This window comes from Polaribacter septentrionalilitoris (assembly GCF_009832745.1).
In the GTDB taxonomy this organism is placed as follows: Bacteria; Bacteroidota; Bacteroidia; order Flavobacteriales; family Flavobacteriaceae; genus Polaribacter; species Polaribacter septentrionalilitoris.
Map to the genome: position 1 here is coordinate 115343 of NZ_VRMJ01000033.1, position 57671 is coordinate 173013.

The window sequence follows — 57671 nt, forward strand, 5'->3', positions numbered from 1 at the left end:
CTAAAAGTATCTACATCAGGAGTTACAGCACCATCAAAATGACCAATTTCACTTTCGTAATGGTTACGCATATCCACGCAAACTGTATCAGGGTTTGCCAACATTTTATTAAACTCTTTCGCGTTTAAATGCACACCTTTGTTGGTTACATCAAAAGTTTCATCATTCAAACCATCTGCCACAATTTTGTTTCTAACCTTTACTTTTAGTTTTAAGAATGATTTGTTATCATGTTCAATAGCAACATTTAAACGAATTCCTTCTAAAAAAGAAATGCTATCTAATTGTTTTTTTAAGGCCAAAAAGTTTTCAGATGGTACTGAAATTTGGGCGTTTATTCCTTCATAAGAAACATAGGTTCTTCCTAGAACATCTAAAACATTCCATTCTAAAAACAATTTATCTCTAAAGATTTGTGGATTTTTTATCTGATGGTATTGATAAAATGAAATTGTGATGCGGTCTTTACCAGCCTCATCAATTAATGCAGCGCGTTCTTTGGCGCTTAACTTATTGTACAGTTGCATGCTATACGAATTAGGTTAAACTTAAATTTTTGCAAATGTAGCCATTTATTTAAAATGTCCATTCATTAAGTTTTAACAATCTCAAAATCAGGTTAAACATTACTACAACGTTTTCTTAAATAATTTCAAAACCTAACTTTTATCATGTTTTTAGGAATCTTTCGTGGTTAAATTTGTTATATAAATACAGAATACATAAAATTAAATACATAAAATCATGCAATTAGAAGAAACTGTCTTAGAAAGACCACAAGAACAAGAATTTAAACAAGGTGTCTGGAACACGTCTATTAACGTTAGAGATTTTGTTTTTAAGAACATTACTCCTTATTATGGAGATGATACTTTTTTAGTTGGACCTACTCAAAAAACTGAAAAACTTTGGGAAGTTTGTAAAGAAGGTATGCAACAAGAAAGACAGAATAACGGTGTTCATTCTGTAGATACAGAAACTATTTCTGGTGTTGCTAGTTTTGGTGCTGGTTATATTGATAAAGCAAATGAAGTAATTGTAGGTTTACAAACCGATGGATTGCTAAAAAGAGCAATGAAACCTTTTGGTGGTTACAAAGTTGTTCAAAAAGCATTGCAAGAACATGGTTTACAACCAAGTGAAGAAATCAACGAATTATTTACCAAATATGTAAAAACTCATAATGATGGTGTTTTTGATGCCTATAATGCAGAAATTAGAAAATTCCGCTCTTTAGGATTTTTAACAGGATTACCAGATAACTATGCGCGTGGAAGAATCATTGGGGATTACAGACGTGTTGCTTTATATGGTATCGACAAATTAATTGAAATTAAAAAAACAGACCTTAACAATATCGAAGGTCCTATGTCTGATGCTGTAATTCGTTTAAGAGAAGAAGTGTCAGAACAAATTAGAGCTCTAAATGATATGATTACAATGGGTAATCATTATGGTTTAGAGTTAAATCGTCCTGCTGAAAATGCACAAGAAGCGGTTCAGTGGACGTACATGGCATATTTAGCTGCTGTAAAAGAGCAAGATGGAGCTGCAATGTCTTTAGGAAACGTATCTACTTTCTTAGATATTTTTATCCAAAGAGATCTTGAAAATGGAACAATTACAGAAGATGAAGCACAAGAATACATTGATCAATTTGTGATGAAATTGAGAATGGTTCGTCATTTACGTATGGCTGCTTATGATGAAATTTTTGCAGGAGACCCAACTTGGGTTACAGAAGCAATTGGTGGTATGTTAAACGATGGTAGAACAAAAGTTACTAAAACTGCTTACCGTTTCTTAAATACCTTATATAATTTAGGTCCATCACCAGAACCAAATATTACAGTGTTATGGTCGCCAACTTTACCACAAAACTTTAAAAATTTCTGTGCAAAAGTATCTATTGATACTTCATCAATTCAGTTTGAAAATGATGATTTAATGCGTGAATTAAGAGGTTCTGATGATTACGGAATTGCATGTTGTGTTTCTTACCAAGAAATCGGAAAACAAATTCAGTTTTTCGGAGCAAGAACCAATTTAGCAAAAACACTATTGTTAGCCATAAATGGAGGAAGATGTGAAATCACTGGAAAGCAAATGGTAGATGGAATTGCCCCTTATACTGATGAGTATTTGGACTTTGATAAAGTGATGAAAAACTTTAAAGTAGCAATGACAGAAGTAGCAAGAGTATACAATGATGCTATGAACATCATTCATTACATGCACGATAAATACTACTACGAAAAAGCTCAAATGGCATTGATAGATACCAATCCAGATATTAATATCGCTTATGGTATTGCAGGTTTATCTATTGTAGCTGATTCATTGGCTGCCATAAAATATGCAAAAGTAAAACCTATTAGAAATGAAGAAGGTTTAACTGTAGATTTTAAAATTGAAGGTGACTTCCCTAAATACGGAAATGATGACGACAGAGTAGATATTTTTGCGCACAATGCAGTAGAAGATTTTAACAACGAATTGAAAAAGTTAAAAGTATATAAAGATGCAGAACCAACCATGTCTGTATTAACCATCACTTCTAATGTAGTGTATGGTAAGAAAACTGGAGCAACTCCAGATGGTAGAGCAAAAGGTGTTGCTTTTGCACCAGGAGCTAATCCAATGCATGGACGTGATACTAATGGTGCAATTGCTTCATTAAACTCCGTAGCAAAAATTGATTATAAAGATTCTCAAGACGGAATCTCTAATACATTCTCTATTGTTCCTAAATCTTTAGGAGCTACTAAAGAAGACAGAATAGATAATTTAGTGGCAGCTTTAAACGGTTATTTTGAACATGGAGCGCAACACTTAAATGTAAATGTATTAGACAAAGAAACTTTATTAGATGCAATGGAGCATCCAGAAAATCATCCCCAATTAACAATTAGAGTTTCTGGATATGCTGTTAATTTTATTCGATTAACAAAAGAACAACAAATGGAAGTTATTTCGCGTTCGTTCCACGGATCTATGTAGGCCTTTTTATGTATTTATCCAAGGGGTTCAAAAAATAGAATTAGCGCTGCAATAGAGTTCGCTATTCACAAGAACTTGCAGACTAAGTGTTTTTTGAGTCCCTTTCTTTTTTCCACTAAAATTTTTCGTTATCAAAATAAAAGAGAACATATTAAATGTGCATTCTATAGAGTCTTTTGGAACCCATGATGGTCCTGGGATTAGAATGGTAGTTTTTTTACAAGGCTGTAAATTAAAGTGTCAATATTGCCATAATCCAGATACTATAGATACTCATGGAGGTGAAGAATATCACATTGAAGATTTGGTTAAAAAAGCAGTAAATATGAAGTCTTATTTTGGTGATAAAGGCGGAGTTACAGTTTCTGGAGGGGAACCTGTTTTACAAGCTACCAATTTAATTCCTTTTTTTAAACGATTAAAAGAAGAAGGCATTCATACCAATTTAGATACCAATGGTCGTGTTTTAAACCACCCTGTTGTAGAATTGTTAGACAACTATGCAGATTTGGTAATGTTGGATATTAAACACATGACCGAAGAAGGTTTTCGAAAAATCACAGGAAAACAAAACAAAGAAACTACATTTAACTTTGCAAAACACAGAGAAGCCTCTGGTAAAAAAATGTGGTTGCGTTATGTTTTAATTCCAGGTATTACAAATACACCAGAATTATTACATCAATTAGGAGACTATTTCAAAGATTATAAAACCATAGAACAAATAGAGTTACAACCTTATCATAAATTAGGTATCCATAAATGGGATGCTTTAGGATGGGAATATCAATTAAAAGATGCTAGAGAAAACACACAACAAGAGTTGGATGAAGCAGCTAACATATTGAGTAACTACTTTAAAAAAGTAAAAATTAACTAAAGAATTTTATTATGAATTCAAAAAAATTAAAAAATAGGTGGCTAATTGCTGCATCAGCAGTAGGAATTCACATTTCTATTGGATCTGTATATGCATATTCTGTAATGACAAACCCTGTAAAAGATGTATTTGAAGTTGAAGGAAGCGTTATAAAATGGGCATTTAAAATCGCAATTTTATTATTAGGATTATCAGCAGCATTTTTAGGAAGATGGGTAGAAAAAGTAGGACCAAAAATTAGTGGAACTACAGCTGGTATTTTCTATGGTGTAGGAATTTTAGGTTCTGGATTAGCAGTGCAAATAGAATCTTTATGGTTATTCTATTTGTGTTATGGTGTTATTGGAGGAATTGGTTTAGGTTTAGGATACATAACCCCTGTAAGTACATTAGTAAAATGGTTTCCAGACAGACGTGGTTTAGCTACGGGTATGGCAATTATGGGCTTTGGTTTTGCAGCCTTAATATTTGGCCCTGTAATGGCAAAATTATTTGAAACAGTTGGTGTTTCTAATGCGTTTTACATCTTAGGTGTTATATATATGGTGTTAATTTTATCATCTGCAAGATATATTGAGAGACCTCCTGCAGGGTATGCTCCTGAAGGATACAATGAAGGAGAAGGAAAAGTGATAAAAGAAGACTTAACCAATATTACTGCAAACGAATCTTTAAAATCTCCTCGTTTTTATTACATCTGGATTATGATGTTTATCAATATTGCCTGCGGAATTGCAATTATCTCTGCTGCAAGTCCTATGATGCAAGAAAAACTAGATTATACACCAATGCAAGCAGCAGCCATTGTTGGTTTTATTGGAGTTTTTAACGGTTTAGGTAGAATAACTTGGTCTACATTATCAGATTATTTAGGGCGTGCAAATACGTTTATCATCTTTTTTGCTTTTCAAATTTTGGCCTTTTATTTCTTACCAAAAATTGGAGTAGAAAGTGTATTTCTTATCATCTTATTTACCGTTATTACAATGTATGGAGGTGGTTTTGCAACTTTACCCGCTTTCTTAGGCGATTTATTTGGCACAAAACAATTGGGTGCAATTCACGGAATGGTATTAGCAGCTTGGGGATTAGCAGGTGTTGTAGGTCCAACAATTTACGATATGGTTAAAGAACAAACAGGGTCTTTAGATACCACCTTACTAATTTTTGCAGGATTATTTGTGGTCGCTTTAATTGTATCCATTTTAATGAAAATATCCATCACAAAATCTCAAAATTTAAAAAAACATAAGTTAAGTATGGTTGCTTAATTTTTACCCCCAATTATTAAGATTGATCAAAAAACCTTTTAGCTTTCTCGCTGAAAGGTTTTTCTTTTTATTTAGAATTTATATCAACTTGTTAAAAATTAAACATTACAAATTATATTGGTAAATATTTTTTAAAATGATGGCTACAAATAATTTTGTTAGCATCTTTGCATCATAATAATAGCATAAATATTTAAACTGATGAAAATAGCTGTAGTTGGCGCAACTGGAATGGTTGGCACAGTAATGTTAAAAGTGTTAGAAGAGCGTAATTTACCAATCACAGAGTTGATTCCTGTGGCTTCAGAAAGATCTGCTGGTAAAAAATTATCATATAAAGGAAATGACTATACAATAGTTACTTTAGAAGATGCTGTAAACTTAAAACCAGATGTGGCTTTATTTTCTGCTGGAGGTGATACTTCTTTAGAATGGGCACCTAAATTTGCTGAAGTAGGCACAACTGTAATAGACAATTCTTCTGCTTGGAGAATGGATCCAACTAAAAAATTAGTAGTTCCAGAAATTAATGGAGATGTATTAACTGCGGATGATAAAATCATTGCAAATCCAAACTGCTCAACAATTCAGTTGGTAATGGCTTTAGCCCCTTTACATGATAAGTACACTATGAAACGCGTGGTAATTTCTACCTATCAATCTGTATCTGGTACTGGTGTGAAAGCTGTACAACAATTGGATAATGAAGAAGCAGGAATTGAAGGCGAAATGGCGTATCCACATAAAATTGGAAGAAATGCTTTGCCTCATTGTGATATTTTCTTAGAAAATGGATATACCAAAGAAGAAATGAAATTGGTAAAAGAACCTAAGAAGATTTTACGTGACGATTCTTTCTCAGTAACTGCCACTGCTGTTCGTATTCCTACTGCTGGAGGGCATTCAGAAGCGGTAAATGTACAGTTCGAAAATGATTTTGATTTGACAGAAGTTCGTCAGATTTTAAGTGAAACTCCTGGTGTTGTTGTCGAAGATGATTTGGCAAACAATGTATATCCAATGCCAGTAAATGCACATAACAAAGATGAAGTTTTTGTTGGTAGAATTAGACGCGACGAATCTCAAGAAAATACCTTAAATTTGTGGATAGTTGCAGATAACTTACGTAAAGGTGCAGCTACAAACACAGTTCAAATTGCCGAATATTTAATTGAAAATAATTTGGTGTAAAATAGATTTAATGGCAACATTTCATAACGTTACAATAAAAGAGATAAAACAAGAAACCGCAGATGCGGTTTCTGTTTTGTTTGACATACCTAAAAACTTAAAAGCAAACTTTAATTTCACTGCAGGTCAATACATTACTTTGCAAAAAGAATTGGATGGAAAAGAAGTTCGAAGAGCATATTCTATTTGTTCTACTCCAAAAAGTGGTGATATTAGAGTTGCTATAAAATCAGTTGAAAACGGAACATTTTCTGTGTACGCAACTTCTGATTTAAAAACAGGTGATACCATAGAAATTTCTGCTCCTGAAGGACGTTTTTTACTTAATCCTGAAGCAAATAAAAACTATGTTGGTTTTGCAGCTGGTTCTGGAATTACACCTATTTTATCAATGGTAAAAATGGTTTTAGAAAACGAACCCTCTTCTACATTCACTTTAGTGTATGGAAATAAATCTGTTGCAGATACTATTTTCTATGACGAATTATTGACTTTGGACTCAAAATATGACAACTTCAATTTAGAGTTTGTTTGTAGCAGAGAACGTCAAGAAAACATGTTATTTGGTAGAATAGACACTCCTTTTACCAACTTTTTTGTAAAGAATAAATATAAAGAAATCTCTTTTGATGCTGCTTTTCTATGTGGTCCAGAGGAAATGATTCATACTGTTTCTGATACTTTAAAAGAAGCTGGTTTTACCGATGAAAATATTCATTTTGAGCTGTTTACTGTTTCTGTTGATGAAGAAGCTACTTCAGAAATTAAAGAAGGGACTACAGAAATTACTGTGTTACTAGATGATGAAGAAACAACTTTTACAATGACGCAAACAGATAATCTTTTAGCAGCTGCATTGCGTAACGATTTAGATGCTCCGTATTCTTGTCAAGGTGGAGTTTGTAGCTCGTGTATGTGTAAAATTACTGAAGGAAAAGCAGTAATGGTAAAGAACTCTATTTTAACAGATAATGAGATTGAAGAAGGCTTAACTTTAGCGTGTCAAGCTCATCCAACAACAGCAAAAATCACTGTTGATTTTGATGACATTTAAATGTTACAAAACATATATTTTAAAAGTAAAGGATGGTTTTTCCATCCTTTCTTTTTATGCTTCAATTAAAAAACAGTATTTTTAGACAATGGATTTTTACGACTTTAAAAATGCTTTTCTAATAGGTTTTTTCATGGCTTTTATGATTGGACCTGTTTTTTTTATGCTTTTACAAACCAGTATTTTAAAAGGTGCTAGAGCTGCCATTGCATTTGATTTAGGTGTAATTTTAGGCGATATTTCTTTTATCTTAATTGCTTATTACGGAAGTAGAACTTTACTAGAAAAAATTAAGGATGACCCAAGATTGTTCTTTATTGGAGGTTTAGTACTCATTATTTATGGTCTTATCACCTATTTTGACAAACAGAACAAAAAAGAGGCGTTAGAGTCTGCAAAAATTGTAGATGTTCCCATAAAAAACAATTACGTAAAACTCTTTTTAAAAGGATATTTTTTAAACTTTATTAATGTTGGTGTTTTAGCTGGCTGGTTAGGTATTGTTATGGTAGTTGGCCCTACTTTAGATATGAATCCAACCAATATTTTCTGGTATTTTGCCACAGTAATTCTTGGGTATATGGTTACTGATTTAGGTAAGATTCTTTTAGCAAAACAACTCAAAAACAAAATGACACCTCCTGTGATTTACAGATTGAAAAGAATTATGGGTATCATTTTATTGATTTGTGGAGTGTTTTTAATGTTAAAAGGCTTTATCCCAAATGAAAAAATTGATGAGTTTATTCATTAATATTAAATAAATATTTTACTTATCATCATAAAAAGGCTTACACAAAACCCGACTACAGAAAGCCCATAACTCCAATTAAATTTAGGGATATTTTTTATATTATTTAGCAAAATTTTAATCCCAAAAAAGACAAATGCTAAAGACAAAACTGAGACTAAAGCTCCAATTAAAGTTAAGAAAATGGGTAATAATAGACTTGTATGAATACTCACTTCATTTATAAAATTAGTAAAAACTCCTAGACCATTAAAAAAACCAAATAATAAGATCAAACCCATTGTAAAAGTTTGAAAGAATTTCTTAACTAATTTTTCTTTTTGAATAGATAAAAAGGACAGTGAAAAAATTAAAAGAGGAATTACAAATTTAACAACTCCTAAATTCGCTTTTAAACTAAAATAAGCTGATAAAAATAAAGCGATAAAAAAACCAATCGAAAAGAATAATCCCAAAGAGAATATTCTTTTTAATTGGTTTGATTTGATGAAGAAAATTACTAAAAAAAGGAAAATTATATAATTATATATTGAAAATTTCAATACATGTTTTCCTCCAATTTTCAAATAGGTTAAAAAAGAAGCAAAGGTTAAATCAATTACTTTTTTTTTCCTCCCAAAATATTGTTTTCTAAATTTACGTCCGCCATTAATCCACTTTTATCAATAATTACAGATTTTACTGGTTTCGCAGCTTCAAAAGAATAGGTAGGGTATGCCCAACCCCAATCTTTTAAAATAGTAGCAGAAGTAGGTTTGTTACCTCTCATCATTTCTAAAGCAATGTTAAAACTTTCTTTACTACCATCTGTGTAAGTAACCTCAACATCAATTGGCATAGGCATTTGTCCTATTCTTTCTAAAGTTACGGTTTTATCATCAACAGATTTTACTCCATAATCAATAGTATGTGTAGTTTGCGTCCACTCATTCAAATACCAATCTAAATGAATACCAGAAACTTTTTCCATTGAGCGTTTAATATCATTTGGTCTTGGATGTTTAAAACTAAAATCTGTAAAGTATTTTTTTAATCCTTTGGCTACATTATCAGAACCAATTACATACTCTAATTGAGATAAGAAAATATTTCCTTTTGAGTAGCTACCTGTGCTGTAAGCTCTATTGGTGTGATATCTATCAGCATGTGTAGATAGCGATTCTTCGTTAGCAGCTTTTACTAATTTTCTGTAACCTTTATAAGAACTAGCTCCTGTATTCTTTAATCCTTTCTTTAAAATTTCATTAGAGGCTTTTCCAGAAATATAGGTTGTAAATCCTTCATCCATCCAAGGATGTAAACTTTCGTTAGAGGCTAACAAAAATTGGAACCAAGTGTGCGCCATTTCGTGCGCGGTAACGCCAAATAAGCTTCCAAATTTACGTTTACCTGTTATTAAAGTAGACATCGCATATTCCATTCCGCCATCACCTCCTTGAATCACAGAATATTGTTTATAAGGATATTGACCAACATTTTCGCTAAAATAAGTCATCAACTCTGCAGTTTTAGGCTGTAAATCTTTCCAGTTTTTTAAATAACTAGCACTTAAAGTCTTTTTGTACAAGAAGTGTAAGTCAATTCCGTTTTCCATTTTTAAAACATCATGATTATATTCTGGATCAGCTGCCCACATAAAATCGTGCACATTTGGTGCTTTAAAATGCCATGATAATTTTTCTGTATTTGGTAGGTTTAATGGTTTTGTTTTGTCTTCATAACCATGCCCTATTTCTTGTGGGTTTTGCAAATATCCAGTACCACCTACTGTGTAATTTTTATCTATATGAATGGTTACATCAAAATCACCCCAAACTCCGTGAAATTCTCTTGCAATATATGGTGGTGTATGCCAACCTTGAAAATCATATTCTGCTAATTTTGGATACCATTGAGACATTGATAGTGCAACACCTTCTTTACTGTTTCTTCCAGAACGACGAATTTGAATTGGAACTTGTGCTTCAAAATCCATCTCTAAAGTAACACTCTCACCAGATTTTATAGGTTGATTTAAAGTTACCTCTAAAATAGTTCCTACTGTTTCATGCGATACAGCTACTCCGTTTTGTTTTAACGCATTTACTTTAATATACCCAATTTCATCAGGTTTTAATTTGCTAATTCTATCTCCAATTTTTTTGCTTGGATCTTTGATATTTAGCGAACGTACATCCATTTGAGAACCCGGTTGAAATGCATTAAAATACAAGTGATAAAACACTTTTTTTAAATCATCTGGAGAGTTATTTGTATAAACTAATGTTTGCTTTCCTTTGTATTGATAGTTGTTTACATTCATATCAATATCCATCGTATAATCTACATGTTGTTGCCAATACGTTTTTTGAGTATTGACTTGACTAGAAATGATATCTTTTTTTGGTCCACAAGCAACTAATAAGATTGCTGTGCATACAAAGAATACTGTTTTTTTCATTTTTTAATATTTATTTAGTTTTTCCATTTACCATTCTATCCGCCATTTTTAAAGCGTTATAGGCATTTACTATTCTTCCTGAAACTGACAACTCTGAGAAAGGTACAGTATCCATAGGTGCTCCTGGTTTTACCACATTCATATCAATTTTTGTCCCAGAGTTCATTAAAATTCTTTTTACTTGACTTGCAGATAATTGCGGATAATAAGAACGTATTAAAGCCGCCACTCCAGAAACTGCTGGTGCTGCCATTGAGGTTCCACTCACAGCTTCATACTCATTTTTAGGTACAGTTGAGTAAATCTCATCTCCAGGAGCAAAAACATCTACATTTATTTTACCATAATTAGAAAAGTTTGCCACCAGCTTTTTACTGTAATACGGACTTGTAGCACCAATAGTAATAACATTATCTACAAATTCTGATAGTAGATCTTTAGAATCTGAAGGATATGTATATCTTTTATCTAAATTTTTAGAGTCATTTCCTGCTGCATTAACGATTAAAACATCTTTTTCGGCAGCATATTTTATAGCGTCAAAAACCCATTCTTTATTTGGAGAAAAACGTTTACCAAAACTTGTGTTGATAATTTTAGCGCCATTGTCTACAGCATAACGTATTCCTAGAGCTACATCTTTATCATGTTCATCACCATCAGGAACAACTCTTACTGTCATTATTTTTACGTTGTTTGCAACTCCATTAACTCCTAAATTATTATTTCTTGTTGCAGCAGTAATTCCAGCAACATGTGTTCCATGCATTTCTAAATCTTTAGAACCTATTACATTATTGTTTCCATAATATTTGTCGTTAATATCATACAAATCATCTCCCATAGATTGACGACTGTTAAAGTCTAAATCATAACCTTTTTTTATTTTGTACAGGTTTTTCTTTACCTCGTTTGCATTTTTCCTAAATTCGTCTAATTCGCTTTCCACAACATCTCTTTCTAACAAACTAGCAACATCAGCAATTTGCATCGCTAATTTGATACTTTTAGGTCGCAACCCTTTTAAATCTTTTGCTGTGAATTCTTTTTTACCTAAAAATTTTCGAACGGCATTAAAATGCTCTTTTATTTGATTAAGTCTCTCTAAAGTTTCTTCTACATTTGCAATTTCATCTTCGTTCTTTTCTATGCTTTTTTGATATTCTTCTTTTAATTTTAAAAATTGCTTAAATTCTTTTTTATCTTTTTGAGCAATTTCTGAAGCTTTTTTATTACCAAATTTTTCGATTCCTTTTTTTACAATTCTTGTGATTTCTAGTTGGTCTGCATTTACAATTTTACCTGATGTGTTTCCTAAAAAATTCCACCCGTAAACATCATCTACATAACCATTACCATCATCGTCTTTACCATTGTTTGGAATTTCTTTAGGGTTTACCCAAAGAACATCTTTTAAGTCTTCGTGTTCTATATCTACCCCAGAATCTGCAATTGCAACAATAACGTTGACTCCTTTTTTACCTTCTAAAAATTGATATGCTTTGGCAATACTCATTCCAGGAATGGTATCTTTTTTTAAGTCGGCATGACCCCAAACCAACATTTCATCATTAGAAAGAGGTATTTTTTTGGGAGGAAGATTAATGATTTCATTAGAACCTTTGGGTACTGAAATTGTATTTATGGAAGATTTACAACTAGTAAAAACAAAAAATAAAATCGATATTTTAATAAAAAAATAATTTCTAACTACTAATCTACTCATCAAATACATCAAAAAATTTATAACTCTCATTCAATCTTACTCCTTTTTCTGTGTGTTTTACAGTACACAGTTCGTTGTGTGCATCGTGCTCTAAAAAGAGATAAAAATTCTTGTCTGCAGCTAAATTTAAAAATGCAGCTTTTTCTTTCATGGTTAATAAAGGTCTTGTGTCATAACCCATAACGTAAGGCAAAGGAATATGCCCTACAGTAGGTAGTAAATCTGCCATAAAGACAATAGTTTTACCTTGATAGGTTAATTTTGGAAGCATTTGCTTTTCTGTATGACCATCTACAAAAAGGACATCAAAACCTATTTGATCATTATAATTTCTATGAATAAAATCTAGTTGACCACTTTCTTGTATAGGTTGTATGTTCTCTTTTAAAAAGGATGCTTTTTCTCTTGGGTTAGGTTCTGTAGCCCATTTCCAATGTTTATCATTAGACCAAAATTTTGCATTTTTAAATGCGGGTTGTAAAAAAGTATGATCAGAATTCCATTCTATAGCTCCACCACAATGATCAAAATGCAAATGGGTTAAGAAAACATCTGTAATATCATCTCTATGAAAACCAAATTTAGCCAATGAAGTGTCTAAAGAAAAATCTCCAAAAAGATAATAGTAACTAAAAAATTTATCAGATTGTTTATCCCCTAAACCTGTATCGATTAATATTAAACGATTTCCGTCTTCTATAAGCATGGATCTCATGCTCATATCTATCATGTTGTTATGGTCTGCAGGATTGGTTTTTTGCCAAATACTTTTAGGCACAACACCAAACATTGCACCTCCATCTAGTTTAAAATTACCAGTTTCTATAGGATATATCTTCATTCTGAAAAATTAAGAACACTAAAATTATTAAAAAATAATGATTTAATGATTTTAAAACTCAACTTTGAGCAAACAGAATACAAAGATGTTGAAAATAATACGAGTTTTTGTTAAGAAAAGTCTAAAGATTTTTTGAAAAAATGCAATATAATAAATAGCTATTGAATGGTATAGCTTGGTTTTTTTGAATTATTGTTGATTTTAATTTTACTTAAAAATTTAGCAATTTTAATGATAGCAATTACCCCTATAGTTAAACCTAAAATAACAAATACTAATTGATTTTCGAAAATTGATTCTGCAAGTGTTTCTTGATCTGCTGGTAATATTTGTAAAAACATAATTTTTAATATTTTAAATTGTTCCACAAAGGTATACATGAAGTTCACTTATTTTTTGTGTTTTTCGATTAAATACCTATTCCTTTCGTTAATATGTTAATTACTCTCTTTTAATTATTAATTTTTAATTGTAATCTTTTGCTGGATTTCATTACCAAAACTATCAGTAACAGAAATAGTATAATCTCCTGTTTTTGAACTTATAGCCAATTGATGTATCTCTTTAGTTGTTCCTAAAAAATGATGATTTGCATACCAAAATAAAGTTGCTTCTGGGTTAGAATGCGCTACTTTTAAAATGAGTTCTTTTTGTTTTCCATCAAAATCTTTGGGTAAAAACACAGTGCTTTTCTCAGTAGGATAAATAAATTTCATTGCGTTTTCTATATTACCTAAACAACCTGATTTATATTTTGGTAAAGAACTATAAAAAGGATTCTGATTCTTGTAATAATACTCCATTAACGGAGGTAATACAAACCAAGATTTTTGTTTGATATTTTCTAAACTTTCGCAAGAAGTATTGACTTGATAATTTTCTAAAACATCTACATTAACCAAAATATGATAGGGACAAGGTTTGGTTTTAAGTCCTGCATTTTGAATGAATTCTTGCTTGGTTTCTTTACAAATTTCTGTGGCTCTATAACCACTTTTTGTACAAATTTCTACTTTGGTCATTTCGTCAAAAGGGGTTTCAAACCATTCTGATTTTGGTAATTTATCAAACACGTCAAATAAAATAGGTGCTGCTGACTGTACTCCCACTAAACCTGGTCTTCCTTCTCCATCAGCGTTTCCAACCCAAACACCAACTACAAAATCTTTAGTGGTACCAATTGCCCAAGCATCTCTAAACCCAAAACTAGTTCCTGTTTTCCAAGCAATTTGTTTTGAAGAATCAAAAAACTCCCAATTCTCTTCTGCATTTGGTCTGTTTACTTCTTTTAAACTCTCGAAAGTCAAATAAATAGAAGCAGCATCAAAAATAATTTTTTCTGCTGATTTTGAACCAAAATCTACAATTTCATACGCATAAAAAGAAGGTTCTACAAATTCATTTTTAAAGTACCTACTCGAATTCTGAGTATAATGATTTACTGTTGATGCTAATGATGCGTAGCTTTTACATAAATCCCATAAATTACTTTCTGCACCACCTAATGCTAAGGTTAACCCATAATAATCAGGACTTTTCTTAATGTCTCTCAAGTTTAATTCCTTTAAATAATGATGAAATTTTTCCAAGCCAAATTCATTCAACATTCTCACAGTTGGCACATTTAACGATTTAGACAATGCCATTTTTGCGGATATAGCTCCAGCATATTTTTTATCAAAATTCTCAGGACGATAGCTCCCAAAATTTGTTGGAACATCAGCCACCAAAGTATTGGGCAACAACTCTCCTTGATCTAACATTGCAGCGTATAAAAATGGTTTTAAAATACTGCCTGTACTTCTAGGTTTGTCAATAATATCAACATCTCTTTGGTGTTTTTTTGATGTTGGAGCGTTACCAACATAACTTAACACTTTTCTTGTTTTTACATCCAACACCAAAACTGCAATGTTGTTGATTCTGTTTTTTGATAATTGATTGTAGTGATTTTTCACAATCAAGTTTGTCTGGTTTTGTAATGTTTTATCTATTGTAGTTTTTACAAATTGACCTTTTTTTTCTCTATGAATTCTTTGTAATAAATGTGATGATATTTGCGGTAATCTGTATGGTTTTTGAGGAATTTCTTCTAAAATTGCCAAATCATGAGTTAATGAATCAATAATTTTATTGGTCAATAGTTTATTTAACAATCGATTTCTTTTAACCAATAATTTTTGTTGATTTTTACCAGGATAAATCAATTTTGGTGCATTTGGTAAAACTGCTAACGTTGCAGCTTCTGCCCAAGATAAATCTGATGCTTTTCTGTTGAAAAACCGCCATGAAGCAGCATCTAAACCCACAACATTTCCACCAAAAGGTGCGTTAGAACTCCAAAAAGCAAGAATTTCTTCTTTACTAAAACTAAACTCTAATCTTGTGGCTAAAACAAGTTCTTTCAATTTTTCAAAATAGGTTCTAGGTCTATCATTTCTGCTTAAACGCATTACTTGTTGTGTAATAGTACTTCCACCTCTAACCACTCTACCCTCTTGAATATTTTGTTTCATTGCTTTTACAATTGAAACTGGATTAAACCCAAAATGCTTGTAGAAATGTTCGTCTTCAAACTGAATTAAACAGGTTTTAAATTTTTGAGGAACTGAATCATTATGAGGAAAACGCCATTGTCCATCTTTAGCAATTAAGGCTCCTAATAATTCACCTTTATCACTTGTAATTACAGTTGATGTTGGCTTTGTAAATAAATTTTTTGGTAAACAAAACCCATAGAAAATCAGTAGAACAATCAATACAAGAATTCTTTTTTTTCTTTTTAATATGTAGTTTTTGATTTTCAAGCGCTCTAATTTTACCAGTATGTCATTTCGAAATGAGCCTTTTTAGGCGATTGAGAAATCTCATAATAAAAACTAATTCTTTGAGATTTCTCGACTTCATTTCATTCCGCTCGAAATGACAATCTAATTTCGACTTTACTTATTTCACAACCTCAACCCAATTCCCTTTTGTTCTTACCAAATAATCATTATCATACATTGCCTCTACTTGAACACCAGGCAAATAATATTTTCCTAAATAAGCAGCATTCAACAAGACTGTAAAGGTTTTTGTTTCTGATTTCTTTTTACTTTCATCCAAATCAAAATAGAAATTTACACGATCATCTCTTATATCTGTATAACGTGCTTCACTTTTTGCAGTTGAACCAAAATCGGTAAAACGTGTATTGACAATTTCCCATCCTGATGGAAAAATCTGTGTTAAAGCAATATCTTTAACGGTTTCATTTTTAGGATTACTTACTTTAATTTTTGCAATAAAATCTTGACCTTGTTTTAGGTTAAGTATGTTGATGGTTTTTCCTTTTAAATCAATATAATTTACGCTTACACTCAAACCTCTTCTTTCGGAAATTTCTTCTCCCAATGGTAATTTACCAGAATTGACAATTCTTACAAAAACTACGTTATTTTCATTATTTTTGATCACTATTTTATTGGTTCCTTTTTGTACAGATATTCTTCTTTGAACTAAAGAACTGCTGGTTGTAATTTGTTCTCTTTTAGCATTTGAAGTATACTCTACATTTACTGATTTACCACCATTTTTTACCACCATTTTTCCAATAGCTAATAAACTAAATGCAGTGGTTTGGGTACTCATCCATCGTTTACTTGATAAATCTTTTGCAATACTTTTGGCTACATTTTTAACTTCTTTGTGATTGGTTATAATCATGGTTTCTAGGGCCATTGCTTTATTTCTAGTTGAAGATCCGTAGTTGTAATAATTGTACCCTGCAAAATTCAAATCAGCTTTTTGTAGAATTTCATCAGCAGCTTCCTTTTGTCCAACCAAAGCATAGGTTGCTGCTAGTCTCCATTTGGCTTCATTAGAAATTAGCTTGAATTCTCTCAACCTGTTCATCGCAGACAAATCTGGACTTCCTGCTAAAGCCAACGTATATAATCTGTAAGCTTGTGATACATCTCTTGAATAGCTATTGTATCTTGGTCTCCAATTTCTAGAAACTTGTTTTTGATATGTAATAAAATTGCTCTTAAATGTCAATGGCAAAACAAATCCTTTTCTTTCTGCTTCTAATAAAAAATGGCCTGCATAACTTGTTCCCCAATCGCTAATCTCATTTTCTCCCATCCAATAACTAAGACCTCCATTTGCCTTTTGAAAATTACCTAAACGTGCAATGCCTTGTTCAATATTTCTTTGAATTTGTGCTTTCTTTTGTGATGACAAATCAAATAAATCTGTTAAAAATAATTGAGGAAAAACACTTGAAGTGGTTTGCTCTACACAACCATGAGGATATTGAATTAAATACGCCAATCTTCCTGAAAAATTAATAGCAGGTATTGTTGATATTTCTAAAACTGCATTGTTTGTACCATCTACTCCAAACGTATTAAAATTGATTTTTTTTGTTTGATTTCCTTGAATAGTTACATCAATAATTTTTGAAGTAATTGGGTTTGGATTTACCACATCCAACTCTACTTTGTAAGTTGATTTTTCACCTCCTCCAGTAGCAATAACCTCAACAGTATTGATACCATTTGCTTTGCGAACATCCAACTCAAAATAGACCATTTTTTCATCTGGCTTAGCAAAATTAATCTTCTGATTTTTAGCACCAAGAACTTGAATTCCGTCAGAAGTTTTTACTTGAACAGTAACATTTTTTACCTTTTTGTCCATTGCAAAAACAGAAATTGGTAAGGTTACTTTCTCTTTGAGAGATAATTTTCTTGGTAATGTTGCTAAAACCATCAATGGTTTTTTAACTGGTGTTGCTTTTTCTGCGTTTCCAAACGCTTCGTTTTTAATATCGCCAGCAACTACCATTGTTCGCACAGCACCTATATAATTTGGTAGTTTTATTTGATGTGATTTTGTGGATCCTGATGCTAAGTGAAAAGGTCCTAAAAATTTAACAACAGGTTTAAATCTATTGGCTTTTTGCTTTCTTCCTTTGGCAAGAGAACCATCACCACCAATAGCAAAAACTTGATCTACACTGCCAGAATACGCACCTATTACATCATCAAAAATATCCCAGGTTTTAACTCCTAAAGCTTCTTTAGCGTAAAATTTATCGTAGGCATTTGGTGTTTTAAATCGCGTTAAATCTAATAATCCTTCTTCCACAATTGCCAAAGTATAAGTCATTGCTTTATCATTCTGCTCAGAAACTTTTACCGTAAATTCTTTTTCTGGTTGCAATTCAGTTGGCATTGAAATTTGAGGACTTAATTTGGTGGTTGCATCTTCTACTAAAATCGGAATAACACCATATAATCTAATGGGTAAATCATTTTCTGAAACTTGATGTGGTTGCAACAAAGAAATATTGACAAAGACATTAGGGGTCATTATTTTTGTAATTGGAATTTCTACAGTAGTGGTTCCTTTTTGAGTTTCTACCCATTTGGTTTCTATAACCTTTGTACCATTTTCTATACTGATTAAAGCACGTCCTTTACTACCAGAAGGAAATGTAATTTTAGCAATTTCACCCACATTATAGTTTTCTTTATCTGCAGAAAAAACCAACATTTTAGCGGCTTCTTTATCTCCAGAATTTGAATTCTGCCACCAATTTTTATAAAAATAGGCTACTCTTCCTGTAGCATGACCACTTTTTTGATCTATTACTCTTATTAAAAAACGACCTCTGTCTTCATCTGGAATATTCAAATTAAAACTTGCTTTTCCTTTAGAATCTGTCTTGATTTTTAACGTTTTGTATGGTCTGTGATAACTGCTTGAGGTATATCTTGATAAATTATCTTGAGATGAACTCCACCACCAACGCCACTGAATTTGATAAATTTGAACTTCTATTTCATCTCTCTGAATTGGATTTCCTTTTTCGTCTACAGAAACAATTGAAAACTGTTGATCTTCATCAGTATAAAAAGAACCATATTTATTTCCTTTAGGCGATTTTAGCCCCATAAAAACATCATAAGGAGCGTATTTTTTTGAAAATGCATCTATAGAAAAGTCGCCACCGTTTTCAAAAGCTCTAACCAAAAACTGCACATTTAACATTCCTGGTGCATTTTTTTGAGTTTTTAATTTACGATTAATGTTTGCAATTCCATTGGCATTTAATCTGCCTTCAAACACATTAATTTCTTGTGATTTGAATTTTCTTGAAGGGTCAGAAAATACATATTCGTTATAATTTTTAAAGCTGTAATTTGTTGCAGAAACTTTTGCTTTTATCTCTGCTTTTAAATTTTTAGCAGGCGTTCCATGTAGCCATTTTACATCTAACTTTCCTTTGATTGGTTTTTTGCTTGTTAAAATTTCATCATCAAAATCAACCTTAATTTTTAAACGATTGGGTTTTACTGTTTCTACTTTTAAGTTCTTGTAAAATTTTGCACCACCAACTGATACTTTTGCTGAATAATTACCTGTTTTGGCTTCATGTCTAGTTTTTAAGTTGAATGTGTAAAAATTATTCAGGTTTTTTGAAGTTACTTTTTTATAAACCAATTTTCCACTTGGGTCTGTAACTTCTAATTTTATAGGATGATTTTTAGGTAGTTTATTATCTGCATCATTTAAGACAAAAGTTAGGTAAATATCATCTCCAGGTCTCCAAACTCCACGTTCTCCATAGATGTACCCTTTTAGTCCTTCTTGAGTCTTACTACCAGAGACATTGAATTTACTAAGCGATAAAGAATTTCCATCAAACAGTCTTACATATGCCTTATTTTTACCCTTAGAAACTACTGCAAAAGCTGCATTTTTCTTAGAATGGATACTTACAATTCCTTCTGAGTTTGTAATTCCATGAGCAATTTCTTGTTGCTGAAAATTGAACAATTGTATCTTTGCATTGTGTTCTGGATTCGTATTTAAAATATTAGTAACCGCAAAGAAATACACATTGTCTTCTCCTTTTTTTGCAATTACTCCCAAATTAGAAGCTAACAAATTTTGAGAAATCATTCTGTTTGCAGAATAGTATGCGTCATGACAAGGGTTGTCTCTTTGCCTCCAATTGTATCTATAATTTTTATAGCGATACAATTTATTATCCCAATAGAGTTCTTCTTTAGTTTCTTCGTTTAAATTACTGACTTCATAATCATAGTCATCACTTTTAGCAATAGAACTTGTATTTTCTGAACAATTATAAAACGTTTGATGCTTATTAAAACTCAATTCTACTCTATAAATTGCTCCAGGTTCTGTAGCAATCATTTTAGAAATATCAATGCTATATGCTTTCCATTTTTGCGTGTTTTTTTCCTTGTTATGAATTAGAGTAATGGTTTGTTTTGCCACTCTTCTTCCTACTCTTTTTATGGCATATTCGCTATTACTATTGATGTTGTTCTCTTGCAAGAATTGCAATACGTTATCTTCAAATATTTTAATGATTCTCACATCAACTTCACGAATATTAATCGCTTCGAAATTGTATTTTAAGTCTGATGAATTTGGCAAAATGGTTCCACTAGAAATGGATCTAATTTGTGGTTTTTTCTGTTCGAAAGTGATGTTTTCTTTGAACATCTTTTTTAGTTTGTAGTTGGTTGTATTTTGAATTCCGGGGAATACAGAAACAGAAAGATTACCTTCAAATTTTGAGTTGGAAAAGACCTTAAGTTCATTTCCATTGATAATAAATCGTGGTTGTTTTACCTTCTGAACTACAACCAAACCATTTAAGTTTTGTTGCTTTTTTAACGCATCAGAAAAGTTGATAGAAATGTATTGTTCTGCTTCATTTTTTAAGGCAATATGAATGACTTTAAAGTTGTTTTTTCCGGGAATTACAATTTGATTTTCACCTTTTGAATCTGCCTGAATTGGTTTTCCATCCCAACTTATGTTTAGCTTAGAATCATCATCAAAACGTTGAATACTATCAATTTTAAACTCAAATATTTTAGAGTTTTTATACGATTCATTCCAAACAATATTTTTAGAAGTTTCTTTTTGTGAAGCACTGATTAATTGTTTTGCTTCCTCTAAATTAATAACATCTGCTGATTTTAGAACTCCTTCTAAATATTGGTACGTTTTAGAGTAAGATTGTAGTGCATCAGTTTGAATACTGAAATTAGGTGTTATGGTTTTGAATTGGAACGTATAATTTTCAAACTCTTTTGAGATGTTTTTATATATTTCATCTAGTTTTATGTCTACAGTATATTCTGTATTTGCATCTAAATTTTCATCAGGAATAAAAACAAAAGCATGTTTGTTAATGGTTTTTATGGTTCCATTTACAAAAGGTTTTATCGATAAAACATTTGAAGAAATTTCTTGATTTGCCTCCCAACCTTCAACTTCTTTGGCAAGATTTATCCTAACATTTTCTGTAGTCGAAACCACACCAGATGTTGTATAACTAATGTATTCTTTGAATTTGTAAATATTGTCAGGTTTGATTTTCTCCTTTTTACAAGAAAAAATCAACAAAAAAGTAACGAATACGAGTAGTAATTGCCTTGTTTTCATAGTTGTGATTTTATCAATACAACTCAAAAATAAACAATTAAGTATGGAGATTTAGAGTCAATTAGAATTCGTAACAATTTCTTTAGAATTTGAAAATAAACAATCTTAATCAAAGTTAAGATTGTTTATTTTACTTATCAACCCTATAAAAGTGATGAAAAAACTTAGAATCTAGTTCAAAAATAACCTCGGATGTTTTATGAATAGACAAGTTTTAAAGCCATTAAATGGATGGCAACATTTGAAAAAAGAGCATAAAAACAGGAATCCTTTGTCATTATTAATATGCAGGTTTTTATAAATTTATTTAATCGAAAATTTAAATGAAGTCTTACTTGAGTAGACTTCTCCTGGTTTTAAAATTGTTGATGGAAACTCTTTTTGATTAGGAGAATCTGGATAATGTTGTGTTTCTAAACAAAAACCTGTTCTATATGCATAAGTGCCTCCTTGTTTATTTGGTAACGTTCCGTCTAAAAAATTACCTGTATACAATTGTATTCCTGGTTCGCTAGAAAACACCTCTAACAATCTACCGCTATTTGGTTCATGAGCAGAAGCTGTAAAACGCATTGCTTGATTTTGATCATTTAAAACCCAACAATGGTCATATCCTAAGCCTCTTTTTAATTGCTCATGCTCAATATTAATTTCTTGCCCAATTTTTTTTGGTTCTCTAAAGTCAAAGGGAGTATTTGCAACATCTTTTAGTTTGCCTGTTGGAATTAAATTTGCATCTACAGGTATAAATTTATTTGCATTAATACTAACAATATGATCTAAAATAGGCTTAGAGAAATCTCCAGATAAATTAAAATAAGAATGTTGCGTTAAATTTACAATTGTTTTTTTATCAGTTGTAGCTTGATAAAAAACTTCTAAAACATTATCATTAGTTAGCGTATAAATAACTTCTGTGTGTAAATTTCCTGGATAGCCTTCTTCCATGTCTTTGCTTAAATATGATAATTTTAGAGCCCCTACATCATTTAAAACTTCAGCAGACCAAACCACCTTATCAAATCCCTTTACACCACCATGCAAATGGTTAGGGCCATCATTGGCTTGTAAAGTATATTCTTTACCATCTATTGAGAAGTTACCTTTTGCAATTCTATTACCATATCTACCAATTAATGCACCAAAATAGGGTGTTGATTTTTCATAATCTGATAATAAATCATATCCTAGAACAACATCTTCTGATACATTATTTTTATTTGGCACTTTTAATGAAGTGATAATACCTCCATAAGTAATAATACTTACTTCCATACCGTTTTCATTATTCATTTTAAAACGTTTTACAGTTACACCGTCTTTAGTAGTGCCAAAAACATCTTCTAAAATAGTAATAGGAGTATTTTTTGTTTGTTTTGAGTTCATAGTATTCTATGTTACATTTAAAACTGAGAAAGTAATTAAGACAAAATAAAAAGATATACCTCTTAGCTAAAAAAAGGTATATCTTTTATTTAAAGTCATAAAAATTTCTTTCTAAAACTTAGTTTCCTTTTTTATAATCTTCTAAAAATTTTGCCAATCCACTATCTGTTAATGGGTGTTTTAACAATCCTGTTATAGATGATAAAGGTCCTGTCATTACATCACTACCTATTTTAGCACAGTTAATTACGTGCATAGTATGACGTACAGATGCTGATAAAATTTGTGTTTCAAAACCATAATTATCATACACTTGTCTTATTTCTGAAATCAAATGTAAACCATCTGTTGAAATATCATCTAATCTTCCTAAAAAAGGAGACACATAAGTTGCCCCAGCTTTTGCAGCTAACAAGGCTTGTCCTACTGAAAAAACTAAAGTTACATTGGTTTTTATACCTTTATCAGAAAAGTATTTGCATGCTTTTACACCATCTGCAATCATAGGTAATTTTACAACAATTTGTGGGTTTAAAGCTGCTAACTCTTCTCCTTGTTTTACCATTCCTTCAAAATCTGTTGCAATTACTTCTGCAGAAACATCGCCTTCTACAATATCACAGATTTTTTTGTAATGGTTTAAAATATTATCTGCACCTGTAATGCCTTCTTTTGCCATTAAAGACGGGTTTGTGGTTACACCATCTAAAACTCCTAAAGCTTGCGCTTCTGCAATTTCTTCTAGGTTTGCTGTATCAATAAAAAATTTCATGTTTCTAGTTTATACTGTTTTTAAATATGCTAATACTTCTTTACTTACTTTTTCGCCTGTAAAACCAAACTTTTCATCTAGTACAGATGCTGGTGCAGAATAGCCAAAGTGATCTAAACCAAATACTTTTCCATTCTCGCCAACCAAACCTTCTAAATTTACTGGCAATCCTGCTGTTAAACCAAATAATGGTTTGTTTTTAGGAATTACAGCATTTTGATAATCTTTAGATTGTAATCTAAAAACACCTTCTGAAATTATAGAAGCAATATTTACTTTCAATCCGTTTTCTGATTCTAAAATTTCTGCAGCATCTACTAAGGTTGATACCTCAGAGCCATTTGCAATTAATACTACATCTGGATTTTCTACTTCTTTTACTAAATAACCCCCTTTTTCTGCAGCTAAAGCTTCTTGGTATCTTGATCCATCTTTTGATGGTAATACATCTTTAATTCCTTGTCTTGATAAAATTAAACCTGTTGGTGTGTTTTTATTTTCTAAAGCCATTTTCCAAGCAACACTTGTTTCTGCAGAATCTGCAGGACGTAATGCTAAGAAACTTGGTTTACCACTATGGTTTTTTAATTTTTCTAACAATCTTATTTGTGCTTCTTGTTCTACAGGTTGGTGTGTTGGCCCATCTTCTCCTACTCTAAAAGCATCATGTGTCCAAACATATTTTACTCCTAGTTCTTGAATTCCACTTAAACGAATAGCTGGCTTCATATAATCTGAAAAAACGAAGAAAGTAGCTACTACTGGAATTATACCACCATGAAGTGCAATACCATTAGCAATACATGCCATTGTTAATTCTGCAACACCTGCTTGTAAAAATGAACCTGAGAAATCTCCTTTTTTAAGTGCTTGTGTTTTCTTTAAAAAACCATCTGTTTTGTCTGAATTTGATAAATCTGCAGAAGAAACAATCATGTTTTCTACCTTATCAGCTAAATAGGCTAAAATACCAGATGAAGCAGCTCTGGAAGCAATACCTGATTTATGCTGAATAGATTCAAAATCTAATTCTGGTAACTCTCCAGATAAAAAGAAATCTAATTTATCTGCAAGTGCTGCATTTGATTTTCTCCAAGCAGCAATTTCTTTTTTCTTTTCAGCAGCTTTTGTTGTTTTTTCTTTTAATAAATTTTGATAGAAATCACTTACATCCTCATAAATATCAAAAGGACTTTCTGGATTTGCACCTAAATTTAGTAACGTTTTGGTATAATCTGCTCCAGAGGCACCTATAGGTTGCCCATGTAATTCACATTCACCTTCAAAAATTTCTCCACTTTCAGTTACACAACCTTTCCCCATAATAGTTTTACCTATAATAAGCGTTGGTTTTTCTGTTTCGTTGTTTGCATCTGTTAATGCTTTTCTAATTTCATCGTGGTTATGACCATCAATCGTTACTACTTTCCAACCCCAAGATTCATATTTCATTGCAGTATCTTCAGTAGTCACTTCATCCGTAGAAGTAGACAGTTGAATATCGTTAGAATCGAAGAACATGATAAAATTACTCAATCCTAAATGACCTGCAATTCTACCTGCTCCTTGAGAAATTTCTTCTTGCACACCTCCATCAGAAATAAAACCATACACTTTATGATTCATCCAATCTCCAAAACGAGCTTGTAAAAATTTTGCTGCAATTGCTGCTCCAACACCCATTGTATGACCTTGTCCTAAAGGTCCAGACGTATTTTCTATACCTCTTTTAACGTCTACTTCTGGGTGACCTGGAGTTATAGAACCCCATTGTCTAAAATTGGCAACATCTTCTTTTTTATAGTTTCCTAACAGATAGTATTGTGCATACATTAAAGTTGATAAATGCCCTGCATCCATAAAAAATCGGTCTCTGAATGCCCAAGTCATATCTGAAGGATCAAAATTGAAAAATTCAGAATATAGTATGTGCATAAAATCTGCACCTCCCATTGGACCTCCTGGATGACCAGATTTTGCTTTTTCTACCATAGCAACAGCTAAGGCTCTTATGTTATCTGCTGCTTTTTGATCAATTTGTTGGTTCATTTTTAGATATATTGATTTATGATATTTTCAAAAAGCTCTTGTTTACCACTTTTTAGTGGTAACTCCCCATTTTCTTGAGCTATTTTATATAAATCTTGTAAATTTAAATTACCTGCTTCGAATGCTGCACCTTTACCAGAATCAAAAGAAGCATAACGCTCTGCTCTTAATTTTTCATAAGGAGAAGATGTGATAATTTTATCAGCAATTAATAAAGCTCTTGCAAATGTATCTGCACCACCAATGTGCGCATGAAAAACATCTTCTAAATCTGTGGAGTTTCTTCTGATTTTAGCATCAAAATTAACACCACCACCTTGCAAACCACCAGCTTTTAAGAAAACTAACATTGCTTCTGTGGTTTCTTGAATGTTGTTTGGAAATTGGTCTGTATCCCAACCATTTTGGTAATCTCCTCTGTTAGCGTCTAAACTACCTAACATACCTGCTTTTGCTGCAGTTTCAATTTCGTGTTGGAAAGTATGTTGTGCTAAAGTTGCATGGTTTACTTCGATATTAATCTTGAAATCTTTATCTAAACCATATTCTTTCAAGAAACCGATAGCAGTTGCAGTATCAAAATCATATTGGTGTTTAGATGGCTCCATTGGTTTTGGCTCAATAAAGAAGTTCCCTTTAAAACCTTGAGCACGAGCATAATCTCTACACATTGTTAAAAACTGCCCCATATGATCTAACTCACGACCCATGTCTGTATTTAAAAGACTCATATATCCTTCACGACCACCCCAAAATACATAGTTTTCACCATCTAAAGCCATAGTAGCATCTAAAGCTAATTTTATTTGTCCACCAGCTCTTGCAACCACATTAAAATCTGGGTTGGTTGATGCACCATTCATGTAACGTGGGTTAGAAAAACAGTTTGCAGTACCCCAAAGTAATTTAACACCAGAAGCTGCTTGTTTTTCTTTTAAGTATTCTGTAATGGTAGCTAATCTAGATTCAGATTCAGCGAAAGTTGCCCCTTCTCTAATTAAATCGAAATCATGAAAACAGAAGTAATCAAAACCCATTTTAGTGATAAATTCAAAAGCTGCATCTGCTTTTTCTTTTGCAGCTACCATTGCATCTGCAGGTTTATCCCACTCAAAACTTTGCGTTCCAGGACCAAATGGGTCTGCTCCTTGCCCACAGAACGTGTGCCAGTACGCTACTGAAAACTTAAACCAATCTTTCATTTTTCTACCTGCAACCACTTGTTCTGGGTTGTAGTATTTAAATGCTAAAGGATTGTCTGATTCTTTTCCTTCAAACTTAATTTCGCCAATACCTTTGTAGTATTCTTTGTTGCCTATTAATGCCATTGTTTTGTGTTTTAAAATTTATATTTTTATTTGTTATTTAAAATAAGATTCAATTCTTTTTTCCAGTTTTCATATGCTTTTAAATAAGGTTCTTTATCATTAAAAGGCATAAAAGTCATGACATGATCGTTATCTTCAACCAATTTTCCATACGATTCAAAATCACCTTCGTGTAAACCAGCAGCTCTTGCAGCTCCAATAGCTCCTGTAGTGTTATAAATTTCAATTTCTTGATTTATTAGTGTAGCTACTGTGTTCGCAAATATCTCTGAACGGAATAAATTATCGTTTCCAGCTCTCATCACATTAATATCAATACCATCTGATTTTAAAATATCCATACCGTACACAAATGAGAATGCAATACCTTCTAAGGCTGCTCTACAAACATGTCCTTTTTGATGGTTATTTAAATTCAAATTCACTAATCTAGTTCCAATTTCTCGGTTGTTTAGCATTCTTTCTGCACCATTTCCAAAAGGTAACATACATACACCATCTGAACCCACAGGAACATTTAAAGCCAGTTGATTCATTTCGTCATAAGAATCTACAGACAGGTTATTTAACAACCATCTGTATTGAATTCCAGCTCCATTTATATTTAATAATTTACCAATTCTTGGAACTGATTTTTTATAGTTTACATGGGCAAAATTATTAACCCTTGTGCTTTCTTTTCCTGATAAACTTTCGGTTACAGCATATACGACTCCCGATGTTCCTCCTGTTGCAGCAACATCTCCTGGGTTAAATACGTTTAAAGATAATGCATTGTTTGGTTGATCTCCTGCTCTATAAAATATAGGAGTTCCTGCAGCCAAAGTACTTTCTTCTTCTCCTTTTTCATCTACCACAGATTGTAAACCAAAGGTGCCTACAATATCTGGTACTAAAGATTTATCAATACCATAATAATCTAAAAGGAAGTCTGCAACAGTATCATTTTTAAAATCCCAAAAGATACCTTCTGAAAGACCAGAAATTGTGGTATTCATTTTATTTGAAAAACGATAAGCAATATAATCACCAGGCAACATAAACTTATACGCTTTATTGTAAATATCTGGTTCATTTTCTTTTACCCATTTTAATTTTGAAGCCGTAAAGTTTGCTGGAGAATTTAACAAGTGGCTTGAACTTTTTTCGCTTCCAATATTTGCAAATGCTTCTTTACCAATTTCTACAGCTCTACTATCGCACCAAATGATACTTTTTCTTAAAGGTTTACCCTCTTTATCTACTAAAACCAAACCGTGCATCTGGTAAGAAATACCAATACCTTTAATTTGTGTTCTAGAAACGTTGTACGTTTTTTTTAGATTTTCTATGGCTTTACAAATATGTTTCCACCATTCTTCTGGTTTTTGTTCTGCCCAACCATTTTTTAGAGCAAGCATACTCATTTCGGTTTTTGGCTCTTGAACAACACCAATACTTTTTCCTGTTGAAATTTCTACTAAGGCAGCTTTAATTGACGAGCTCCCTAAATCAAATCCTATATAATACATATCTTTATAATGATTCTCTTATGGTTAATTTTGTTGGTACTAAATATTGTATTTTCTTTTCTTCCATTACAAATTCTGCAGCTTTCTCGCCCTGTTTTTTAAAATCTGTTGAGATCACAGAAATGCCTTTGTAGATGAATTTTTTCATTGGTGTTTCATTGTAAGACAAAAAACCTACATCAACTCCTGGCTCATATTCTTTATCTCTACATTGTTCTAAAAACAGTCCTAACATTCTATCGCTAACACTTATATAAGCGATATTCTTTTCAACGATAAAATCTTTTGCATCGTTAATAATTTTACACTTAAAATTATTTTGTTTGCAAAATTTCTTAAAATATGTTACAGTTTCAAAAGGATGACTTGTGAAAGAGGGATATAAAAATTGAATCTCTTTATATTTTTTAAACAAATTAGCTCCTTCTTGCAGAGCCTCTAAAAACGATTGCCCAAAATCTTGAAAAACAAAACTATTTTCTTTTGTAGCATTGATGTTCCAATCTATTAAAAGTAAATCATCATTATTAATTTTAGATAATATTGAAGGGATAGTTCTATCATCAAAACCCATTACTACATATTTATAATATTTACCAATACTATTATTTATAATGGTCTTGAAATTATCAATATTATAATGATGAAATTGAACATCTGTAATAAATGTATCTGGTAAATTATTAGTAAATGAATGATACAAAACTTCTTTATACGCCTTAAATGTGTCTAAAATTAAAAGCACTTTTTTTGTTTTGCCTGATACATAGTATCCTTTATTAGGAACAGCTTCAATAACACCATTTTCCTTAAGAATTGAATATGCTTTAAATACAGTATCTCTAGATAATTTATATTCTTTGCAAACATTATTTACTGAAGGTAAATTATCACCAACTGTTATCATATCCTTAGATATACCATTATTAATTGCATTTACAATTTGCTGGTATTTAGGAACATCACTATTATGATTTATATTAAATGATATGGTGTTCTTAATCATACTGTTCTGTTCTGGTATGCAATATTAGCTATTTTTTTTTTCATATCCTAATTTTAGAATGCAATTAATGGGTCATTCGTAATTGTTGTGTTTATGCAAAAATTGTAGTTAATCTAAAAAGGAAGAATGCTACGTTTTTGACACCTCTAAATTGACTTCTGATGGCTTTGATTTTAGCATTAAAAGATTCAGTAGAAGCATTTGTACTTCTATTGACAAAATAGTTAAGAATAGATCTGTAGTTTATAGTTATGGTGTTAAACGCTCTAAAGCCAGATTGCTCAACTTCATTATACCAATGTGCTAATTTAGTATATCCTATTTCTATGGATTTAGCAGGGTTAAAAATGTTTCTAAGATTTTGTCCCAAGTTAAAAGCTGTTTTGATGTCAGGATATTCTTTGAAGATTATTTGACTTCTTTCATATTGATTTTTAGTCCAATTAGAAGGCGCTTTGTAAAGTAAATATCTACTTCTCGCTAATAGCTGTTTTCTGGTATCTCCATTGCTAAACAGCTTTGGCTTGTATATTTGGTCTGTTAATCTAGCCATCTTTGACGCTTTACATTTAAATAAACAGTATTTCCTCGTAAATGAAAATCTTGAATAGTTCTAAGTAATGATCCAATGTCTTTTTTTATCACAAAGATCTAATTATTTTTTACGATTCACACACAACTTTTGAGATTGATCCTTTATTCTAATAAAGTTATAAAGAAAGAAAGCTGATAACAACTTGTTATCAGCTTTCTTTAATATAAACAAATATGTTAATTAAAATCCTGTTCCAGGAGCTTCTGGGCTTTGCGCTTGTGCTTTCTGAGGATTTAAGATCATATAGGTTCCTAATGCAGTTAACGCTGCATATTTACCGTAATTCCCTATCTTTTTGATGGCTTCTTTACGTGTGATGTCTTCTTTTTTATTTTCTATATTATTATTCATGATTGTCATTTTTTAAGTTAGGAAAAGTTTATTCTAAAATAATCTTCTGGTTAATACTTCCTTTTGTTGAGTTTAATTTTGCAATGTAAATTCCTGTTGATAATCTTGGAATTGAAATATCATTAACGTTACTAGCATTAAAAGAAGAATTAAAGACCTCTTTTCCTTGAATGTTAAATAAAGAAATTGATGCTTTTCCTTGGGTTAAACCTGTAACTCTTAAAGTTGAATTATCAGCTTTAAAAATACCAACACTATTTAAGATAACATCATCAGATACACTTAAAGCACTTTGTGCTGTGTGTAAAAAGAACCTACCTACACCATCTAAAGCTGTGTCAAGTGTAATTTTATATTCTGCATTTGCTTCATCTAATCTTGTAAAAGTACTGGTAACTCTGTCTTCTAAGAATACTTTTAGACCAGAAGGTAAGTTAAGTGCCTCTGCAGAGAAAGTAACCTCTCCTGCATTTGCTTTTACGCCTAAAGGTATAACAAAAGATTCCATATCGTTTTTAGGTAGCGATTGTACTTGATACTTATCACCAACATTATTCTCTAATAAATGAGTATAAACTTCTACTTCGTTCTCGACAGCAGTGAATGTTTTACCTTCATAGCCCCAATCAAAACCTTTAGTAACATTCGAATCGAAATACATTAATTTTGCAGTTCTGCTTAACTTTCCATCTCTTATTACTAAATTGATTTCAGTTTTATCAGATTTTTGGAAGTTATCAGTACCAGAAGCTTGATTAGATTCAGCAAAATCTACAGTAGAACCACTTGCTACACTAACAAAGAATCCTTGTCCTGGAGCAATGATAAAGTCTTCAGCAGCAGCTCTTGCAGTATAACCTACTCCTTCAGTCCACGTCCAAATTTGACCAGTAGTATTCGTATTTGCATTTAAAAAAGTTTGGCTACTCATGTAAGATGTGTACGGATTACCTAATAAATTAAATCCATCATCTGCTGTAGATACAGCAACACCATTTACATCTGCAGTATTTATGGTACCTGTAAAAGCTACAGTACCAGTAGCACTTCTTTTCATTGAATATCCCATTCCAGGAGTTGAAGACATGCTACCACTTGGAGATTGTAAATACGTCCACGTATTTCCTGATGTATTATATGTTCCAACTCCTAAATTAGAGCCACTACCTGAAGCAATACTGTTATTTGTTGTAAAAGTATTGTCGAAAGTTTCACCAGCTAAAGGAGAACTTACCAAATGCCATCCATTAGCATTACCAGAAACAAAATTTAAGTTTCTGTTATACGTAACATTTCCTGTGGATGTACCATTTACTATTAATGAACTTCCTGCACTCATAGTTACACTACCACCTGAGTCTACAGATAAATTGTTTACAGTTGCAGCAGTAGAGGCCCCAATAGTTGTATTTGTATTCGTTGGTATAGTAACATTACTTGCACCAGTTGGTATTTCATTTAAACTCCAGTTAGTGGCTGTAGCCCAATCATTGTCAGTCTCAGCACTAAAAATATTTGGTGGTGTCGCAGAATTATTAAAAACTATAGATTGTATTAAAAAATCACCTGCTGATGAATTATTACCATTATTGGTATCTCTAATAATTATTTGAAAACCAATGGCTTCTGCAGTTGTCCAGTCTGTTCCTTTTTCTGTAGTTAAATCATAGGTTAATGTTTCAAAACCAGTCATACTAGATGATATGTTTATATTTCCACCTTTTCTAGTTGATGGAGATGTTAAAATCCATTGAATACGAATTTGATTGTTTAATGCTGATTCGTTTTTATAGGTAATATGCAGATGAGAATGAACACTAGGATCTAATTTGAAAAAATTTTGAACTATTTTTGAAGAACTGTTTACAGTAGGTACTATTGTCATTATACCACTTGCAACATCATTAGATACTCCAGAATCAATAACCCAACCTTCATTATACGTTCCAGAATTAAACAAGTAGGTATCTTTTACAGGAACTTCTGATAAAAATTCTATTTTTTGAATGATAATATCTCCTGAAGAACTTGGGTTTGCTAAATTTGTGTTTCCAGCACCCCTAAAAACTAAAGCTACAGAAGCCATAGTTCCTGTCCATTCAGCATCTGTTAGGTCTACCACGTAAGTTGTTGGTGTTGCCAAACTTGTTGCTAAATCTCCAGGCGTTAAATAATATCTAATTCCACTCGTAGCATTTTTATCATGCTGAACTTGCATTTGTACAGCTTCAGATGAATTGTTTATTAAGGTAATAGATAAATATTTATTTGCATTTGCATCTATAGAAGCACCAGTAATTTCTACTTTAGGCTTTTTATCTGCTATCCAAGATACAGCCATACCATCTGATACTACTGAAACTCCATTAGAACCTCCTGAGTTTGTCCATGTTAGTAAGCTTTGATCTGTTTTAAAATCATAAGTTTGTGCATTTATTGCAAAAGAGGCAAAAACACAAAGCATTAGTATTATTTTTCTCATCATTTTTAGTTTTTAGTTTAGTATTAATTTTTGTGTTTTGGTATTGTTATTTGCATCAATAAGTCTAAGCAAGTATACACCTGCATTTACTTGAGAAAGGTTTAATGTTTTATTTGTTAGAAGTTTAGATTCAAAGACTTTCTTTCCAAGAATACTAAATAATTGAATTTTTTGTAAATTATTTGATGATTTAATATGTAAAATGCCATTTGTAGGGTTTGGATATACACTGAAAGAAAAATCATTAAAAGTTGGTGTACTTAAGGATGCATTGCTGTCAAATATTATTTCTGAGATGGCAATAGTACCAGTATCTATATTGGCATCTGAAGATTCTGTAAACACGATTCTCCAGTCTGTAATATTTCCTGTCCATTCTGTTTTGGTAGATAAATCAAAATCAATAGTAGTCTGTGAACCACTATTTAAAGTTTGTACACCATAGGTTTGTACAGCATCAGTTGCGTCAACAAATTGAAATTTTATTTCATCAGCATTCGAAGCATTACTATCTACCACTATGTGAACGTGAGTATTTGAAGAAGCGTTTACACCATAAAAAGTTTGACTAATTTTTGGTGCTTTTTTCGTACCATCTCCATTGAAATTAATAGTTGAACCCCCATATGAAACAGTTGCAGCCCCTGCATTATTAACATCGAAACCTGTTATACTATCAGAAGCAAAGTTATAACTGTCTTTTGTAAAAACACCTGGATTTACAATTTCAATTTTTTGAATGATGATATTACCATTAGTAGCACTATCTTCAGTTAAATTTGAAGCAGACGCATTTCTAAAAGCGATAGCGATATATTCCATATTATCTTTACCATCTGTATCGTTTGCAAATGCAGAACCTGTACCTCCACCATCGTTTTGATAATTAGCACTAGTTAATGGGAAAACTAAAGTTTGTTGTACTCCATTTCCTGCTGTTGCAGCTGGTGTTATACCACCAGTCCAACCCATGTACTGAATACCTGTTTTACCTGAAGCATTTTTATCATATTGTAAACGAAAGTTTTCTATTTCTGTACTGTTGTTGGTAAGCGTAACTACAGCAAAAGCCCCTTCTGAAACATTAAAAGGATCTGCAGCACGTGTAATGTCTAATCTTGGTGTACCAGCACCAAATTCTAAAACCATACCATCTGCAGATGGTGTTGCTGATATAGAAGACCCTTTACTTTGCCAAGTTCCTGGATTTGCACTCCCGGAAAAATCGTAGGTTTTTTGTGCATTTATAGTTAATGCGCTGATTAAAAACAAACTGAATAAAGTAATTTTTTTCATATGTATTAATTTTTAAGTTGATATTTATGGTTTCACTTTTATAATTTTAGCTACCATTTTGATAAGGGTGACTAATGAATTATAATAGGTTTTAATTTTTTTGTTTCCCTTTTCTTCTAGCTTTTAATTGTTTTTTTGATAAAATCTCTTTATATATTTTTTGGTAATACTTTTTATTAAAAGCTTTTTTATCTTCTTTAGAAGCTTCTTTTCCTAGCTTTCTTAGTCCAACAATTCTTTCTGTGTGTATTTTTTTAATTTGTTCTTTTTGGGTATCCGAAAGTGTTAAAGATTTATCACCAGCTATTATTTGGTTGTTTATTTTCTCAACAAGTTCAGTTGCTTTAGCTTCTATTTTTTTCATAGCTTTTTTAGATTGTGAAAAACTTGAAAATGAAACTAAAAAAAGAATTACTACTAGCGTTAGTTTTTTCATGATGGGATTTTTTTAAAATTATTAGTTATTTTGGTTTTGTAAAGGTCTAAATTATATGAGGTTGAGGGGTATAATTATCATCGGATATGGTTTAATATCCGAAACAAAAGGCTTTAATACAGTTATTTATCTCTTTTTAATGGCAAAAAAACAGTCTTTTTCTAATTTTTCTAAAAATTAAAATACCATTAACAGAAGTTAAAATACTATAGTTTTCTTGTTATTTTATGGAGTCCATTGTAGTTTTTTTCTAGAATAATTTCAGGGTCACCACCTTTTACATGGCCTAAAATTGTAAACGAACCTTTATAACCTAAAATCACTAATTCTTGAATCATTTTTTTTTCTAAATCACCTTCTCCAATAGTAATTATTTTGGGGCCGTTAGCGATCATTCCATTTAAACTTACAGCCCATAAATAGGGGGACAATAATTTTATGTTTTCTGAATATTCTTGCAAAGAATCGTGTGCATGATGAAAATTAAACACCACACCTAAATCTTCATTTGGTAAGGCTTTTATAATTCTCAATTGATTTTTTGGTTTGCCAAACCACCCTCCATGATTGTATAAAGCGATTTTGCATCCTAATTTTTTAGCCTTTTTTGATAGGTAAGAAATCATTTCTACTGATTGCTGTAATGATTCAGCGTCTGATAAATTATCGAAGTATTTAGGATAAAAACCGACCCAAATTTGGGTTTTTAAACCTGATTTTTTTAAGTTTTCGAAAACAACCTCTGCATCAGACCTTAATTCACCAACCTTATCTTTGTATAGGTTAATGTATAACCAAACTGCTTTTATTTGTATGTTTTTCTCTTTGGCTAACTTCCATTCTTGTAACATTGTTGGTATATGCTTGGGTCTATAACCATATGCATATTGTGTATACCCCAATCGTTCTAGCATTTCTAAACGTTGAGTAGGTGTTCGTTCTTTTACATCAAAACCAACTATAGACCAAGGAATAAGGTTTTCTTTTTTAAAGAGGTCTTCTCTTTCTTTAACCTCAACACTTTTACAGCTGAATAAAACTATAAATACTAAAAAAAGACATGCTTTTTTTTTGAGGTTCATTAGTAGCTGTTTTTTTGAATCAAAATTTTTGATCTTTTTAGTGAACCATCCTCAAATTTTATAGCTATAAAATAGATGCCTTTTTCAAATTTTGTAACATCTATCTTATTGTTGATGAATTGTAAAGGATATGATTTACCATTTACATCACACAAATTAATTTTATGGATTGTTTTTGAACTTGTAACATTAATGTAATTTTTAGCTGGATTTGGATACAAATTCAAAAGAGTTTTTTGAATGGAGGTTTCAGTACTCAATGTTTTTTCTTCCATAGAAAAATCATCAAAAAAGTAATCTCCTTTTGTTTTGCCACATAAAATCTGAAACTCTAAAGAGGTTGTATTTTCGGGAACTGTAAATTCATATTCAAAAGATTGATAATTGGAATTGGATAAAGAAAAAGCAGGAGAAGCAGAGAATTGAGTACTACCATTTGTTACTGTTTTTATCCGTATTTTAAACTTAGCGGTATTGGTTAATGCTTTTGCATAGGTTTTAAAAAGAACGGTTTTCTTAGAAAATGAAATAGCATTTATAGCTTCATTTTTTAAAATGGTTTTGTTAAAAGCACCTCCATCTTCAGAGACATTAATGTGTATTGATTTTGAATTCCCTCTGCTTTCAGAAATTGCTGCTTCAGTTAAATTGGCAACAGCTGGCGTTTGTACAAAAAGGTTCCAATTAGTTGTTTCACCACATTCTACATCTGCATTTGTTTTGTCTGTATTTGTACCCCAAGTAAAATCGTTATGTTCTTCAGAGCCAGAGGCTGTAAAACTTCTAGGTAAATAATAATGAAACGTAGGAATTAGATAATTATCACTGTTTAAAAGGTTGTCCGAAATTTGTAAAGGTGCTTCATAAGCGTTTTCAGAACCTCCAGTAATGATAATATTCCTGTTGGTGTTTTTATTTCCAGAATTTCTAATGATGTTAATAATATCTAGATTTAAATGATCCATTTCTGAAGCACTCAACCAAAAATAAGGTTCATTTACAACTTCAAAAATTAAGTTTTCTGAATAATCTTTAAACCTTTCTGCAATCTGTTTCCAAATGGCCCTAAACTTTTCGTTATCTGCAGCTCTTTTTGCAGAAGTGGGTGCTGTGTAGTATTCAGACCATTTATCTTTAGGACTAAACGTATATAAAAATTCTGTTTTTAATTCTGAACCATGAAAATCTAAAATGGTAATTAAATTATTTTGCAAAGACCATTGAATTACTTCTTCGATTCTATCCAGATAATCAGAGTTTACAATATAATCCGTGGATTTACCATTATAACTATTTGCTGTATTTGCTTGTTTAGAATATGCAGTGGTGTTTCCAGAAGTTCTATCTCCAAAAAAATCGATAGGAATTCTTACTGTTTTAAAACCCACAGATTTTAGATCATCTAAATAAGACTTTTTTAGAGTTGGTGCCCAATTGCCTTCTTGGGGTGCACTTAAAATATTACCAAGGTTAATGCCTCTGCCCATTTTTGTTACCATATCATGTGGAGAAACTTGTGCAAAAGAAAAGCTAGAAATAAATAGAATTAAATTAAATAAAGTAATGTTTTGTTTCATGTTAGAATGCTGCTATTTTATAATTTTAAACTCATCAAATTTCTCACCTGAAAGAAAGTTTATTCCTTTAAAGGTTAGTTTTATTTTAATTTTTAGCATCCAAATAATTAGGGATTCCATCACCATTAGCATCGCCTTTGGCTTCTTTATCATCTGGAATTCCATCACCATCAGCATCTCTTACTAACATTCTACTTTTATCTTTTAATTGATAAGGTTTTGTTCTAAGCAAAGCTTTACAACCATCTCCTTCACCAAAACTTCTGATATTTCTAGAGAATTTATGTAATAAAGGCGCATACGTTTCTTTTTCTACTACAGCTAAATTTCTAGTTTCATTAGGGTCTATTTGGTAATCGTACAACTCGTAAAAATTCTCTTTGCCTTTTTTTACCCATTCAATATATCTGTATTTCCCTTTAACTCTATAGCCATAACCCAAACCTCTTTGACCTCTATAAACTGTAATTGCCCCAATTTTAACTTGTGCATCAGTATTATTTAAAATAGGCACTAAACTTCTACCTTTTATAGCTCTTCCAGTTGTTTTCTTTTCATTTTTAGGTTGTTCAGGTATTTCTAAACCTGCTAATTCACAAAGCGTAGGATAAATATCTACTGTAGAAACTGCAGCAAAAGTATTTCCTTTTGCTTTTGGGTTTCTTGGATCAATAATAATTAAAGGTGATGATGAAGCTACTTCTAAATTAGAATGTTTGTTCCAACGTCCATGTTCGCCTAAAAACAAACCATGGTCTCCCCAAAGTACAATAATGGTATTGTCTGTAACTCCTAATTTTTCTAGTTTATCGATAACCAAACCAATTTGAGCATCAACAAAAGAAGTACAAGCATAATAGCCTTGTTTTAATTTTAGTTGAAAATCTTCGTTGATTAAACCTGTTTTAGGATTCATGTTTTGTTTTACGTCTTTTCCTTTTAAGGCATAAGTTTTTAAATCGTCTCTACCTATTGGAGCATTTTGATTTTCTGCAATTTTAAAGTTGGTGTTGTTATACAAATCCCAATATTTTTTTGGTGCAATAAACGGCTCATGAGGCTTTTTAAATCCAATTGCCATAAAAAATGGTTTGTCTTTTTTAGCAACTTCTTCAAGTAATTGAATCCCTTTTTCTCTAATAATTCCATCCACGTATTTTTCTTCTGGTAAATCTTGAAAATCTAAAGCCATATGTTTTACTCTATATCCACCTTTTGGTGCTAAATAAGGAATACTCCAAGAAGCAACATCATCTCCATCTTTAGATTTGTTTTTTGGATTTCCAACAGTTCTAGGATCATGAATTTTACCTGCTGCAGCTGTTATGTAGCCATTGTTTTTAAAATACTCTGGTAAAAAAGTGACGTCTGGTAATTTTCTTCTAATGGGTTTAAAGCCAATAACACCTGTTTCTTCTGGCATTAAGCCAGTAGTTAATGCTGCTCTAGAAGGCCCACAAACTGCATATTGTACTTGGTGATTTCTAAAAGTTACCCCTTGTTTTGCTAGTTTATCAATATTTGGTGTAATGGCCTCTTTATCTCCATAAGCTCCTAAGTTATTTCTTAAATCATCTACACAAATCAATAAGATGTTTGGTTTCGATTTGTCTTTGTTTTGAGCGCTTATTGTTTTAAAACAAAAAAACGCAACGAATACTAAAAGGATATAATTTTTCATTTTTTTATAGAATTGATATGTGTAAATTTTTTTTCATAGAACTCAAAAAAGTAAGTGCCTATTTTTTTCATTGCTGCTGTTTTATAATGGCCAATAGGTGGTGGGTTTCTTTCAAAATAGAATTCTGAGTTTTTATCTTGTACCTGTGGAATTAACACTACATTTTTATCTGATTTTGCAACATTTTGCATTGCTTCTATTACTTTTCCATGTCCTACTTGAAACAATAAAAAAGGCAGTTTTGAATATTTAAAATCGCTACGAATACTAGCTATTAAATTCGTTAAATTTTCTTGATAGCTTTCTCTTGGTTTCAGTCCTCCTTTTTTACCACTATCACTTTCTCCTTGTACCCATAACATTCCACATATATCATAATCTTTTTCATCATATTTAGATAAAACTTTTTTAGAGTAATTAACAAACTCTTCATATAATTTGGGTTGGTTCTGTTCCTTAATCAAAGTTGCTTTCTCTAAACTCCAATTGGGGTTCCAAGCACCATATAAAGACATTCCTCCTTTTGATATTTTTATCAATATTATTTGATGTTCAGGATATTTTTCAGACATTTTAATACCAAAGAATAATTCTGGTCCAAAAAGATAGTCTGCTCCAAATTTCTTAGCAATATGTTTTGTAACTTTGATTGTATCTAAAGGGTTACCTTTATCAAAATTATAGAATAATGTCACGTTTTTTTGCGCATTTTTTAATCGAAGTTTATCTTCTTTAGATAAGCCACTAGCTTTCGCTCTGCCATCCATATTAGATTGTCCAGCCAATAAAAACACTTTTATTTTTTTCAGTTCATGCTGTTCTTGAGCAGTAATTCCTGATGTTAAAAATAAAACGATGATAAGATTGATGTATAATTTCATTATGCGCTATTATTGTTATCTCAAAACTAATTGATTAAACCTTATTTCAAGTTCAATATTTCGTTAACATAGTTCCAAAATCGTCAACCCTATAATTTTTAATTGATGATTATTGAACGCTATTGGATTTTAAAAAAACCCACATCGTCCAATCATAAATTAACTTTGATTAATTAAAATATTCTAAATTTAAATAATGAAGGTTAAAATTTTACTCGTTTCTTTTATCGTTCTTTTCATATCTAAAAGCATCAATGCTCAAATGGATATGATGAAGGCTATACCTACTAATTTAGTAACTCATACCGCTATAAAAAATGGCGATTGGTTTGCTTCTGATACATGGGGAACCCAAGGAATACCTGAAGAAGGAGCAATTGTTTACATTCCTAACAATATTACAGTAAATTATCAAGGTTCTTCAGAAGAACACATTTTTGCAATTCGTGTAGATGGAGTTTTTAATTGTACACAAACAAATACTAATCAAACAACTAAGTTAGTTTTTGATACTTTTTTTGCCTTGCATGGTTCTTTTGTAAAGTTTTATGCTTCAAATTCTACAGATGGTAAAATTGAAATAGAAATTAAACCCTTTGATTTAGAGACGTTTAGAAACAATACTACAACTTGGTCTGCTGATATTAAAAACCATTATAGAGACAATAATGTAGTAACCTATAAAACAAGAACTGGTCAAGGAAATGATAGGTACAATACTATTGAAGAAGCAAATAATGGGAATTTTAAAATTGTAGAAAGTGCAGGTACTACTATAGATGATGGAATAGGAGTTTTAGGTCGATACAATTGGGATCCTACTCAATTAAGTTTAGGAATAGTAACTATGGGGCAGTTAGAAATTATTGGAAAAGAGAAATTGAACATGGTTCAGCTATCTAAAGATGCTTTGTCTGGTCAAAACTCAATTGTAGTAAAAGATATTCCACAGAACTGGAACATAAATGATGATATTCTTGTAACAAGTGGAGGGAATATCTCAGCTTCTAATAATGGAGAAGATTTAGTTAAAATTCAAAATATTAACAATAAAACAATTACTCTACAATCCTCTTTAACTAAAAATCACGAAGGTAAGCTCTCTGAAGACTTACATTGTTATGTAGGTAATTTAACAAGAAACATCATTTTTAAATCTCCAACAACAACTGTTGTTACACAAAGAGGACATGTAATGGCAATGCATAATGATACCAATGTTCAAATTAAAAACGCACAATTTAAAGGACTGGGTAGAACAGATAAATCAAAATTGTTAGACGATTTTATTTGGGACAAATGGTTAGCACCAAAAGTATTTGTTTCAAAAATCTCTCCTTTAGGACAAGAAATTGCAGAAATGAAAGCTACACCAGCAAATGAGTTAACCAATTCTAGAGGTAGATATTCCATTCACCTCCACAAATTAGGAACTGCGTTTGGTGCCAAAATGGCTCAAGTAACAGGAAACGTAGTTTGGGATAATCCAGGTTGGGGCATTACGCACCACGATTCTCACGCAAATGTATCTGAAAATATAGTATATGATATTATTGGTGCAGGTATTGTTTCTGAAACAGGAAGTGAAACAGGTACATGGGATAATAACTTAGTTGTAGATGTTAAAGATGGCCATAGTACAGACCCATATACAGCCTCTTTATATCATGATGATTATTTGTATTCTGGAGATGGTTTGGCAATGAAAGGACGTGCAGTTTTGTGCAGAAATAATGTAATTGTGAATGCAAAAAGAGGAGTAGGCGTTATCAATATGAACAACTCAATCAATAATTTAGATAGATTAGATGCCAAAGCTTTGGCAACTTCAAGAGTTGGTTACGAAGTAGATAACTTTCCATTAAGCGTAAACGGATATAGTAAAGAAGGTGATGGGGTAATGCCAGTTGAAGCCTCTTTAATAATGGAAAACACCATTGTTATAAATTCTAATATTGGTTTACGTTCTATAGAAAGAGATATGGGGATAAATCATGAATCTCGTTCTATTTTTGACGGATTTAAAGTTTGGGGAGCAAATACAGGTATTTTAATCAACTATCAAGCAGATTACAGTTTTAAAGATGTATATATTTCTGGAAAAAACAACAATGCTTTAGGGATTGATATGTGGAAACATTCTCATAATCAAACTTTTGAAAACATAAAGTTAGAAGATTTAAAAAATGGAGTACAAGTTTCTAAAGTGGTGTTAGGTACTTCTCCTGGACCAAAAACAAGAAATAATGGGTTTACACCTTGGGTTTTTGTGAACTTAACCACCAATAATGTTACAGATTTTTACGAACTAACAAAGGATGAAGTAACTACAAGCTATGCTTTTAATTATACAGAACACTCAGATAATACCATTCATTTAAGTTCAAATGATATCTCATCAAGACCAACAACTTTTACAATTATTGATGATTCCACTTTGTCTGTAGATTATAATGAAACTGGCGAAAATGCTTTACGTTTTGAAATTGATGGAATTATTACAGACGATTTTGGAAGTTATAATATGGGAATTCAGCAAGCATTAGCACAAGGAGATTTACGCTTTGGATATCCAAAACGTATTTATCAATTTGCATCTAAAGAAAAATTTGAAGAATACTTAGCTGAAAATGGAGTGTATAAGGATGAAAAAAATAACGACCAGTTGTATTTTATTATCAATGAAAGTTTGCCAAATCGTAGAACTTTTAAATACACTACATTTCCTGTTCGAGTTAAAATAATGAATCCTCCAGCAAGTTTAATCTCAAAAGCAAAAGTAGAAAACAAAAGTGATTTAGCTCCTCAATATCAATTGATAAGTCGTTTAGCAACGGTTTCGCAAAGTTCTACAAAAAACGATATCACCTATAATGATGGAACTCATGGAGGTAAAACAATAACACTTGGTCCAGAAAAAGCTGTTGATGGAAATAGTAATGGTAGAATAAATGCTCAATATTACCAACGAAATTTAGTGCCTGTTGGTAGTTTTTCTCATACAAAATTTACCTCAGAACCTTATTACGATTTAGATTTTGGCGAATTAAAAGTCATAGACTTTTTTGATATTTGGAATACAGTTGATTTAAAAGGCACAGCTATAGAAAGCCCTTCTAATCATTTTAAAAACTTTTCTGTTTTTATTTCTGATACTCCATTTACAGGAACCACTTTCCAAGAATCTAAAAACCAAGCAGATTATGAGTACATAAAAGATGGTACACCCACTCGAAAGTTTTCTAAAAATAATTTAGGAGCAATAGGACGTTATATGAGAATTCACTCCTTTCATCCAACCAAACAAAAATTAAAGTTTGCGGAAATAGAAGTGATTGGTAAAACTTATGATAACACATTGTCAACTGAAGATTATAAGTATGAATTAGGAATTAACATGTACCCAAATCCTGCAAAAGATTTTGTAAATATTAGTTTTAGTAAAAACCAGTCTAATGTTTCAATTACTATTTTTAATGTCTTAGGACAAAAAGTGTACGCTAAATTTCACAAAGAAGTATCGCAAAAACTAAAAATAAAATTCAATGGAAAAGCTGGATTTTACTTGGTAAACATTAAAGGAGAAAATAATCTAAACTATAATCAAAAAATAATTAAACAATAAAGTTATTTAATCTCTAAAGATGATGTTTCACTCTCTTTAAAGCCAATTCTCTCAGCTTTTGCATACACATATTTGCCTTTATCAATTTGTAAAGGTTTTGTGTACAATTGCCAGTTGCTATTGTAATTAAAATGTTGATTCGACTTTTCTGAGATAATATATGCAATAGAAGCCCCTTTGGTTGTAGATTTTAATTCAACTTTTTTGCCCTTTTGGTTAAAAGTAATTTTTGCTGTTTTTGGCTGCTCAAAATTAGGCCACATATTTTCAATTAATTCTGATTCAGGTATTGCACCAAAATCGGTTTTATCTTTTTGAAAATCGATTAAGGCAGTTCTCATTCTTTTTAAAGTTGATGCATATTCTTTGTTTTCAGCAAGGTTTACTAAATTATAAGGATCATTTTTACAATCGTACAATTCTTCTGATGTTTTGGTTTGAAACCAAATTTGTTGTTGTTCTGTAAGCTTATTTTCTTTCTTTAACTCTAAGAATTTAGCCATCATTGGTATGTTTTTTCGATACCCAACATCTTTGTATTTCGGTAATTTTGGATGATAATTTTTTAGATATAAAAAACGTTTGTCTCTTACAGAACGTATTCTGTCTGTAAATTCATCAAACCTATCAGAACTTCCATAAACATAAGTTCTATCATCACTTTTAAACTCGCCAATAAAAGCTTTACCTTCCATGTATTTTGGTGGTTTTACACCAGCCAAACTTAATATAGTGGGCGCTAAATCAACAAAAGAAACTAATGCATTATTTTCACCTTTTTCTCCATTGATTCCTTTTACCAAAAGCGGAACTTTTAATCCAGAATCTAATATTTCTCTTTTTTGACGAGGTAATGGACCTCCATGATCACTGTAAAAAAAGATGATAGTTTTATCATACAAACCATCTTCTTTTAGTTGTTTTATTATTTCACCTACTTGTGCATCCATCAACTCTACATTACTGTAATGTCTTGCAATGGTTTCTCTTGTGTCTTTATTGTCTGGTAAATAGGGTGGTACAGACACTTTATTTGGATTTACTGTCTGTATGGAATCTTGATGTTTCCATAACCTACTTTCGTGGGTTAATCCAAAATTAAAAACCGAAAAGAAAGGTTTGTTTTTAGGTCTGTTTCTCCAATGTGCTTTTCCATTATTTTCATCCCAAGAAGTGATGGGTGCAGCAAACTGATAATCTGTTTTTTGATTGTTTGTGCAATAATATCCATCTGCCCTTAGGTATTCTGTAAAACATTTTACTTGTTCTGGTATTACAGCAGCATATTGTTGAACAGGGTTTTCTTCTAAATCTTGAATGCTTGTTTTTTCATAAGCTCTTTTTCCCCAAGAAAACACGTCTTTTCCTGTTCTCATATGCATTGTTCCCAATGATGTTGGATGCATTCCTGTTATGATAGACGATCTGCTTGGTCCACAAACACCCACAACAGCAAAAGCATTTTTATAGACTACAGCTTCTTTGGCTATTTTATCTAAATTAGGAGTTTTGGCAGTGTAATCTCCATAAAAAGAAAGTGTAGGACTAATATCCTCAGTAACAATCCACAGAATGTTTGGTTGTTTCTTTTGAGGTTTATTTTCAGTATTTTCTTCTGATGTTTTACAAGAACTAAAAATGACTAGAATAGTATAGAAAACTACCTTTTTCATTTTACATCAATTTGAATAGGTTTTCTGTTTTTAGGACTTAAAAAGAATGTACCAGAAACCAAGTTACCATCAGCATTGGTGTATGAATATTTGTAAGTTCCGTAAAAACCTCTTTTTTTTAGATTTCCAGAGGCATCTGTTTTAGCTGAAAAATTTGTTTTCCAATCTTTTTCAACTAAAGAAAAATAAGCTTTACCCATGGCTCCTAAAGTCCAGTCTTTGTTAAAAATATCTACTTTATTTCTATCATCTTGCACATATCCCCAAAATAAAAATTCAGTAACACTTGGGTGACTAAAAGCAGCAATCATAAAATCTCTAGTGTATTGCTCTCTAACTTTCGGTTCTTGTACATCCATTGTAAATTCTGAAATACTAATTTGTTTTCCTAAAGTTGCATAAAAACTTAATAGTTCTAATACTTTTTTTGGTGGGGTTAAATCTGACCCAATATGACTTTGTATGCCAACACCATCAATTAATCCATTAGTTACAGAGTCAATTCTTTTTACAAAATTATAATACCATTTCTGCTTTCTTGTATCTAAACCCCCTTTACTTATAATTCCGTATTCGTTTGTAAATGCACCCAATTTCGGATTCTTCTTCTTCAACATTCGAAAGCCATCAAAAAGTATTTCTTCTGAACCCGTTATTTTTTGGAGATCTTTATTGGTGTAAGCTTCGTTAACCACATCCCAATGAGAAACTTTGCCACTTGTTGCATCTAAAACACTATTTAAATGATTGTGTATAATTTCTGTAACTCGTTTAGGGTTGTTTTTATTTTCTCTGATTTCTTTGGTGAGGTAATTAAATCCAGGCCAAATTAAAACATGCCCTTTTGCCAAATAACCATCATCATTTAGCATTTTTAGGGCTTTTAGTGTTCTTGGTTTTTTCTTGTCCCATTGCCAAGATTTAATTTTTAAATCATTTGCTAAAACAACGTGATTGAATGCTCTTTTAAAATTTTTATAATTGATAGGTTTTTCAGTGATTTCTTTTGCTGAAATTGCGCCTCCAAAGGGAAAGAAATGTTTTACTAGTTCTACATCTATTTTTTTAGCAACCAAAGGTTTTCCATTTTCGGTAAATTGAATATTGATGTTTCCTTTACGAATCATTTCTATTCTTTTTAAAGCTTCTTTTCGCCATTTGGCATCAGCTTCCATTCCTGCATATTTGATTTCGGTTCTAGGAAGTTCTGATAATTGAGTTCCTTTGTTAAAAAGTTCAAATTTGATATCTTTTATTAAAAAAGTTTGCGGTCTAAAACCAAAATGTAGCACCAAGCTTAAATCATTTTTTGAAACATCAATATCAGACTGAATAGGGATGTAATATTTTTTCCAATTAGACGATATACTTTGTGTGGAAACAATATTATTCTTGTAAGATTTCGATTGTTTAAACAATACATTCACTTTTGCCTCACCAGTTTCTAAACTAGATTTGGTGGTTTTTGCAGAAAAGCTAAATAAGAAAACGCTACCAGAAGAAAAAGATTCTTTATGTAAAGGAATTGCAGATGCAGATTTGTAAATAAATTTTGGCTGAGTAGAAGTGATTATCTCAAATGTTGAATTATCAATTTGATTGACTTTTCCAAATTCGCTATTGGTTCTTAAGTTCTTTAACTGTTTGTAATTGATTAAGTTTTTTCCTTTTGTTACTTTTTTTTGTGAAAAACCAAAAATTGAAATACAACTTAAAGCAACAAGTAAAATAGATTTTTTCATAATGGTTTAAAAATTAGATTTCCAATTATTTAGTTCTTCCAATAACTTTTTGGTTAATTGAGGTTTTTGTTTTGAGATGTCATTTTGTTCTGATGGATCATTTACAATATCATATAACTCAGTTCTTTCTTCTTTGTACCAATTGATTAATTTATAATTTCCTTTTCTTATAACAGAAGACTTTGTGTCTCCAGTATTTTTTGGTCTTGCTTTTGATGAATGCCAAAACACAGTTCTATCTTCCCAATGTTCTTTGTTTTTTAAAACGGGTAAAAAACTTTTGCCATCAGTATGTAAAGATTTTTTTGAAGTAATGTCTAACAACGTTGGAAAAACATCCATTAAAGTAACCAATGATTTTGTTTCTGTTTTTGGGGTAAAGTTTTTATTCCATTTTACAAACAACGGAATTTTAATTCCACCTTCATACAACCAACCTTTTCCTGCTCTTAAAGGAAAATTAGAAGTTGCTAGATCTCTTTTTTTAGTTCCATCATTAGACAAACCACCATGATCTGAAGAAAACACAATAATCGTATTATCATCTATATTTAAGTCCTTTAAAAGTTGTAAAAGTTTTCCAACGTTTTCATCCATAGTTTCAACCATGGCTGCATATTTTGGATGATTTTGGCGCATTTTAGTTCTTCCTGTGCCTTCTTTGATAAACTCAGGTTGATTTCCAAAATCGAAATTCTTGATTTCTTTTTTATTTCTATTGATGTCTTTCTCTTTTGCCTCTAAAGGTTGATGCACTGCATAAAAAGAAAACATGGCCATAAAGGGTTTGTTTTTATCTCTGTTTTTAATGTATTTGATGACATTATTTGTCATTACATCCATTAAATAATCACCCTCTTTACTTACTTCTTCCACATCTGGAATTGGAGATTTTTTAGACTTTTTTTTCGTCCATTTTGGAGTGTTAAAAGGATACATAAAACTGATAGGAGAACCTGCATGACCAGCAGCAAAACTGTAATCGTATCCAAATTCTTTTAAACTTTCTTTATCACCCAAATGCCATTTGCCAAAATAAGCAGTTTGGTATCCAGCTGATTTGATGTTTTTTACGAAGTTTTTATCTTCTTTAACATCATCCATTTTAAAACCATCATCAGGCACATCACCATCTTTAATAGGATAATTCCCTGTCATCATTGCATATCTAGAAGGTACACATCTTGGGTAGTTTGCGTAGGCATTTGTAAATCTTACAGATTCTTTGGCTAACGCATCTATATTTGGTGTTTGATAAATTTTAGAGCCGTGAATACTTAAATCGTGATAACCCAAATCATCAACATGAATGATTAAAATATTGGGTTTATCAACTTTAGTTGAAATGGTTTTTGATTCTTTTATTTTACAAGAAAAAAAAACAACACAACATATGCCTAATATAAAAAGTATTTTGGTTTGTGTTTGTTTTGTAAAATCAATCATCAATTTAAATTTTTATAATTTTCTTAAACTCAGTTCCTTTATCTGTTGCTATCTTTAAAATGTAAACACCTGTTTTTAAATTGTTTAAATGAATGGAGTTGTCGCTTATTTTCTTAAAAGTAGAAATAAGTGATCCCCTTAAGTTAAATACATCAACAGATTTAATATTACTTTTTGTTGAAAAATTAAGTTTATTTTTAACTGGATTTGGGAAAACTGAAACCTTTGTTAGCTTCACTTCCTGGGTACTTAAAGTTTCTTTAGGAACTTCTATAACCGATATTGAAAATTTTCTTGCAACAACTGTTTCTGATATATCCTCATTATTAAATTTAATGTTATTATCTCCTAAAGCAACAGGTGTAGTCCAAGGTTCTAAAGAACGATATTGGGTTAGCGTTGGTTTTCCTGAATAGTCTATTAAGTTGTCAAATTTTATAGTTCTATTATTACTTCCAAGATTTAAGATAATTAAAGTTTCTTTTTTATCATTAGAAAATTTTAAACCATGTATAGAGTTAATGTTATCTGCAGCAATAACATTGTTACCAAAGTTTATTTTTTGCATATATTGCATCTCTGCAGATGCTTGTAAAAATAATTTTGAAGCTATGCCTACAGGCGCCAAATTCATGGTGTTACCTTCTTTAATTACTGTGTTGTCTGTTATGTAATGAAAATGTAAATGCTCTACTTTTTCACCTAAAATTATCCAGCTATACGTTAATGCTGCATATCTTACTGCGTCTGCCCAAGTTTCTTCTGCAATACCTTTAACTTCGCCATATTCTGTGTACCAAATCTTATAATTGTTTGGTACTAGATTATAATCACTTTTTTTATCAATTGGATATTGTATACCTTCAACAATAGATTTTTTGGCGCTATCAACATCGTTAATTTTAGTTTGAATGCCATAATTTTGATTTAAATAATGGTGTTGCGTAACTGCGTGAATTTTTGATTTTAAGGAAGCATATTTTGCGTTTGAAGTAAGCTCGTTGAAAATAGTGGTATTCCAACGTTCTCTTATTTGGGCGTTTGCTTCTTCTTTTGTTGTAGTTAATGCAAATTTTATATCAGGATATGCTGCACTAATTTTTTCAACAATAACTTTACATTGGTCTAAATAAAACTTTGCATTAAAAACGGTAGCTTGTTTTTTATCAGAAGATTTATAAGGTTTATTATTGGTTGCATCCCAACCTGAATAATACTTTCCATTTATTTCTTCAATATGAAAAATTCCACTTTCTTCATTGCCAAAATAAAATTCGTTACCCAATTCTATTGCATAAGGTTCTTTACCTTGTGCAACAAACGTAGCAATTGCATCAATCATATCCGCAATTTTTAAATTTAGTGTGGCCTCACTTTTTAAAACTTGTTCACTAGCATTCACATCAATACCTGTTGCTGGTGTTGGTCTTGCCATGTTAACAACGTAAACAACTTTAGTTCGAGTTGGCAAAGCATTTAAAAATGTTGGGATGGTTACAATTTCTTTATTTCCCCAACTTTTATCTGTATTCTCTAAAAATTGACCTGTTTTCCAGTTCCAATAATTGGCTTGAGTACCTCCAGGATATCTTACAACATCTGGATTTATTTCTACAAGCAAGTCTTTAAATGTAGTATTAGACCACCAAGCACCTACATCTGATCTTCTATTAAAACCAATACTTAAACTAGTAATATCCCTCTTTTCGTTATCTAAAGAAGTAGATATTTGACTATTTGTAGAATGCGAAAATAGTATTACGTATGCAAAGAAAAAGAAGTGGGTAAATGTTCGATTCATTCAACTATTATTTATTCTTTTTCTTCTTCTTTTTTGAAAACTTCGGATTGGTTTTCATTATCTGAACTCTCTCTTTTACTAAAAATTCTTTTTTCCAATCTTTTAAAATCGTAAAAAGTTCTGCTGTTTTTTTAGGTTCTTTTTTAGAAAGATCATTTGTTTCGCTAATATCTTTTTTCAAATTGTATAATTCAACTTTATCTTTTTCAAAAAAGTGAATTAACTTATAATCTCCTGATCTTACTACTGTTGCTTTAGAATCTCCTGTACTATGAGGTCTTGCTTTTTTAGAATGCCAAAATACCGTTCTGTTTTCCCAAGAATCTTTGTTTTTTAAAACGTTTTTGTAGCTTTTTCCATCTACATCAATGCCATTTTTATCAATCGCCAAATCTAACAAAGTTGGGAAAATATCCATTCCTAAAACAATCGACTTTGTGTCTTGTCTTGGTTTTAATGCCGCAGACCATTTTATAAATAAAGGCACTCTAATTCCACCTTCATATAAATGCCCTTTCCCTGCTTTTAAAGGGAGGTTAGTGGTTGCTAAATGACGTTCTCCTTTGTGACCATCATTAGACAAACCACCATGATCTGATGAAAAAACAATAATGGTATTTCTATCAATTTTTAACTCTTTTAATGTTTTTAAAATCTTACCTACATTTTCATCAACATTTTCAACCATTCCTGCATAAGCAGCATCATCTTGACGCATTTTACGTCTTCCTTCTCCTTCTTTAATATATTCTGGAGTATTACCAAAATTTATAGATTTTAATTGCTTTTTATTTCTTTTTTCATCTCCAGGTTTTGCTTCAATTGGCGTATGCACAGCATAATATGCTAACACTGCTAAAAATGGTTTTTTACCAGCATTTTCTTTGATGAAATTAATAGTTGAATCCGTTAATAAATCTGAAGCATAATCGCCTTCTTTACCATCTTTTTCTAGATCTTCAACTTGTTCTTTATGTCTTTTGCCATTTCTTTTATTGATGTTAAAAGGATAAAATCGGCTCCCTAAACCACCTGCTCTTCCTGCAGCATAAGTGTGGTTAAATCCAAAAGCTTCAGCACCACTTTTGCCTTCTCCAATATGCCATTTACCTACATAAGAAGTATTATAACCGGCATTTTTAAATTGCTTGATAAAATTTTTGTCTTCAGGAATTCCTCCTAAATAGCCTTTATTTTCGTTTACAGGATAGGTTCCTGTTATCATTCCATATCTTGATGGTGTACATCTTGGATAACTTGCATAAGCATTTGAAAACGAAACAGATTCTTTTGCTAATCCATCAATATTTGGAGTGTCATACAATTGAGAACCTGTAAAACTTAAATCATGATAACCCAAATCATCAGTATGAATAATTAAAATATTTGGTTTTTGTTGTCCGTAAACAAATACGGAAAAACAAAAAATAAGTAAAAGAGAAAGATTTTTCATTTTGATGTTTTTTTAATTATTTCACAAATAGTGCCAAAATATTTTATTGGGTTAAATGTGTTTTTAATTTTGCTTTTAATTCTCTCACAATCGTTTTGTAAGAGGCATCTTTTACTAAATTTTTAGTTTCTAAAGGATCTTTTTCGTAGTCGTACAACTCACGTCCTGCAATTTTAGAAGTATTGTAGTTGTTATAACTTCTGTAATTATCATTGTGCCATTCTGTATATCTGTAACGTTCTGTTCTTATAGAATAGCCCATTTTTGGACCTCTTTTATATTGATGATATGCGTAATCCATATCAATCGTTGTTCCTTTATCATCATCTAATAAAGGCACTAAAGATTTACCATCTGTTTGAGCGTGATTTTGCACACCTGCTAAATCGAAAATGGTTGGAAATAAATCTACCAAATTTACAGGATGATGGCTTTTTTGATTCTTTTTTACTCCTGGACCAGCAAACATATATGGAATTCTTGTTGCTTGCTCAAAGTTAGAGTGCTTGCACCATTCTGTATGATCGCCTAAATGAAAACCATGATCTCCCCACAAAACTATAATAGTATCATCTAAAATATTTCTTCTTTCTAAATCATCTAATAGTTTTCCTATTTGAGCATCGATATAAGACACACAAGCCATATATCCATGAATTAGCTCTCTTTGTTTTGCCTCTGGTATTTTATCTCCTACTCTTAATGAATTATCGATGTCTGAATACGCTCTAATTTCACCAAAAGAATGGTAGGCAAATTTTGGAGTTCCTTCTGATACTTGTTGAAATTTGGCTAATTCAATTTTTTCTCTATCATACAAATCCCAATATTTTTTTGGTGCCGTAAAAGGTAAATGTGGTTTTTGATAGCCAACAGCTAAAAACCAAGGTTTGTTTCCTAATTCTAATTGCTCTAATTGTTTTAATGCGGTTTGTGTAAATAATCCATCATTATAAGCATCATCTCCTACTGCAACATTCTCAGTACTTGGTTTAAGTCTTTTTAAAACATATTGACGAATTTTACCTCTTTTTTTAATTCCCTTAGCTTCCGCTTCTTTAGTTAATTGAACCATTTTAGCTTTTGTTACCGGACTTTGATAATGATTTAAAGCAGGTTCACCATATTTAACATCGAAATTTTTAGGCATTACATGTGGAATGCTCCATGTTTTACCATCATGACCTTTTGCAGCAGAGGGAATATGATATATTTTACCTGTTCCTGTACTTTCATAACCTTGGTTAATTAAGTGTTCTGGCATTGAAATTAAATCTGGTGCAGATTCTCTAAAATCGGTATGTAAATCCCAAACTTTGTTGGTGTCTGGATTTGTCCCAGTCATTACACTTGCTCTAGATGCTCCACAAACTGCATATTGTACATGAGCGTTTGTAAACGTCATTCCTAAACCAGCTAATCTATCAAAATTTGGAGTTTTCATTTGAGTTTCTCCATAGTTTGATAACATTGGTTTTAAATCATCAATGGCGATAAAAAGAATGTTCTTTTTTGCTTTACTTGATGAGTTCATTTTTTTATCAACTGCAACAGTATTTGTATTTTGTTGCGCCTTACAAGCACATACCAATGCAAGTGTTACTGTGAATAATACTATCAGTTTTGTTTTCATATTTTTAAAATATCTAGAATTAGACTTGATCTCTATTTTTTAGTTTAATTGATGGTTTTAAATTTCGAACTTACCAGGTAAAGATTCAATATACTTCTTCAACTCTACTTTTAACTCTTTTAGCTTTTCAGCATATTTAGGGTCATTGATTAAGTTTACTTTTTCTTCAGGATCATTTTTTAAATCGTACAATTGGTCAGGTTTTGTAAAATGAGGATGATTCATGTATGCATTATGTTCTGCACCACCACCTCCTGGAACCATTTCTAGTTGTCCATAAGGATCATTTGGATTGTCTGAAATACCATGTTCACCAAAAGACTCTCTAAATTTAGTGTATTTATCTAAAGTATCTTTACGTTGTTCTAAAGTAAAATTCATTGCCCATTTTGGGTATCTAACTGCATAATATTTAAAGTCATCTTTTACTACAGCTCTTGCATAACCTAATTCGTGATAAAAAGAAGTTCTACCTTTGTATTCTTTACCCTCTAAAGCAGGCTTAAAACTTTTTCCATCAAAATTAGCATCATTAGATTGTCCAGCGAAATCTAATAAAGTTGGTAAAAAGTCGACATTAGAAACAGGATCTTTTAATACATTACCTATTTTAAAGCCTCCTTTTTTCCAAATAAAGGCTTGTGAATTTACACCACCTTCATACAAGGTTCCTTTAAAATCCTGTCCATGGTCATTAAAAAACACAACAATGGTATTGTCTAAAACGCCTTCTTTTTCTAATTGATTAAATAAAGCTGCAACAGCATCATCTAACCACAAAATATTTTCTTTGTTTTTACCTTCTAAACCAACAGCTTTAATTCTTTTCTGAATAGATGCTACTGCTGGTTGAGGTAATACAGTTGGGGCTTTATCAAGTATTCCTTTTGGTGTAATTCTTCTATCTGCTTTCCATGATACTTTTGGTTTTAAAGGAGCGTGAGGTAAGGTTGAAGCAATGTATAGCATAAAAGGGCTATCCTTATATTGTTTAATAAATTCAACTCCACCTTCTGCAATCCAATCCATGTTTTGGTATGCCAAAGCTCTAATACCTAACCAATTTGGATTGTTATGGTACAATTTATCAGCATAATCAAATCCAGATTTTTTAATATCTTTTTGTAATTCTCTATATCTATATTCTAAACCTTCTTTTACTTTTGGATCTAAAGGATCTGCATCTAGTTCTGGTTTTTCTCCTCCATCACCCACTTGAGATAAACTTTCTATTATATGATTCTTACCTACAAAACCAGTTTTATAACCCAAATCTTGAAAATAGGTTCCCATTGTTTTTTCTCCTGGAACAATATATGAGTTCCACTGAATTACAGGTTGCCCATCATTTCTTTCTGTAAAACCTGTAAAAGCTTCATTGCTAGCTCTACTTGCATAATTACCTGTTAATGTATTATAACGACTTGGAGTACACACAGGAGAAACTACTTTCATATTTTCTAACCAAACACCTTCTTTAGCCATTTTATCTAAAGTAGGCGTTAAGTTTTTTGGCTTACCATTTTCATCTTTTCCTTGCTCTGTATTGTTAAACATCCAAGGATACATATCATCAGCTATAAAGAAAACAATATTTGGTTTTTTTGTAGTTTCTGAGACTGTTTTTGTTTTTTTAGAAGTACATCCTAAAGCGAATACAATAACAAAAATAAAAAGTGAAAATTTAGAAAATAGGTGTTTCATGGTCAATGTAATTTGATGTGATAAAAATACTCTTCACTTATATGAGATAGGTTTCTTCAGCATCTTAATAGGTTTAGATATCGTCAAATCTGTTGTAAACAAAGGGATTACATTAAAAAATACCTTAAATTTGGTAGAAGGCGAATTTTATACCAATATTCATATGAAAGGCACATTATTAATTTTTCTAGTTTTTTTAAGTTGTAATTCACAGAAAATATCAGAAACAAAAAAAACACAACCCAAAAAAGAAATTTCGGTAGTTGATAAAAATGGTTTATTAGCTGTTAAAGGAAATAGAATTGTAAATAAAGATGGTAAAGAAGTTAGCTTTGCTGGAAATAGTATGTTTTGGTCCAATGATTATTATAAAGGAAATGGTTTTTATAATAAAAATGTAGTAAAACATTTAAAAGAAAATTGGAAATCAGAAATCATTAGAATTCCCATGACTGCAGATCCAGAAATTCACGATAGTTATATTTTTGACAAAGAAACCAATCAATCTAAATTAGAAACTTTAGTAGACGCTTGTATAGAACTAGGATTGTATGTTATTATAGATTGGCACAGTCATAATGCGCATGATACAGAAAAAGAAGCAATCGCTTTTTTTACAGAAATGGCAAAAAAATATGGAAAATACCCAAATGTGATTTATGAAATTTATAACGAACCATTAAAAGTTTCTTGGGATGATGTTGTAAAACCCTATTCTGAGAAAGTAATTGCAGCTATAAGAAAAGTTGATCCAGACAATATTATTGTAGTAGGAACTCCTCATTGGTCTCAAGATGTTGATAAAGCTTCACTTAATCCAATTGTTGGTTATAAAAACATAGCATATACTTTACATTTTTATGCTGCATCTCACAAAAAATGGTTAATCAATAAAGCACAAAAAGCCTTAGATAATGGATTAGCTTTAATTGTTACAGAATGGGGAAGTGTAGAGGCTGATGGTGGTGGAGAAGTTGATAAGGCTTCTACCAAAATTTGGATGGATTTTATGAAAAAGCATAAATTAACCCATTGCAATTGGTCAATCAACAATAAAGATGAAGGAGCATCAGCACTAAAACCAGATACAAATACTAATGGTAATTGGACTGATGAAGATTTAACAATTTCTGGAAAATTAGCCAAGAAGTATATTTCTTCTTGGACTAATTAATACCTAACTTACTTTAAAATATCGTGTTCTAATTGTACAGGCGTTGTTCCTTTAAAAGGAATTGCTCCTGTTAAAGCATCTACAACAGCTTTTTGCGAGAATTTATCTAAACTATAGGCATTAATACGAATATAAGCGTTTTCAAAATAAAAGTTTACGTAATAAGGATTGCTATACGAAACTGCTATAATTTTATCTTGAGGCAACATTCCCATTGTCCAAACACCTAAAGCTTCTTTATCTTTTAAAAGTGATGCTCCTAAAGGATTGAAATAACGGTTCTCAAAAGCCACTAAAACTTTATCATATTTATCAAAGAAATTTAGTTTTTCTCCCCAATCTAAAAAGCTTGGGTTGTGTAAAATGGTATCTACTTCAAACCCTTTGTTTTGCAATAATTTTTGAGTGAATTGTAAATCGTTACTTCTGTTTTCATGACTAATGTTTACAATTGCTATTCTTTTATTTTCAGATACTTTTAAAGGGATTTTAGACTTGTCTGTTAACAGTGTAACAGCATTATTTGCAATATCTTGAGCGTCTTTCTGAATGGTTTTATTTTCATCTTCTGAAATTGCGTAAAAGATGTTTTCTTTCTTATTTAATAAGCCATATTGCTCACGAACTCCCCAAATTCTTTCCACAGCATCATCTAAACGAGACATTGGAATATCACCTCGTTTTATACGAACTTCTAAAGAATCCATAAATTTTAAAGTTGGCCACAAAACCATATCAACACCAGCCTTAAAAGCAGCTAATGAAGTTTCTATTTCGTTCTCATAATAACCAGCTGCACCTCCCATATTTAGGGCGTCAGACATAATTACACCATTGAATTTCATTTTTTTCTTTAAAAGCCCAACCATTAACTCTTCAGATAAAGAGGCTGGTAAAAAAACACCTTTTCTTTTCTCTTTTTGATACGCAGGAAAACGAATATGGCCCACCATAATACAAGGCGTTCCATTATTAATCATTTTTTGATACATGGTACCAAAAGTTTTATTCCATTCTGGGATTGATAAATTGTTTGCAGAGGTTATTAAATGCTGATTTTTAATCGTAGCACCATCACCAGGAAAATGTTTTATGGTAGCAACAACACCTTGCGCACTCATTCCTTCAATTTGCGATTTTAATAGTGGATATGCTCTAGTTGCATCATCTGAAATAGCACGTTCAATTACTAAATCTTGTAGAGGATTCATGTTTAAATCTACTAAAGGATGTAGCAACCAATTAATACCAATTGAATTTGATTCTTTAGCAACTGCATTACCAAACTTGTAAGCCAAATCTTTTTGATTTGCAGCACCTAAAGCCATTTCTGAAGGCATATTTGTAAATTCATT

At 31.4% G+C, this 57671-nt stretch carries 39 protein-coding genes (2 of these 39 running past the window's edge); 8 read left to right on the plus strand and 31 right to left on the minus strand.

Going from position 1 to position 57671, the window contains the following annotated elements; genetic code table 11:
- On the minus strand, positions 1-527 hold the 5' portion of the coding sequence (trhO, locus tag FP421_RS07805; protein WP_159949329.1) for an oxygen-dependent tRNA uridine(34) hydroxylase TrhO. It extends 505 nt beyond the left edge of the window; only the first 527 of its 1032 coding nucleotides appear in the window; its start codon is at positions 525-527; the stop codon falls past the left edge of the window.
- 217 nt (positions 528-744) lie between these two features.
- Here trhO and pflB point away from each other — a divergent pair, with 217 nt between their 5' ends.
- The 6 genes from pflB to FP421_RS07835 all read left to right on the plus strand — a co-directional run bounded on the left by pflB (position 745) and on the right by FP421_RS07835 (position 8150).
- A complete protein-coding gene (gene pflB, locus FP421_RS07810; protein WP_159949331.1) occupies positions 745-3000 on the plus strand; it encodes a formate C-acetyltransferase in 2256 nt (751 codons plus the stop codon).
- 157 nt (positions 3001-3157) lie between these two features.
- Positions 3158-3880, plus strand: a complete 723-nt coding sequence (pflA, locus tag FP421_RS07815) for a pyruvate formate-lyase-activating protein (RefSeq protein WP_236548075.1) — start codon at positions 3158-3160, stop codon at positions 3878-3880.
- An 11-nt stretch (positions 3881-3891) separates the two neighbouring features.
- Positions 3892-5151 carry an L-lactate MFS transporter gene (locus FP421_RS07820; protein ID WP_159949333.1) on the plus strand — a complete coding sequence of 420 codons (1260 nt, stop codon included), beginning with the start codon at positions 3892-3894 and terminating at the stop codon, positions 5149-5151.
- Between the two features lie 201 nt (positions 5152-5352).
- Positions 5353-6342 (plus strand): aspartate-semialdehyde dehydrogenase, encoded by a 990-nt coding sequence (locus tag FP421_RS07825; RefSeq protein ID WP_159949343.1) that lies wholly within the window; start codon positions 5353-5355, stop codon positions 6340-6342.
- Between the two features lie 10 nt (positions 6343-6352).
- Positions 6353-7396 (plus strand): ferredoxin--NADP reductase, encoded by a 1044-nt coding sequence (locus FP421_RS07830; protein ID WP_159949345.1) that lies wholly within the window; start codon positions 6353-6355, stop codon positions 7394-7396.
- A gap of 88 nt (positions 7397-7484) precedes the next feature.
- A complete protein-coding gene (locus FP421_RS07835) occupies positions 7485-8150 on the plus strand; it encodes a LysE family translocator (RefSeq protein ID WP_159949347.1) in 666 nt (221 codons plus the stop codon).
- A 2-nt stretch (positions 8151-8152) separates the two neighbouring features.
- On the opposite strand, the gene FP421_RS07840 is transcribed toward FP421_RS07835, so the two are convergent.
- The 22 genes from FP421_RS07840 to FP421_RS07940 form a co-directional block, all read right to left on the minus strand.
- Positions 8153-8713 carry a HupE/UreJ family protein gene (locus FP421_RS07840; RefSeq protein ID WP_159949349.1) on the minus strand — a complete coding sequence of 187 codons (561 nt, stop codon included), beginning with the start codon at positions 8711-8713 and terminating at the stop codon, positions 8153-8155.
- 32 nt (positions 8714-8745) lie between these two features.
- The gene (locus FP421_RS07845) at positions 8746-10587 is read right to left on the minus strand and encodes a M1 family metallopeptidase (RefSeq protein ID WP_159949351.1); all 1842 of its coding nucleotides are present in this window, start codon (positions 10585-10587) and stop codon (positions 8746-8748) included.
- Positions 10588-10597: 10 nt separating this feature from the next.
- Positions 10598-12313, minus strand: coding sequence for a S8 family peptidase (locus FP421_RS07850; protein ID WP_159949353.1), 1716 nt, complete (start codon positions 12311-12313; stop codon positions 10598-10600).
- Positions 12306-13154, minus strand: coding sequence for an MBL fold metallo-hydrolase (locus FP421_RS07855; RefSeq protein ID WP_159949355.1), 849 nt, complete (start codon positions 13152-13154; stop codon positions 12306-12308). Before FP421_RS07855 ends, FP421_RS07850 begins: the two co-directional genes overlap by 8 nt.
- 158 nt (positions 13155-13312) lie before the next feature.
- Positions 13313-13495, minus strand: a complete 183-nt coding sequence (locus FP421_RS07860; protein WP_159949357.1) for a hypothetical protein — start codon at positions 13493-13495, stop codon at positions 13313-13315.
- A 117-nt stretch (positions 13496-13612) separates the two neighbouring features.
- On the minus strand, positions 13613-15961 hold the full coding sequence (pbpC, locus tag FP421_RS07865) for a penicillin-binding protein 1C (protein ID WP_201288815.1): 2349 nt from the start codon (positions 15959-15961) through the stop codon (positions 13613-13615).
- A gap of 139 nt (positions 15962-16100) precedes the next feature.
- Entirely contained in the window at positions 16101-21632 is a 5532-nt protein-coding gene (locus tag FP421_RS07870) for an alpha-2-macroglobulin family protein (RefSeq protein ID WP_159949359.1), read from the minus strand.
- A 303-nt stretch (positions 21633-21935) separates the two neighbouring features.
- Positions 21936-23018, minus strand: coding sequence for an aldose epimerase family protein (locus tag FP421_RS07875; RefSeq protein ID WP_159949361.1), 1083 nt, complete (start codon positions 23016-23018; stop codon positions 21936-21938).
- A 118-nt stretch (positions 23019-23136) separates the two neighbouring features.
- Positions 23137-23790, minus strand: a complete 654-nt coding sequence (fsa, locus tag FP421_RS07880; RefSeq protein ID WP_159949363.1) for a fructose-6-phosphate aldolase — start codon at positions 23788-23790, stop codon at positions 23137-23139.
- A 9-nt stretch (positions 23791-23799) separates the two neighbouring features.
- The gene (locus tag FP421_RS07885) at positions 23800-25839 is read right to left on the minus strand and encodes a transketolase family protein (protein ID WP_159949365.1); all 2040 of its coding nucleotides are present in this window, start codon (positions 25837-25839) and stop codon (positions 23800-23802) included.
- Between the two features lie 2 nt (positions 25840-25841).
- Positions 25842-27167 (minus strand): xylose isomerase, encoded by a 1326-nt coding sequence (xylA, locus tag FP421_RS07890; RefSeq protein WP_159949367.1) that lies wholly within the window; start codon positions 27165-27167, stop codon positions 25842-25844.
- Positions 27168-27193: 26 nt separating this feature from the next.
- Positions 27194-28678, minus strand: coding sequence for a xylulokinase (locus FP421_RS07895; protein ID WP_159949369.1), 1485 nt, complete (start codon positions 28676-28678; stop codon positions 27194-27196).
- 4 nt (positions 28679-28682) lie between these two features.
- A complete protein-coding gene (locus tag FP421_RS07900; RefSeq protein ID WP_159949371.1) occupies positions 28683-29684 on the minus strand; it encodes a GntR family transcriptional regulator in 1002 nt (333 codons plus the stop codon).
- A gap of 91 nt (positions 29685-29775) precedes the next feature.
- Positions 29776-30237, minus strand: a complete 462-nt coding sequence (locus FP421_RS07905) for a transposase (protein WP_236548076.1) — start codon at positions 30235-30237, stop codon at positions 29776-29778.
- Positions 30238-30459: 222 nt separating this feature from the next.
- Complete coding sequence (locus FP421_RS15110) at positions 30460-30630, minus strand: hypothetical protein (protein ID WP_201288816.1); 171 nt, start codon at positions 30628-30630, stop codon at positions 30460-30462.
- A 28-nt stretch (positions 30631-30658) separates the two neighbouring features.
- The gene (locus FP421_RS07910; RefSeq protein WP_159949373.1) at positions 30659-33115 is read right to left on the minus strand and encodes a T9SS type A sorting domain-containing protein; all 2457 of its coding nucleotides are present in this window, start codon (positions 33113-33115) and stop codon (positions 30659-30661) included.
- Positions 33116-33124: 9 nt separating this feature from the next.
- Positions 33125-34408 carry a T9SS type A sorting domain-containing protein gene (locus FP421_RS07915; RefSeq protein WP_159949375.1) on the minus strand — a complete coding sequence of 428 codons (1284 nt, stop codon included), beginning with the start codon at positions 34406-34408 and terminating at the stop codon, positions 33125-33127.
- Between the two features lie 91 nt (positions 34409-34499).
- On the minus strand, positions 34500-34772 hold the full coding sequence (locus FP421_RS07920; protein ID WP_159949377.1) for a hypothetical protein: 273 nt from the start codon (positions 34770-34772) through the stop codon (positions 34500-34502).
- Between the two features lie 278 nt (positions 34773-35050).
- On the minus strand, positions 35051-35926 hold the full coding sequence (locus FP421_RS07925) for a sugar phosphate isomerase/epimerase family protein (RefSeq protein WP_159949379.1): 876 nt from the start codon (positions 35924-35926) through the stop codon (positions 35051-35053).
- Complete coding sequence (locus FP421_RS07930; RefSeq protein WP_159949381.1) at positions 35926-37503, minus strand: cellulase family glycosylhydrolase; 1578 nt, start codon at positions 37501-37503, stop codon at positions 35926-35928. The genes FP421_RS07925 and FP421_RS07930 overlap by 1 nt, the downstream gene beginning before the upstream one ends.
- Before the next feature lie 85 nt (positions 37504-37588).
- Positions 37589-39184: a sulfatase-like hydrolase/transferase gene (locus tag FP421_RS07935; RefSeq protein WP_159949383.1), complete on the minus strand. Its 1596-nt coding sequence runs from the start codon at positions 39182-39184 to the stop codon at positions 37589-37591.
- Positions 39181-40065, minus strand: a complete 885-nt coding sequence (locus tag FP421_RS07940; RefSeq protein WP_159949385.1) for a sialate O-acetylesterase — start codon at positions 40063-40065, stop codon at positions 39181-39183. The genes FP421_RS07935 and FP421_RS07940 overlap by 4 nt, the downstream gene beginning before the upstream one ends.
- A gap of 196 nt (positions 40066-40261) precedes the next feature.
- Here FP421_RS07940 and FP421_RS07945 point away from each other — a divergent pair, with 196 nt between their 5' ends.
- Positions 40262-43690 (plus strand): T9SS type A sorting domain-containing protein, encoded by a 3429-nt coding sequence (locus FP421_RS07945; protein ID WP_159949387.1) that lies wholly within the window; start codon positions 40262-40264, stop codon positions 43688-43690.
- A 2-nt stretch (positions 43691-43692) separates the two neighbouring features.
- Here the strand turns inward: FP421_RS07945 and FP421_RS07950 are convergent, their stop codons facing one another.
- From FP421_RS07950 to FP421_RS07980, 7 genes are read right to left on the minus strand one after another with little or no spacing between them, the layout of a single operon-like run.
- The gene (locus tag FP421_RS07950; RefSeq protein ID WP_159949389.1) at positions 43693-45363 is read right to left on the minus strand and encodes a sulfatase family protein; all 1671 of its coding nucleotides are present in this window, start codon (positions 45361-45363) and stop codon (positions 43693-43695) included.
- Positions 45360-47105 (minus strand): endo-1,4-beta-xylanase, encoded by a 1746-nt coding sequence (locus FP421_RS07955; protein ID WP_159949391.1) that lies wholly within the window; start codon positions 47103-47105, stop codon positions 45360-45362. Before FP421_RS07955 ends, FP421_RS07950 begins: the two co-directional genes overlap by 4 nt.
- A gap of 6 nt (positions 47106-47111) precedes the next feature.
- Positions 47112-48551 (minus strand): sulfatase, encoded by a 1440-nt coding sequence (locus FP421_RS07960; RefSeq protein ID WP_159949393.1) that lies wholly within the window; start codon positions 48549-48551, stop codon positions 47112-47114.
- A 4-nt stretch (positions 48552-48555) separates the two neighbouring features.
- Positions 48556-50352, minus strand: coding sequence for a T9SS type A sorting domain-containing protein (locus FP421_RS07965; protein WP_159949395.1), 1797 nt, complete (start codon positions 50350-50352; stop codon positions 48556-48558).
- A 7-nt stretch (positions 50353-50359) separates the two neighbouring features.
- Positions 50360-51805 carry a sulfatase gene (locus FP421_RS07970; protein ID WP_159949397.1) on the minus strand — a complete coding sequence of 482 codons (1446 nt, stop codon included), beginning with the start codon at positions 51803-51805 and terminating at the stop codon, positions 50360-50362.
- A 43-nt stretch (positions 51806-51848) separates the two neighbouring features.
- Positions 51849-53438 (minus strand): sulfatase, encoded by a 1590-nt coding sequence (locus tag FP421_RS07975; RefSeq protein WP_159949399.1) that lies wholly within the window; start codon positions 53436-53438, stop codon positions 51849-51851.
- 57 nt (positions 53439-53495) lie between these two features.
- Positions 53496-55142 carry a sulfatase family protein gene (locus FP421_RS07980; RefSeq protein ID WP_159949401.1) on the minus strand — a complete coding sequence of 549 codons (1647 nt, stop codon included), beginning with the start codon at positions 55140-55142 and terminating at the stop codon, positions 53496-53498.
- A gap of 163 nt (positions 55143-55305) precedes the next feature.
- On the opposite strand from FP421_RS07980, the gene FP421_RS07985 reads away from it, so the two are divergent.
- Complete coding sequence (locus FP421_RS07985; RefSeq protein WP_159949403.1) at positions 55306-56316, plus strand: glycoside hydrolase family 5 protein; 1011 nt, start codon at positions 55306-55308, stop codon at positions 56314-56316.
- An 8-nt stretch (positions 56317-56324) separates the two neighbouring features.
- On the opposite strand, the gene FP421_RS07990 is transcribed toward FP421_RS07985, so the two are convergent.
- Positions 56325-57671 carry the 3' portion of a glycoside hydrolase family 3 protein gene (locus FP421_RS07990; protein ID WP_159949405.1) on the minus strand. 402 nt of this gene lie beyond the right edge of the window, so 1347 of the gene's 1749 nt are visible here — the last part of the coding sequence; its start codon lies off the right edge, out of view — the gene reads right to left on this strand; it ends in the stop codon at positions 56325-56327.

Excerpts from the sequence above, each read along its gene's own strand:
- FP421_RS07910 (WP_159949373.1), bottom strand. The coding sequence starts at position 33,115 with ATGATGAGAAAAATAATACTAATGCTTTGTGTTTTTGCCTCTTTTGCA.
- FP421_RS07905 (WP_236548076.1), bottom strand. The coding sequence starts at position 30,237 with ATGGCTAGATTAACAGACCAAATATACAAGCCAAAGCTGTTTAGCAAT.
- FP421_RS07860 (WP_159949357.1), bottom strand. The coding sequence starts at position 13,495 with ATGTTTTTACAAATATTACCAGCAGATCAAGAAACACTTGCAGAATCA.
- FP421_RS07835 (WP_159949347.1), top strand. The coding sequence starts at position 7,485 with ATGGATTTTTACGACTTTAAAAATGCTTTTCTAATAGGTTTTTTCATG.
- FP421_RS07845 (WP_159949351.1), bottom strand. The coding sequence starts at position 10,587 with ATGAAAAAAACAGTATTCTTTGTATGCACAGCAATCTTATTAGTTGCT.
- FP421_RS07935 (WP_159949383.1), bottom strand. The coding sequence starts at position 39,184 with ATGAAAAATTATATCCTTTTAGTATTCGTTGCGTTTTTTTGTTTTAAA.
- FP421_RS07900 (WP_159949371.1), bottom strand. The coding sequence starts at position 29,684 with ATGATTAAGAACACCATATCATTTAATATAAATCATAATAGTGATGTT.
- FP421_RS07850 (WP_159949353.1), bottom strand. The coding sequence starts at position 12,313 with ATGAGTAGATTAGTAGTTAGAAATTATTTTTTTATTAAAATATCGATT.
- FP421_RS07920 (WP_159949377.1), bottom strand. The coding sequence starts at position 34,772 with ATGAAAAAAATAGAAGCTAAAGCAACTGAACTTGTTGAGAAAATAAAC.
- FP421_RS07980 (WP_159949401.1), bottom strand. The coding sequence starts at position 55,142 with ATGAAACACCTATTTTCTAAATTTTCACTTTTTATTTTTGTTATTGTA.
- FP421_RS07950 (WP_159949389.1), bottom strand. The coding sequence starts at position 45,363 with ATGAAAAAGGTAGTTTTCTATACTATTCTAGTCATTTTTAGTTCTTGT.
- FP421_RS07855 (WP_159949355.1), bottom strand. The coding sequence starts at position 13,154 with ATGAAGATATATCCTATAGAAACTGGTAATTTTAAACTAGATGGAGGT.
- FP421_RS07975 (WP_159949399.1), bottom strand. The coding sequence starts at position 53,438 with ATGAAAACAAAACTGATAGTATTATTCACAGTAACACTTGCATTGGTA.
- FP421_RS07925 (WP_159949379.1), bottom strand. The coding sequence starts at position 35,926 with ATGAACCTCAAAAAAAAAGCATGTCTTTTTTTAGTATTTATAGTTTTA.
- FP421_RS07885 (WP_159949365.1), bottom strand. The coding sequence starts at position 25,839 with ATGAACCAACAAATTGATCAAAAAGCAGCAGATAACATAAGAGCCTTA.
- FP421_RS07875 (WP_159949361.1), bottom strand. The coding sequence starts at position 23,018 with ATGAACTCAAAACAAACAAAAAATACTCCTATTACTATTTTAGAAGAT.
- FP421_RS07945 (WP_159949387.1), top strand. The coding sequence starts at position 40,262 with ATGAAGGTTAAAATTTTACTCGTTTCTTTTATCGTTCTTTTCATATCT.
- fsa (WP_159949363.1), bottom strand. The coding sequence starts at position 23,790 with ATGAAATTTTTTATTGATACAGCAAACCTAGAAGAAATTGCAGAAGCG.
- pflB (WP_159949331.1), top strand. The coding sequence starts at position 745 with ATGCAATTAGAAGAAACTGTCTTAGAAAGACCACAAGAACAAGAATTT.
- FP421_RS07985 (WP_159949403.1), top strand. The coding sequence starts at position 55,306 with ATGAAAGGCACATTATTAATTTTTCTAGTTTTTTTAAGTTGTAATTCA.
- FP421_RS07970 (WP_159949397.1), bottom strand. The coding sequence starts at position 51,805 with ATGAAAAATCTTTCTCTTTTACTTATTTTTTGTTTTTCCGTATTTGTT.
- FP421_RS07930 (WP_159949381.1), bottom strand. The coding sequence starts at position 37,503 with ATGAAACAAAACATTACTTTATTTAATTTAATTCTATTTATTTCTAGC.
- FP421_RS07870 (WP_159949359.1), bottom strand. The coding sequence starts at position 21,632 with ATGAAAACAAGGCAATTACTACTCGTATTCGTTACTTTTTTGTTGATT.
- FP421_RS07825 (WP_159949343.1), top strand. The coding sequence starts at position 5,353 with ATGAAAATAGCTGTAGTTGGCGCAACTGGAATGGTTGGCACAGTAATG.
- FP421_RS07830 (WP_159949345.1), top strand. The coding sequence starts at position 6,353 with ATGGCAACATTTCATAACGTTACAATAAAAGAGATAAAACAAGAAACC.
- FP421_RS07895 (WP_159949369.1), bottom strand. The coding sequence starts at position 28,678 with ATGTATTATATAGGATTTGATTTAGGGAGCTCGTCAATTAAAGCTGCC.
- FP421_RS07820 (WP_159949333.1), top strand. The coding sequence starts at position 3,892 with ATGAATTCAAAAAAATTAAAAAATAGGTGGCTAATTGCTGCATCAGCA.
- FP421_RS07955 (WP_159949391.1), bottom strand. The coding sequence starts at position 47,105 with ATGAAAAAATCTATTTTACTTGTTGCTTTAAGTTGTATTTCAATTTTT.
- xylA (WP_159949367.1), bottom strand. The coding sequence starts at position 27,167 with ATGGCATTAATAGGCAACAAAGAATACTACAAAGGTATTGGCGAAATT.
- FP421_RS07965 (WP_159949395.1), bottom strand. The coding sequence starts at position 50,352 with ATGAATCGAACATTTACCCACTTCTTTTTCTTTGCATACGTAATACTA.
- FP421_RS07960 (WP_159949393.1), bottom strand. The coding sequence starts at position 48,551 with ATGATTGATTTTACAAAACAAACACAAACCAAAATACTTTTTATATTA.
- FP421_RS07915 (WP_159949375.1), bottom strand. The coding sequence starts at position 34,408 with ATGAAAAAAATTACTTTATTCAGTTTGTTTTTAATCAGCGCATTAACT.
- FP421_RS15110 (WP_201288816.1), bottom strand. The coding sequence starts at position 30,630 with ATGAATAATAATATAGAAAATAAAAAAGAAGACATCACACGTAAAGAA.
- FP421_RS07940 (WP_159949385.1), bottom strand. The coding sequence starts at position 40,065 with ATGAAATTATACATCAATCTTATCATCGTTTTATTTTTAACATCAGGA.